The organism is Vibrio sp. 947, from assembly GCF_033339115.1.
Classification (GTDB): Bacteria; Pseudomonadota; Gammaproteobacteria; order Enterobacterales; family Vibrionaceae; genus Vibrio; species Vibrio alginolyticus.
In genome coordinates, this window is sequence record NZ_JAWOTX010000032.1 from 1 (window position 1) to 54,537 (window position 54,537).

Annotated in this window: 73 protein-coding genes (1 of these 73 only partly in view); 51 read left to right on the plus strand and 22 right to left on the minus strand. The window is 42.0% G+C overall.

Annotation, left to right across the window (positions count from 1 at the left end):
• A partial coding sequence (locus tag R7Q39_RS25720; RefSeq protein ID WP_318077057.1) for a hypothetical protein occupies nt 1–205 on the minus strand: 205 nt, incomplete at its 3' end.
• Between the two features lie 293 nt (nt 206–498).
• Here R7Q39_RS25720 and R7Q39_RS25725 point away from each other — a divergent pair.
• The 36 genes from R7Q39_RS25725 to R7Q39_RS25900 all read left to right on the plus strand — a co-directional run bounded on the left by R7Q39_RS25725 (nt 499) and on the right by R7Q39_RS25900 (nt 27,460).
• Nucleotides 499–2,361: an ATP-dependent helicase gene (locus R7Q39_RS25725; protein WP_225478127.1), complete on the plus strand. Its 1,863-nt coding sequence runs from the start codon at nt 499–501 to the stop codon at nt 2,359–2,361.
• A 422-nt stretch (nt 2,362–2,783) separates the two neighbouring features.
• Entirely contained in the window at nt 2,784–3,125 is a 342-nt protein-coding gene (locus R7Q39_RS25730) for a putative quorum-sensing-regulated virulence factor (RefSeq protein WP_053409879.1), read from the plus strand.
• A gap of 354 nt (nt 3,126–3,479) precedes the next feature.
• Nucleotides 3,480–3,689, plus strand: a complete 210-nt coding sequence (locus tag R7Q39_RS25735; protein ID WP_318077058.1) for a hypothetical protein — start codon at nt 3,480–3,482, stop codon at nt 3,687–3,689.
• Nucleotides 3,690–4,248: 559 nt separating this feature from the next.
• The gene (locus R7Q39_RS25740) at nt 4,249–4,863 is read left to right on the plus strand and encodes a hypothetical protein (RefSeq protein ID WP_225478128.1); all 615 of its coding nucleotides are present in this window, start codon (nt 4,249–4,251) and stop codon (nt 4,861–4,863) included.
• A gap of 129 nt (nt 4,864–4,992) precedes the next feature.
• Nucleotides 4,993–5,178 (plus strand): hypothetical protein, encoded by a 186-nt coding sequence (locus tag R7Q39_RS25745; protein ID WP_225478129.1) that lies wholly within the window; start codon nt 4,993–4,995, stop codon nt 5,176–5,178.
• 9 nt (nt 5,179–5,187) lie between these two features.
• Complete coding sequence (locus R7Q39_RS25750; protein WP_053409882.1) at nt 5,188–5,436, plus strand: hypothetical protein; 249 nt, start codon at nt 5,188–5,190, stop codon at nt 5,434–5,436.
• Between the two features lie 118 nt (nt 5,437–5,554).
• The gene (locus R7Q39_RS25755) at nt 5,555–6,322 is read left to right on the plus strand and encodes a hypothetical protein (RefSeq protein WP_053409883.1); all 768 of its coding nucleotides are present in this window, start codon (nt 5,555–5,557) and stop codon (nt 6,320–6,322) included.
• A 113-nt stretch (nt 6,323–6,435) separates the two neighbouring features.
• A complete protein-coding gene (locus R7Q39_RS25760; RefSeq protein WP_079324386.1) occupies nt 6,436–7,611 on the plus strand; it encodes an AAA family ATPase in 1,176 nt (391 codons plus the stop codon).
• Between the two features lie 460 nt (nt 7,612–8,071).
• Nucleotides 8,072–9,523: a DUF3150 domain-containing protein gene (locus tag R7Q39_RS25765; RefSeq protein ID WP_225478130.1), complete on the plus strand. Its 1,452-nt coding sequence runs from the start codon at nt 8,072–8,074 to the stop codon at nt 9,521–9,523.
• Between the two features lie 95 nt (nt 9,524–9,618).
• On the plus strand, nt 9,619–11,796 hold the full coding sequence (locus R7Q39_RS25770) for a VWA domain-containing protein (protein ID WP_225478131.1): 2,178 nt from the start codon (nt 9,619–9,621) through the stop codon (nt 11,794–11,796).
• A gap of 116 nt (nt 11,797–11,912) precedes the next feature.
• Nucleotides 11,913–12,176, plus strand: coding sequence for a hypothetical protein (locus R7Q39_RS25775; protein WP_225478132.1), 264 nt, complete (start codon nt 11,913–11,915; stop codon nt 12,174–12,176).
• A 113-nt stretch (nt 12,177–12,289) separates the two neighbouring features.
• Nucleotides 12,290–13,453, plus strand: coding sequence for a toprim domain-containing protein (locus R7Q39_RS25780; protein ID WP_053409888.1), 1,164 nt, complete (start codon nt 12,290–12,292; stop codon nt 13,451–13,453).
• Between the two features lie 90 nt (nt 13,454–13,543).
• Nucleotides 13,544–13,723 (plus strand): hypothetical protein, encoded by a 180-nt coding sequence (locus R7Q39_RS25785; RefSeq protein ID WP_053409889.1) that lies wholly within the window; start codon nt 13,544–13,546, stop codon nt 13,721–13,723.
• A 69-nt stretch (nt 13,724–13,792) separates the two neighbouring features.
• Nucleotides 13,793–14,134, plus strand: a complete 342-nt coding sequence (locus tag R7Q39_RS25790; RefSeq protein ID WP_169600741.1) for a hypothetical protein — start codon at nt 13,793–13,795, stop codon at nt 14,132–14,134.
• A gap of 693 nt (nt 14,135–14,827) precedes the next feature.
• On the plus strand, nt 14,828–15,637 hold the full coding sequence (gene orn, locus R7Q39_RS25795) for an oligoribonuclease (RefSeq protein ID WP_225478133.1): 810 nt from the start codon (nt 14,828–14,830) through the stop codon (nt 15,635–15,637).
• Nucleotides 15,638–15,647: 10 nt separating this feature from the next.
• Complete coding sequence (locus R7Q39_RS25800) at nt 15,648–15,878, plus strand: hypothetical protein (RefSeq protein WP_225478134.1); 231 nt, start codon at nt 15,648–15,650, stop codon at nt 15,876–15,878.
• Between the two features lie 94 nt (nt 15,879–15,972).
• The gene (locus R7Q39_RS25805) at nt 15,973–16,701 is read left to right on the plus strand and encodes a hypothetical protein (protein ID WP_225478135.1); all 729 of its coding nucleotides are present in this window, start codon (nt 15,973–15,975) and stop codon (nt 16,699–16,701) included.
• Between the two features lie 61 nt (nt 16,702–16,762).
• Complete coding sequence (locus tag R7Q39_RS25810; protein WP_225478136.1) at nt 16,763–17,257, plus strand: hypothetical protein; 495 nt, start codon at nt 16,763–16,765, stop codon at nt 17,255–17,257.
• A gap of 77 nt (nt 17,258–17,334) precedes the next feature.
• Nucleotides 17,335–17,658 (plus strand): hypothetical protein, encoded by a 324-nt coding sequence (locus tag R7Q39_RS25815; RefSeq protein ID WP_225478137.1) that lies wholly within the window; start codon nt 17,335–17,337, stop codon nt 17,656–17,658.
• Between the two features lie 76 nt (nt 17,659–17,734).
• A complete protein-coding gene (locus R7Q39_RS25820) occupies nt 17,735–18,016 on the plus strand; it encodes a hypothetical protein (RefSeq protein WP_053409895.1) in 282 nt (93 codons plus the stop codon).
• Nucleotides 18,009–18,512, plus strand: coding sequence for a hypothetical protein (locus tag R7Q39_RS25825; RefSeq protein WP_225478138.1), 504 nt, complete (start codon nt 18,009–18,011; stop codon nt 18,510–18,512). The genes R7Q39_RS25820 and R7Q39_RS25825 overlap by 8 nt, the downstream gene beginning before the upstream one ends.
• A gap of 521 nt (nt 18,513–19,033) precedes the next feature.
• Complete coding sequence (locus tag R7Q39_RS25830; RefSeq protein WP_053409897.1) at nt 19,034–19,312, plus strand: hypothetical protein; 279 nt, start codon at nt 19,034–19,036, stop codon at nt 19,310–19,312.
• A 90-nt stretch (nt 19,313–19,402) separates the two neighbouring features.
• Entirely contained in the window at nt 19,403–19,711 is a 309-nt protein-coding gene (locus tag R7Q39_RS25835; protein WP_053409898.1) for a hypothetical protein, read from the plus strand.
• Nucleotides 19,712–19,798: 87 nt separating this feature from the next.
• The gene (locus R7Q39_RS25840) at nt 19,799–20,518 is read left to right on the plus strand and encodes a hypothetical protein (RefSeq protein WP_225478139.1); all 720 of its coding nucleotides are present in this window, start codon (nt 19,799–19,801) and stop codon (nt 20,516–20,518) included.
• A gap of 92 nt (nt 20,519–20,610) precedes the next feature.
• A complete protein-coding gene (locus tag R7Q39_RS25845) occupies nt 20,611–21,213 on the plus strand; it encodes a hypothetical protein (protein WP_225478140.1) in 603 nt (200 codons plus the stop codon).
• Nucleotides 21,214–21,301: 88 nt separating this feature from the next.
• Nucleotides 21,302–21,940 (plus strand): hypothetical protein, encoded by a 639-nt coding sequence (locus tag R7Q39_RS25850; protein ID WP_225478141.1) that lies wholly within the window; start codon nt 21,302–21,304, stop codon nt 21,938–21,940.
• A 24-nt stretch (nt 21,941–21,964) separates the two neighbouring features.
• The gene (locus tag R7Q39_RS25855; RefSeq protein WP_225478142.1) at nt 21,965–22,357 is read left to right on the plus strand and encodes a hypothetical protein; all 393 of its coding nucleotides are present in this window, start codon (nt 21,965–21,967) and stop codon (nt 22,355–22,357) included.
• 86 nt (nt 22,358–22,443) lie between these two features.
• Nucleotides 22,444–22,998 carry a hypothetical protein gene (locus tag R7Q39_RS25860; RefSeq protein WP_318077059.1) on the plus strand — a complete coding sequence of 185 codons (555 nt, stop codon included), beginning with the start codon at nt 22,444–22,446 and terminating at the stop codon, nt 22,996–22,998.
• Nucleotides 22,999–23,074: 76 nt separating this feature from the next.
• The gene (locus R7Q39_RS25865) at nt 23,075–23,911 is read left to right on the plus strand and encodes a hypothetical protein (protein ID WP_053409904.1); all 837 of its coding nucleotides are present in this window, start codon (nt 23,075–23,077) and stop codon (nt 23,909–23,911) included.
• A gap of 74 nt (nt 23,912–23,985) precedes the next feature.
• Nucleotides 23,986–24,468, plus strand: coding sequence for a hypothetical protein (locus R7Q39_RS25870; RefSeq protein ID WP_053409905.1), 483 nt, complete (start codon nt 23,986–23,988; stop codon nt 24,466–24,468).
• Nucleotides 24,469–24,577: 109 nt separating this feature from the next.
• The gene (locus tag R7Q39_RS25875) at nt 24,578–25,018 is read left to right on the plus strand and encodes a hypothetical protein (RefSeq protein ID WP_053409906.1); all 441 of its coding nucleotides are present in this window, start codon (nt 24,578–24,580) and stop codon (nt 25,016–25,018) included.
• Between the two features lie 92 nt (nt 25,019–25,110).
• Nucleotides 25,111–26,097: a hypothetical protein gene (locus R7Q39_RS25880; protein WP_053409907.1), complete on the plus strand. Its 987-nt coding sequence runs from the start codon at nt 25,111–25,113 to the stop codon at nt 26,095–26,097.
• Between the two features lie 28 nt (nt 26,098–26,125).
• The gene (locus tag R7Q39_RS25885; protein WP_157052371.1) at nt 26,126–26,290 is read left to right on the plus strand and encodes a hypothetical protein; all 165 of its coding nucleotides are present in this window, start codon (nt 26,126–26,128) and stop codon (nt 26,288–26,290) included.
• Nucleotides 26,291–26,370: 80 nt separating this feature from the next.
• Nucleotides 26,371–26,556 (plus strand): hypothetical protein, encoded by a 186-nt coding sequence (locus R7Q39_RS25890; RefSeq protein WP_053409908.1) that lies wholly within the window; start codon nt 26,371–26,373, stop codon nt 26,554–26,556.
• 138 nt (nt 26,557–26,694) lie between these two features.
• Nucleotides 26,695–27,093 (plus strand): hypothetical protein, encoded by a 399-nt coding sequence (locus R7Q39_RS25895; RefSeq protein ID WP_053409909.1) that lies wholly within the window; start codon nt 26,695–26,697, stop codon nt 27,091–27,093.
• 88 nt (nt 27,094–27,181) lie between these two features.
• Nucleotides 27,182–27,460: a hypothetical protein gene (locus R7Q39_RS25900; protein WP_053409910.1), complete on the plus strand. Its 279-nt coding sequence runs from the start codon at nt 27,182–27,184 to the stop codon at nt 27,458–27,460.
• A gap of 73 nt (nt 27,461–27,533) precedes the next feature.
• On the opposite strand, the gene R7Q39_RS25905 is transcribed toward R7Q39_RS25900, so the two are convergent.
• Nucleotides 27,534–28,208, minus strand: a complete 675-nt coding sequence (locus R7Q39_RS25905) for a DUF2913 family protein (protein WP_079324378.1) — start codon at nt 28,206–28,208, stop codon at nt 27,534–27,536.
• Nucleotides 28,209–28,326: 118 nt separating this feature from the next.
• Between R7Q39_RS25905 and R7Q39_RS25910 the strand changes: the two genes are divergently transcribed.
• The gene (locus tag R7Q39_RS25910; RefSeq protein ID WP_053409912.1) at nt 28,327–28,578 is read left to right on the plus strand and encodes a hypothetical protein; all 252 of its coding nucleotides are present in this window, start codon (nt 28,327–28,329) and stop codon (nt 28,576–28,578) included.
• A 37-nt stretch (nt 28,579–28,615) separates the two neighbouring features.
• Here R7Q39_RS25910 and R7Q39_RS25915 read toward each other — a convergent pair whose 3' ends face one another.
• From R7Q39_RS25915 to R7Q39_RS25940, 6 genes are all read right to left on the minus strand, one after another.
• A complete protein-coding gene (locus tag R7Q39_RS25915) occupies nt 28,616–29,053 on the minus strand; it encodes a hypothetical protein (RefSeq protein ID WP_139374574.1) in 438 nt (145 codons plus the stop codon).
• Between the two features lie 118 nt (nt 29,054–29,171).
• Nucleotides 29,172–30,335: a hypothetical protein gene (locus R7Q39_RS25920; RefSeq protein WP_053409914.1), complete on the minus strand. Its 1,164-nt coding sequence runs from the start codon at nt 30,333–30,335 to the stop codon at nt 29,172–29,174.
• A gap of 12 nt (nt 30,336–30,347) precedes the next feature.
• Entirely contained in the window at nt 30,348–30,626 is a 279-nt protein-coding gene (locus tag R7Q39_RS25925; protein WP_053409915.1) for a hypothetical protein, read from the minus strand.
• A 48-nt stretch (nt 30,627–30,674) separates the two neighbouring features.
• Complete coding sequence (locus R7Q39_RS25930) at nt 30,675–31,754, minus strand: RecT family recombinase (RefSeq protein WP_053409916.1); 1,080 nt, start codon at nt 31,752–31,754, stop codon at nt 30,675–30,677.
• Between the two features lie 66 nt (nt 31,755–31,820).
• A complete protein-coding gene (locus tag R7Q39_RS25935) occupies nt 31,821–32,681 on the minus strand; it encodes a recombinase RecT (protein WP_053409917.1) in 861 nt (286 codons plus the stop codon).
• A gap of 63 nt (nt 32,682–32,744) precedes the next feature.
• On the minus strand, nt 32,745–33,446 hold the full coding sequence (locus R7Q39_RS25940; protein ID WP_053409918.1) for a hypothetical protein: 702 nt from the start codon (nt 33,444–33,446) through the stop codon (nt 32,745–32,747).
• 276 nt (nt 33,447–33,722) lie between these two features.
• Here R7Q39_RS25940 and R7Q39_RS25945 point away from each other — a divergent pair, with 276 nt between their 5' ends.
• From R7Q39_RS25945 to R7Q39_RS25955, 4 genes are all read left to right on the plus strand, one after another.
• Nucleotides 33,723–34,499: a hypothetical protein gene (locus tag R7Q39_RS25945; protein WP_276404782.1), complete on the plus strand. Its 777-nt coding sequence runs from the start codon at nt 33,723–33,725 to the stop codon at nt 34,497–34,499.
• Between the two features lie 20 nt (nt 34,500–34,519).
• A complete protein-coding gene (locus tag R7Q39_RS29330) occupies nt 34,520–35,047 on the plus strand; it encodes a metal-dependent hydrolase (RefSeq protein ID WP_225478145.1) in 528 nt (175 codons plus the stop codon).
• 20 nt (nt 35,048–35,067) lie between these two features.
• Nucleotides 35,068–35,562 (plus strand): hypothetical protein, encoded by a 495-nt coding sequence (locus R7Q39_RS25950; RefSeq protein ID WP_053409921.1) that lies wholly within the window; start codon nt 35,068–35,070, stop codon nt 35,560–35,562.
• A gap of 102 nt (nt 35,563–35,664) precedes the next feature.
• Complete coding sequence (locus tag R7Q39_RS25955; protein WP_053409922.1) at nt 35,665–35,940, plus strand: HU family DNA-binding protein; 276 nt, start codon at nt 35,665–35,667, stop codon at nt 35,938–35,940.
• 63 nt (nt 35,941–36,003) lie between these two features.
• On the opposite strand, the gene R7Q39_RS25960 is transcribed toward R7Q39_RS25955, so the two are convergent.
• Nucleotides 36,004–36,540: an adenylyltransferase/cytidyltransferase family protein gene (locus tag R7Q39_RS25960; protein ID WP_053409923.1), complete on the minus strand. Its 537-nt coding sequence runs from the start codon at nt 36,538–36,540 to the stop codon at nt 36,004–36,006.
• A 270-nt stretch (nt 36,541–36,810) separates the two neighbouring features.
• On the opposite strand from R7Q39_RS25960, the gene R7Q39_RS29335 reads away from it, so the two are divergent.
• Both R7Q39_RS29335 and R7Q39_RS25975 read left to right on the plus strand, forming a co-directional pair.
• The gene (locus R7Q39_RS29335) at nt 36,811–38,196 is read left to right on the plus strand and encodes a DUF4145 domain-containing protein (RefSeq protein WP_053409924.1); all 1,386 of its coding nucleotides are present in this window, start codon (nt 36,811–36,813) and stop codon (nt 38,194–38,196) included.
• Nucleotides 38,197–38,240: 44 nt separating this feature from the next.
• The gene (locus tag R7Q39_RS25975) at nt 38,241–38,858 is read left to right on the plus strand and encodes a hypothetical protein (protein ID WP_225478143.1); all 618 of its coding nucleotides are present in this window, start codon (nt 38,241–38,243) and stop codon (nt 38,856–38,858) included.
• A gap of 50 nt (nt 38,859–38,908) precedes the next feature.
• Here the strand turns inward: R7Q39_RS25975 and R7Q39_RS25980 are convergent, their stop codons facing one another.
• The 5 genes from R7Q39_RS25980 to R7Q39_RS26000 all read right to left on the minus strand — a co-directional run bounded on the left by R7Q39_RS25980 (nt 38,909) and on the right by R7Q39_RS26000 (nt 42,079).
• Nucleotides 38,909–39,985, minus strand: a complete 1,077-nt coding sequence (locus tag R7Q39_RS25980; RefSeq protein ID WP_053409926.1) for a hypothetical protein — start codon at nt 39,983–39,985, stop codon at nt 38,909–38,911.
• A 49-nt stretch (nt 39,986–40,034) separates the two neighbouring features.
• Nucleotides 40,035–40,778: a cysteine rich repeat-containing protein gene (locus R7Q39_RS25985; protein ID WP_157052372.1), complete on the minus strand. Its 744-nt coding sequence runs from the start codon at nt 40,776–40,778 to the stop codon at nt 40,035–40,037.
• 182 nt (nt 40,779–40,960) lie between these two features.
• Nucleotides 40,961–41,428: an H-NS family nucleoid-associated regulatory protein gene (locus tag R7Q39_RS25990; RefSeq protein WP_053409928.1), complete on the minus strand. Its 468-nt coding sequence runs from the start codon at nt 41,426–41,428 to the stop codon at nt 40,961–40,963.
• An 82-nt stretch (nt 41,429–41,510) separates the two neighbouring features.
• Nucleotides 41,511–41,789: a hypothetical protein gene (locus R7Q39_RS25995; RefSeq protein WP_053409929.1), complete on the minus strand. Its 279-nt coding sequence runs from the start codon at nt 41,787–41,789 to the stop codon at nt 41,511–41,513.
• Between the two features lie 2 nt (nt 41,790–41,791).
• A complete protein-coding gene (locus R7Q39_RS26000) occupies nt 41,792–42,079 on the minus strand; it encodes a hypothetical protein (RefSeq protein ID WP_053409930.1) in 288 nt (95 codons plus the stop codon).
• Between the two features lie 285 nt (nt 42,080–42,364).
• Here R7Q39_RS26000 and R7Q39_RS26005 point away from each other — a divergent pair, with 285 nt between their 5' ends.
• On the plus strand, nt 42,365–42,658 hold the full coding sequence (locus tag R7Q39_RS26005; RefSeq protein ID WP_053409931.1) for an HU family DNA-binding protein: 294 nt from the start codon (nt 42,365–42,367) through the stop codon (nt 42,656–42,658).
• Nucleotides 42,659–42,676: 18 nt separating this feature from the next.
• Nucleotides 42,677–43,234: a hypothetical protein gene (locus R7Q39_RS26010; RefSeq protein WP_053409932.1), complete on the plus strand. Its 558-nt coding sequence runs from the start codon at nt 42,677–42,679 to the stop codon at nt 43,232–43,234.
• Between the two features lie 50 nt (nt 43,235–43,284).
• On the opposite strand, the gene R7Q39_RS26015 is transcribed toward R7Q39_RS26010, so the two are convergent.
• From R7Q39_RS26015 to R7Q39_RS26030, 4 genes are read right to left on the minus strand one after another with little or no spacing between them, the layout of a single operon-like run.
• A complete protein-coding gene (locus R7Q39_RS26015; RefSeq protein ID WP_318077060.1) occupies nt 43,285–44,019 on the minus strand; it encodes a hypothetical protein in 735 nt (244 codons plus the stop codon).
• Entirely contained in the window at nt 44,012–44,137 is a 126-nt protein-coding gene (locus tag R7Q39_RS26020; RefSeq protein WP_258520374.1) for a hypothetical protein, read from the minus strand. The genes R7Q39_RS26015 and R7Q39_RS26020 overlap by 8 nt, the downstream gene beginning before the upstream one ends.
• 9 nt (nt 44,138–44,146) lie before the next feature.
• Entirely contained in the window at nt 44,147–44,632 is a 486-nt protein-coding gene (locus R7Q39_RS26025) for a lytic transglycosylase domain-containing protein (RefSeq protein ID WP_053410867.1), read from the minus strand.
• Nucleotides 44,622–45,014, minus strand: a complete 393-nt coding sequence (locus tag R7Q39_RS26030) for a hypothetical protein (RefSeq protein WP_053410868.1) — start codon at nt 45,012–45,014, stop codon at nt 44,622–44,624. Before R7Q39_RS26030 ends, R7Q39_RS26025 begins: the two co-directional genes overlap by 11 nt.
• Before the next feature lie 87 nt (nt 45,015–45,101).
• On the opposite strand from R7Q39_RS26030, the gene R7Q39_RS26035 reads away from it, so the two are divergent.
• From R7Q39_RS26035 to R7Q39_RS26045, 3 genes are read left to right on the plus strand one after another with little or no spacing between them, the layout of a single operon-like run.
• Entirely contained in the window at nt 45,102–45,746 is a 645-nt protein-coding gene (locus R7Q39_RS26035) for a hypothetical protein (protein ID WP_053410869.1), read from the plus strand.
• Nucleotides 45,746–46,237: a hypothetical protein gene (locus R7Q39_RS26040; RefSeq protein ID WP_157052410.1), complete on the plus strand. Its 492-nt coding sequence runs from the start codon at nt 45,746–45,748 to the stop codon at nt 46,235–46,237. The genes R7Q39_RS26035 and R7Q39_RS26040 overlap by 1 nt, the downstream gene beginning before the upstream one ends.
• A gap of 2 nt (nt 46,238–46,239) precedes the next feature.
• The gene (locus R7Q39_RS26045) at nt 46,240–46,665 is read left to right on the plus strand and encodes a hypothetical protein (RefSeq protein ID WP_053410871.1); all 426 of its coding nucleotides are present in this window, start codon (nt 46,240–46,242) and stop codon (nt 46,663–46,665) included.
• Nucleotides 46,666–46,719: 54 nt separating this feature from the next.
• Here the strand turns inward: R7Q39_RS26045 and R7Q39_RS26050 are convergent, their stop codons facing one another.
• The gene (locus R7Q39_RS26050; protein ID WP_276404783.1) at nt 46,720–48,282 is read right to left on the minus strand and encodes a hypothetical protein; all 1,563 of its coding nucleotides are present in this window, start codon (nt 48,280–48,282) and stop codon (nt 46,720–46,722) included.
• A gap of 164 nt (nt 48,283–48,446) precedes the next feature.
• A complete protein-coding gene (locus R7Q39_RS26055) occupies nt 48,447–49,751 on the minus strand; it encodes a DUF945 family protein (RefSeq protein ID WP_053410874.1) in 1,305 nt (434 codons plus the stop codon).
• Between the two features lie 196 nt (nt 49,752–49,947).
• Here R7Q39_RS26055 and R7Q39_RS26060 point away from each other — a divergent pair, with 196 nt between their 5' ends.
• The 3 genes from R7Q39_RS26060 (at nt 49,948) to R7Q39_RS26070 (ending at nt 51,459) form a co-directional block, all read left to right on the plus strand.
• Entirely contained in the window at nt 49,948–50,397 is a 450-nt protein-coding gene (locus tag R7Q39_RS26060) for a hypothetical protein (protein ID WP_053410875.1), read from the plus strand.
• Between the two features lie 215 nt (nt 50,398–50,612).
• Nucleotides 50,613–51,317: a DUF2726 domain-containing protein gene (locus tag R7Q39_RS26065; RefSeq protein WP_053410877.1), complete on the plus strand. Its 705-nt coding sequence runs from the start codon at nt 50,613–50,615 to the stop codon at nt 51,315–51,317.
• The gene (locus R7Q39_RS26070) at nt 51,304–51,459 is read left to right on the plus strand and encodes a hypothetical protein (protein ID WP_318077061.1); all 156 of its coding nucleotides are present in this window, start codon (nt 51,304–51,306) and stop codon (nt 51,457–51,459) included. Before R7Q39_RS26065 ends, R7Q39_RS26070 begins: the two co-directional genes overlap by 14 nt.
• Nucleotides 51,460–51,723: 264 nt before the next feature.
• On the opposite strand, the gene R7Q39_RS26075 is transcribed toward R7Q39_RS26070, so the two are convergent.
• Together R7Q39_RS26075 and R7Q39_RS26080 are read right to left on the minus strand one after the other, a co-directional pair.
• On the minus strand, nt 51,724–53,166 hold the full coding sequence (locus R7Q39_RS26075; RefSeq protein WP_225478257.1) for a hypothetical protein: 1,443 nt from the start codon (nt 53,164–53,166) through the stop codon (nt 51,724–51,726).
• 316 nt (nt 53,167–53,482) lie between these two features.
• On the minus strand, nt 53,483–54,537 hold the 3' end of the coding sequence (locus R7Q39_RS26080) for a type III restriction-modification system endonuclease (protein WP_053410879.1). The gene runs 1,855 nt beyond the window's last position; 1,055 of the gene's 2,910 nt are visible here — the last part of the coding sequence; its start codon lies off the right edge, out of view; it ends in the stop codon at nt 53,483–53,485.

Below are 54,537 nucleotides of genomic sequence, written 5' to 3' on the forward strand. Positions count from 1 at the left end.
CTACTTTGTTATCATAAACATCTTTCGCTACTACTGCGTCCTTAATATCAAACGGAACATAATCGTAACCAGATTTCAGAGTTTGCATTGCTACTGAGTCTGACGTGTTTAATTGCAAAGGTGTTGGGTCGATAGCTTTGTTACTCGCACAACCAGAAAGAGCCAAAGTTAGTGCAGCCATTGCAGGTACAAATAGTTTCTTCATTGGTAAATCCTTTAACGTGTGTTTTATGTCGTTGATATTTAAATGCTATAGCCTATTGCAGATCGTGCAATACTGCTCGGTGAAGAAAATTAAGGGGCACTGGAAATATTCAACCGACGAATGATACGTAACTACGGTTGCACATCAACAAGTAATTTCAGTTTTTGGGGTAAATTTAAATCAATTCTGTACGTTGTTGCCAAGCCAGATGAAAACGCTATTCATTGAACTCGTAAGATAATTCAATCTTGTTTATCATAAGCCAAACATTTAGAAGTACATGTGAGGTAATAGTGTCAGGATTAACAGAAGACCAACAACTGGTGGCTGATAGTGACGGCCATACTATGTGTTGTGCACTGCCTGGTAGTGGTAAAAGCCATACAATGGTGGCCTTAGCGGATAATCTGGTAAATAAAGACCCGTCATACAAATTGCTACTCATTACATTCACCAAAGCTGCTGCAGAGGAACTTAATGAGCGTCTTGCTCAGAAGATTCAAGGTAGTGGTAAATATCGCGCTAAAGCTGCAACGTTTGACTCTGTATTTGGGCAACAGCTAAGAAATGGTGGCCGAAATACTAAGAGAACCTTAGTGGGTGGTGAGCAATATAACTTCCTTGAAAGAGCAATGCGTCACGCTGGCCTGTCAATGGATATTGAAGAAGCAATGAATGCCATTGATACCTATGGACGGATGCTTAAGCCTGAACCAATAGGTGGGAAGGGGAGCAATCCGGGATGGTTAATTTATTTAGCATATTCGGACCTACTTAAGAAAAACAATTGCCAAGACTTTAACCTGATAGCGCGCTCAGCATACCTGGGTGTGCAAAACGGCACGTTGCCGCCGTGGGATGCAACCCATATCCTCGTTGATGAATTTCAGGATACGAGTGACATGCAGTATGCCTGGATCCAGATACATGGAGAAATGGGTGCAAAAATAGTGGTGGTAGGCGATGACGACCAATCTATCTACTCGTGGCGCGGGGCTGCAGGTTACCAGAATATGGTCAACTTTCAGGGTGACTTTAATGCGGTTGGTTACGTTTTGAAAATGTGCTTTCGCTGTCGGCCAGAAATACTCGCAGCCGCGAAAAGAGTTATCGAGTACAACGAGGACCGGGTATACAAAGATATGGTGTCCGGTAGGGAAGAGGGCGGCATAGTTAAACTCAAAGGATACTTAACGGCTGCGGATGAATTTCAGGGCATGGTACAAGCCATTACATCGGACAATCGCCAATGGGCTGTCCTTGGCCGTACCAACCGTATATTGGATGAAGCCGAAGGTTACCTAAAAATGCACGATATTCCATATCGTCGTTTAGGCGGTAAGAAGCTTTGGGATGATAATGTTGCGAATATTGTCCTCAAGTTGCTATGGAGTTTAGTACGTCCGAAAGACACTCGCTTCATTGGTGAGATCCTTGGTTGGTTGGGGGAAGATGAAGAAGCGATTCAAATGGTGACTCAAGCGTTAGCTCAAAAACGTACTTCCTTTGGTGACTTTATGCCACCAGCTTGGTTGGATTGGCGCCAGAGCTCTGAGCAATTACACCTCCATTGGAAAGACTGGGGGAGTGATACAATTACCAAGTCTGATTTGAATGTGCGGGTTAAAGCGATAGTCGATTTTCTTAAGATGCATCGCGGTGGGAAAAGTCGAGAAGCTAGGCTTATTGAACTGGTAGGAGACATCCTAATCAACCTTAAAGTGGAAGGTGGTTTTGTCGACCGGGTTGAATTGCTTTCAAAGAACTTAGCACCAAGCCAAAAGGGTGGGGATGAAGATACAGAACGTGGAGTTGTTACACTGTCCAGCCTTCATTCATCGAAAGGATTGCAGTGGGAGCAGGTTTGGATTTGTGGATCAAATCAAGGTGTATGTCCATCTAACAACTCGCTTGAGGAAGAATCAACGGGCGGTGTCCCGGAAGAGCGTAGGCTGTTCTATGTTGGAATGACTCGAGCAGTTGACGAACTTTATCTATCTTTTAACAGCGATCCTGATTCATCGGGAACGGCGAAGAAGAAAGAGCCATCTCAATTCTTAGCAGAAGGATTCCCCGAAGAATTGGCCTTAGCTGAGGAAAAACTACAGTTATTGGCCAAACAACGAAAAGATGAAGAACAGGAAGAGGCAGCATAAAATCCGTGGCGATTAAGTGGGTCTACAAAGTCGTATTTAATCGCCGCTGGTAAGGGTATTTATAGGTGCTTACGCTTTCAACGTGGGTTACTATTACAAGGTAAATTTCTTCTTTGGCATTAGCCCTTTCCCACAACTTTCCTCTCTTTTGAGAGACTTTGTTGGATTGTTTCAAGAAGAGCTGTGTTTTTTACTCACAACTGAATCCAAAGTAAGCTCGTTTGATAACTTTCAATCGTGATAAATACATAAATCTTATGTTCGCATAAGTAACTAAATATACTGCCGATTAGCTTGCCAGCTTCTCTGTAGTCATTAACAAAATTTGTTCTCATAAGGAGACTATGACTCTCCTTACGGGAAAAACTCATAGTATTCCTTTGTGCAAATTTTATTCATTTAAAATTTTCGGAGGAAATATTATGGCGTTTTTAGGATTGTTCGTTCTTGGTGTTTGTGTAATTGCTTTGCTTTACACCGGTGGTTCTGCTATCGAAAACAAGATTATTGAACACAAAAAGAAACTAGAAGAAGAAGCGATTATTGTACCAGAAATTGGTGGCTTCCTAGTTCATACCCACTCTGATGCTGAACGTGTTCACAACTTAGAAAAACTAACTGTGAGATTTGGTAAGCATGAGGGTAAGACATGGGCACAAGTTCCAACTGAGTATTTAACTTGGATGGTTCATGAAGATCACAAATACGTGCAACTTGCTCGTGTGATTCTTGCCGCTCGTCGTTCTGACTATACGTTCGTCTAACACCTAGTAGGTAACCACATTGCCTTTTAGGTGACGTGGTTTTGTTTTATTCAATTAAAGGAAAATACCATGTTACTTTTAGACATTATCGAAGCTATTACTGACGTCATTCTTTTGTTGTCATAGTAAAGCTCGTACTGTAAGGGTCGTACCTTATAGTGTTATGCACATTTTCACTTAGTGATTTTGTCATAACCGTTATGGAGCATATCTAGCTAGATGTAAGTTGAAGTTAACGCCTTTGGGCATTGGCTTTGGCTTACACTTGCTAGGTTTCTCTTTCAGGTCTACCACCTCAAGCGTTTTTACGCGAGAGCGTTTGAGGGTAGATCTGAATACAAAGAGAGGCATTCCATGACGACTGAAACCACACCTGAAACTCTAAACAGCACACTCGATACTGAATCAAACGTTTCATTGCATTACCGCGATAACGTAGTGAGCTTCCGAAAGAAAAGACCATCAACCACTATAAATTCTATGGCTAGAAAAAGTCATTTGCACCGCTGGGCTCGATACACAGAGCAGCCAGTAAAGTGCGCGGTTGTTGCAATTTCTATATAGGTCGCAGGGTTTCAGTTCGTCCTAGTTCGTTATCTTTATAACAAGCCTGGCAAGCTGCTTGGGGGAGGTTACTCTCCCCAGCAGTTCATTAATAAAACCAATTCAATCAAGCTGTTGGTCACACACCGACAGTTTAGGCGTTAGGCAGCAACTGTAAGACCTGACTAGCCACCGAATTTTTACCTGCACCTTAGTTGATTCATTTGCCTTTTGGCCTTTCCTCCCCATATTTTGGGATCGGGAATGTTGATGATCTAAGTGCTATCGTGACTTGTCTAATTGGATACTTTTCCTAACTGACACTATTACCTGTAATAGCATAAGTCACACCCCAAGTAGCTAATCTCACTACTCTAAAAAGAGATGTTTACTAGTCATTGACCAGCTATATAAATGGTCTTCAACCTGTCTTCAAGCTAACCACTTGTTGATAGATTTTACTTCCCGAACGGGTGGAGCTTTGTCCTTTACCTTTTTGGGTAAGATACTATATGCTCCGCTTACACGTTCAATAGCAAGCGTTTTAGCTTGTTTATAAACAAATCTGTGGAGCAACAAAATGATTAAAACAAACGAAAACACTGTTGGATTTGGTGGTACATGTGGTCGTGACTTGAAGATACTTGGTGGTAATAATGGACCTCGCTTTGGCGTTGTGTCTGTTTGTCAAACTACTTCATGGCGCAAAAAAGATGGACCCGGATTCAATGAGCGTAAAGTTTGGATGAATTTAAAACTTAACGATTATCAAATTCAGAAACTTGAACGCAATGGCGGTCTTTTTTCTGGTGATGAAATCTCTGTAAATGGTTTTCTCGTTCAGCGCAATGTAGGTGAAGAGGGTCATGTGATTACTGAGATTCAAGTTGAATCTATAGTGTCTCATATTCCTAAAGCACTTAGAGAGTTAGCTAAAGAGGCTGGTTTGAATTATTCATCTCAACCTCAACAAGCACCTCAACAAGCTGGTGGCCAAGGTCATTATGATCGTCAACCTCAGCAACATGCACCGCAGCAGCACGCACCTCAACGTGCACCGCAGCAGCAACAGCATTACAGCGCCCCTCAGAGCCCTGCACCGCAACATGCACCGCAGTACACTGATGACCAAATTCCACCACAACAAGGTGGAGATTGGGACGAAGAAGATTTTTATGGTAGCCGCCAACAGTAATAACTGACTGTTTGTCATTGCCATTGAAATTAAAACCTAAACCTAACCAACTTAAAAACCCATTTGGGAGATTTACTACTCCCTAATGGGGCAGTGATCTCCCTTTTTAAACCGACTGTGGAGGTCACCATGTCTACTAACAACTCTTGTAACTCAACCGATCCTAAACAAACAGCAGCTTACCTGAAACGTCGTTCGACGCGTCTACGTAAGAAAGCTCGTTTTGCTCGTGATGCTTCTACATGTGAACGCCTTATACATATGGCCGATCGTGCAGTAACTCGCGCAAACGAAATTTACTTTGCTGCTTGTTAAGGTGATGTCATGGCTAGTTTGATGTTTCAACTTGCGTCGTCCTGCAAAGGTCGAATCGAGCGGCACCGAACGGTAGGGGATAAGAATGCTCCTAAACGGATGCATATCTACTTTTCTCTTGATAGCCGGCAACGGTTTGTCATGACAGAAGAGAAAACAAAACAAGGCCGAGAATTTACAGAACTCAGAGAAGAGCAATTAGGCAAAAGTCTATGCGCTATCGAAGGGGAATGTATGCAAGAACTTGGCCTCGAGTAAATTTAGTAACTAAACCAATCTTTAATTAAACCAATCTGCCTAAGCAGGAATAACTCCTGCCAAAGCAGAAGTGTATTCCTCGTTTAAGCAGAACCAAAATTCTGTGGAGGAATTACACATGCAATACGACATCTTTGGTTCTATCGAAACTGCTTCTCAACCTAAACCACGTCAAGTTAAACCTAAAGCGAAGAAGAGCACCGCGCCTAAGAAACGCGTCACTGCACCTCGAGCTATGGTTGAAGACAAAGACGGTATCACAATGCGCCATGCCAATGCGTCACAGTCTATGCCTGATCACATGCTTTTGCTTTGCCCTGAGTACGATCCTGCAACTGATGAACTGTTACTTGATTGGGATGAAAACACATTGCTTGAACTATGGGATGGGATGTTACACGAACACCTTAAACAGCTACGTCAAACTAAACCTGGCTCAGCGACTCGTGAGGAAATCGTATCGTGGCAAGAAAGCGAATCCTTTAAGGATTTGTGTGCTGCGATTGGTTACCAACCTGACGATATTCGTGATGGTGTTCTTGAAGCGCTTCAAAACTACGACAGTGCCGCCCAGACTCGCAAAGTAATTAACATGCTTGTGAAGCTGGACCACAAAGTTGTAGATGAAGTAAATGAAATTGGCCTTTCACCGCGTGAATGTAATTCGCGTCGTTTTAAAGACCAATTAGCCGACTGGTTCTTGTCTGAGTTTCGCAAATGCAAAACCAGCAAAGCTAAGTGGGCAAAGGTAGCAACATTGATGCACTGTGACGAACTACGTGAACTAACCAGTAAAATCGGTATGGACATGGCAGGCGTTATCAACCGTATCAAACCAAAAATGTACTTTATTCAGAATCCAGAAGATTCTGAGTTCGACGTTTAATTAAACAACCAAAAACCAAACCAACCATGCCCAAAGGGGACGGCATAACTTCCCCTACGGGATAGTTGTGTTTGTCCTCTGCGGGTTTCTAAATCCTGTGGAGGAATTTTAAAATGACTAATACTGCAACTATTACTGCTCAACCAACTCAAGTTATCAACCGTGAAACAGCTAGCCAAATGTCTAATGAGCAATTGGTTAAGTTATTGGAGCTTAAAAACCCAATGATTGAGGACATTGTTTACAGTGACCCTCGCTGGAGCGAATTGGAACTGGTTGATGCCGGCGAAGTATTTGCACCACACATTCCGAAAGGCATGTTCAAGATCCAACGCCCTAAACACCGTCATCCAAAATGCATCGATTCGAATCCGACTTACATCCCTCAACGTGATGTACTTCGAGCAATCCTTGCTTGGTGGTGTGCTCCAACACGTAAGCTATCGCTTTTCATGTTTGGTGAAACAGGTACTGGTAAAACTGAAATGCTTTTATGGTTTGCTGACCGTATGAACTGGCCAGTGTCTTTAACCGCGGTGAATGAGAGTATGCGACCTGAAAAGGCTCAAGGCTCTTACATCTTGTTTAATGGCAAAACACCTTACCGTTACGGTAGTGTGGCAAGCGCTATGAAATATGGTTGGTGTCAGATTATGGATGAATGTGATAAAGGTTCAGGTGATTTCCTGAGTAAGCTTCACACTCCTGCTGAATACAAACCTTGGCAATTAGACGATACAGGCGAAATCATTACCCCACATAAAAACTTCCGTTTTTGCGCAACCGCGAATACGAATGGTGGTGGTGACATGACAGGTAGATACCATACCTCTCAACGTCTTGATGAAGCTTTCCGTCGTCGTTTTGCTTTCGTTGAATGTGATTATCCATCAGCTGCTGTGGAAGATAGTATCTTGTCTGCAAGTTACCCTGACATCAGCAAAGGCACTCGACACAAGATGATTAAGTTGGCTGGCCAAATGAGACTTGCACTTCGTGCACCTCAGCTGGAAGCCAAAGCGACCACACCGGAAGCACTTAAGAAACTGGCTCTGCCAGATGAACGTCTGTCTTGTGCATTCTCTACTCGTGTTCTAGTGGCATGGGCAGATTACATGACAATCTTTGGTGTTAAAAATGTTCCGTTGAGAGAGTCTTTCGACTTTGTATTCGGTAACAGCCTTGATGAAGCGGATGAACCTGCAGTTTATGCAATTGTTCATCGTATCTTCGGAGAGTCTTTCGACCACCCTGATGGTTGGAACGAGGCTAATGCATCGGGAAAGTAAGTAAGGGAACTGATCAGGAGAAGGACTATTGTTCTTCCCCTGAACAGGATGTTTCTAGCGTCAAATTTGAATGCTATGGAGCAATCCGACCGGATGGCAAGCAAAAGACTTGGGCAATTGGCCAAGATCAACGCGGTGTCCATACCTGGTTCACTGAGCCGGGCGGTTCCCAACTTGTTTATTACTTCAAGCCTTTAGTCACTGACTTTAATGGGTCAAACATTGAAGGTGAATTTTATGTTCGCAAGAAGATCACTGAAAAAGAAGGGAAAGGTTATGTCTCAATGGGGCAAAAAACCTTTAACTCTTTGACTCGAGCTTTTGTGTAACAAACCTAAAAATTAATCCTATGGGGATGCTTTTTACAATCTCCCCATAGGGGTTGATCTGTGACTGGTATTCCCTGGGTTGATTTGAATAACCAAACCAAACCAAACCAATATTCTGTGGAGGAATAACCATGTCACTATCAACTACTACTAACTCGTCTGTTATCGATCATGCAACGGCTGCTACTCAAGAGCTGTTGGATAACCACAAACAACTCAAAGAGGGGTGTGTGATTATCGGTTACGAAATGCGTAACTGGAGCGGTAAGAAGACATTTAGTGAAGGTAAAGTAACAGCGCTTGATTCAGGCGGTAAATCTGTTGAACTACCTGACGATCTAGTTTCACCGGGTCGTAAGTCACTTCTGGATACAAGAACACACCTTAGTTTCTGTAATAAGTTCGCTTCTCGATTTGGCCGCTTGTTCAATAAGTTTGGCGTTAGATTTATGGGTAACCATTTACTATCTGACTCTGCTCTTATCGAGCTGCTAAAAGAAGCTGAACCATTGGTTGAAGAGTATGAGCAAGAAGTTGATAACTTCTGTAGCAAGTATGAACAACTGATCACAGATTGGTGTCAGTCACATCCGGGATTGGAATCTGTCATTCGTGATGGGTACATGACTGTTGAGGAAGTTCGCGCTCGTTTCCGTCTGCGCATTTACAAACCTGTTCGTTTCACACCACGCGTTGAAGAAGATCTGGCAGATATTGTCGGTGAAGCTGCAGCACAGTTGTTCGAAGACATCGCTAAGGAAGCGCAAGCACTCCTTAAAGACTCTTTAACAATCAAAGATGGTAAAGCGAAAGGTTCACGTAAAGAAGAATGTACTCAAGATATTAAACGTCCACTGCGTCGCCTACGTGACAAAGTGTTCTCTCTGTACATGCTTGACCCGGTATTTGAAGGCGTTGTCGATATGTTTGACGATTTGCTGGATAAGGCTCTACCGAATACAGGCAAAATCAGAGGATCGCATTTCAGTAATCTTATGGCTCACGTCATGATGATGACTGACTCACACAAGCTTAAGCTACATGCATCGGGTATTAACCAGATTGCAGCTAAGGTAGCCGAAGTTGAAAGTGAGGAAGAGGAAGAAGAGCAATCAACAACGGCTGCAGATAACGCGCCTCAAGTTGATACCGGCATCGATGATGTTGAAGCGGAATTACTGCGTCAGCTAGAAATAGTTCGTCGTAATAAAGCTGCTAAAGCTCAAGCTCCAGTTGTTGAAACACCTGTTGTTGAAAAACCACAGGCAGTTCAATCTCAGCCAGTTGTTGAAAAACAACCAGTTGTAGATACACAACCTGTTGTTGCAGAACAGCCAGTTGTCGAACAGCAACCTACTGTTGACCAAGCACCTGTAGAAATGCCGGCGCCAATGGTTGAAGTACCTGTCGCTATGGAAGAACCGCTTCAAGTAGAACAAGCTGATGCTTCGTTTGACGATGTGGTTGTTGCAGAAGATGGTATTACAGTAGACCTTGATGCACTTGATACATTTGAAACTGTTACACCTGAGATTCCAGTAGCTGAGCCACAAAACGTGACTACATCTGGTTTCTTCTTTTAAAAAAACCTAACCCACGAGGGGAGTTATACTTCCCTTTGGGTTGTATTTCTCCCTGTGGGTTGACCAAAAACCAAACCACAGTGGAGGAATATCCTATGTCAATTAATACTGCAGATACTGCAATCGCTAAACCTGAAAACCCTGCGTTAGTAATGCGTCGTAAACAGGCACTTATACGTAAGTTTACTTTGCTTCAAACGATGAATACTGGCCGCAGCGTTGGTGTAAAAATTCAAGGTACCAAAGCTTGTACTTCGGGAAATACGACCACTTTGCCGCTAGGTAATATGGAAGACCCTGAGTACTTAGACATGCTTGAGGGCATGATTGATCATGAAAATGGTCACTGTAAGCACACTGATTTTTCAGAGTGGTACAGCATCAACAATAAGATGGTCAGACGCCTTACGAATATCTTTGAAGATGTTCGAATCGAGAAACTTGTCGGGCATGAGTACCCTGGCTCTAAAACTAACTTGTTAAAGCTGGTTCAGATTGCGATTAAACGCGGTTTATTTAGTGCACCATCTCATGAGGATGACCTTGTACGATTGGTTCAGAAGTACATCTTGTACACTGGCCGCTACAAGCACCTCGACCAATACCCACTCAAAGACTTCTCTCAAGATGCTGCTTTTTACCTAAGTCGCGCATTACCAAATGCGTTTCCTAAGTTAGAAGCCATTCTTACTGATTCTGCCAATGACCATTCAACTGCTGATGCTCGTCGTCGTGCGGAAGATGTACTAAAGGTTTTGCAGGAAGAGTTTGAAGACCAACAGCAACAGGAAGAAGAACAGGATCAAGATGAAAACCAAGATGATAAATCTGGTGACTCTGGTTCTAACTCTGAAAATGATGAAGAACAGTCCGAGTCTGATGACTCTGATAACTCAGAAAGTTCAGATGATAAGGGTGAAGGTGATCAGTCTGGTGACCAAGATTCTGAATCTGATGATAAAGGTGATGATAACCAATCTGGTAAATCTGAAACTGAATCTGATGATGAAGAAGGTGACGATAACCAATCTGGCGATTCAAAGTCTGACTCTGATGACGAAGGTGATGATGAACAGAATGGTGGTTCTGACGCTGAATCTGACGATGAAGGTGACGATAGCCAATCTGGTGATTCAAAGTCTGATTCTGATGACGAAGGTGATGATGAACAGAAAGGTGGTTCAGATGCAGAGTCTGACGACGAAGGTGATGATAACCAATCTGGTGATTCAAAATCTGACTCTGATGACCAAGGCAATGATGAACAATCTGGTCAATCAAGCACTGATTCAAATGATGATGCAGACGGCGATGATTCTGAAAGTCAGTCAGAAACTGACAGCTTCTCAAATCAGGTAAGCTCTCAAGAAATTGAGAAAGCTATCAATGCCGACGACGACGACCTATTGGAAGACATGCATGATGGTATTCGCCGCATGATGGAAGATAAGGCCGAAGAAAACTTGGAAGAATTCCAAGAGGAATATGGTAACCAGTATTCGGCGCCTACTATGGCCTACCGATGCGATAAGTCACCAGATGCCGCAGGCATTCCATTATGGATGTCACAGGCTAGACAGCAATCACAGCGAGTAAAATTGGTGCTTAACAGCATTCTAAATGATCGCAACCGTGTAAAGCGTAGCTATGAAAACTCAGGTACTGAAATCTGTGCTGGCACTCTTTGGGGTGTTTCTGCAGGTAACAACCGCGTTTTCAAAACAGAAACTATCTCTAAGTCGCCTAATACTGCTTTTTCAATCTTGATTGATAGAAGCGGTTCAATGCAAGGCCCAAACATGGAGATGGCCAATGTAGCAGCTTTCGCAATCGGTCAAGCTATTGAGTTCATCAAAGGCGCTGAGTGTGAAGTGCTTTACTACCCATTTTACGACGCAGTTCGTCAAGATGGATATGTTCACATTGCTAAGTCATTTACTGAGCGAATGAACTCTGTTGCCCAAAGAAGCTTCAACGTCCATGCCGACCACGGCACACCGACTGCCGAAGCGCTTCAAGGTGCAACTGCTCGTTTAGGTTTACGCAAAGAACCTAAAAAGGTGCTTTTCCTAATTACAGACGGACAAACCAGCGGTGCTACGGTACAAGCTGCTTTGCGAGAATGTGATGTTATGGGAATCACCGTTATTGGTATCGGTATCGGAACAGGTCAACTGGCCGGCTTCGAACATCGACCTTACTTTGCGATTAATAGTGCGAATGAATTAGCAAATTCATTATTCGCCTACCTAAGAACATACTACCGCGGATAGACCTCAACCAAGGTCACCGCAAAAACAACCAAACCCAGAGGGGCGACATACCTGACCCCTTTGGGGATCAGTGTGTGTCAATCCTCTACAACCAAAAATTCTGTGGAGGAATTATTATGCAAGTGACTATCATTGAGACATTTAAATACGGCGTGTATATGAAAGCTGCAACTACTGTCATTGACGGTCGTGAACAATTCTTAACTGGAAGAATGATTTCGGGTCCTGGCTTTGCCAAGTTCTTAAGTCAATTCGAAGACGGTATGGATCGTGTAACGATTGTTGAAATGTCTAGTTCGGCATTCAAGATTAAGGGCGTAATGAAGCTTGAGAAATCAGCTGTTGCACCGAGTAATCAACGTGAAGAAGTAGTGGCGTAAGCCACTTACTTTTTTCATATCAACTGTTGCCGTGGGGACTACCAAAACTTCCGGTAACAGGAGTTTTGGAGTCCCTACGGGAATTCAATTGTACGATTATTCGGAGGCAACCAATGTACGCACAACGCCAATCAAAAATAGAAAAAGTTCGCGCAATCGCGGATGGTAAGTGGGACGTAGTATTTGGGGCTTTCCCTCAACTATCCACTGCTATCAAGAAGGCGCCGCAACAAGTTCCATGTCCAGTTTCACCAAATGCTAAAAAATCCTCAACACAGTTCCGATTCTTTAAAGATTGGGTTCAAACTGGGGGCGCATACCACAATAAAGATGGCGCTATGCCTGATGGTATTGAGGTGGTTAGCTGGATTGAAGGATGCAGTAAGTCAGAAGCAATGGATACGATCGTCAGCATTTTAGGTGGCGATATTTCCACTGTGTCTGATGAACAAATCCGATGGAAACAACAACAAATGCAGCAAGCTCGTGAGCAGTACTGTGATGAAGAAGAAAAGCTAAAACGCATGAACAGAGTTCGTGGCGTGGCGCAAACTTCTATTCCCGCAGCACAAGCTCCAGAGCTACATGCATATCTACGTAGCCGTGGTTTAAAAGGTGATTTTTCAAAATTGCCTAACACTATTCGCTATCACAACCGATTACGTTACCCAACTTCGTTCCGCGAAGAAGGTGATAACCGTAATCCTTGGTACTCCGCAATGCTTGGTACATTCAGAGATAAAGATGGAAAGAACTGTTCTTTGCATCGTACTTTTCTTTCGAATGGCAAAAAGGCACCGGAAAAGAAAACCAAGCTTCTTATGTCTCCACCGTGGGATATTCGAGGTGGTTACATTGCTATGGATGATCCAATCGTTTACGAAGCAGAAGACGGCCTTGATTTGGCTATCATCGGCTACTGTGAAGGGATGGAAACTGCTTTGGCAATTCGTGAAGCAACCGGCATTCCAATGCGTCCTCACTACTCGAGCTCATTACTGAAACTTGCCAGTGGCGTAGTTGTTCAGGGAGTTCCCAAGCACCGTACTCTTATTACTCTTTGGGGTGATAACGATCGTTCTGGTGATGGTCAAACGACAGTTCAAGAATTGGCTGAAAGATTGAGAGAAGAGGGCTATTTGGTTGAAGTATTCGTACCTGACTATGAAATCCCAGAAGGTAAAACTTCTGTGGACTGGCTGGACGTATACGTAGAAGAAGGTGCGGTAGGTTTTCCTATCGAACTGAGTCAAAGCGTAGGTATCAACGCGTTTTAAATTAACTGCGATGCTCTGTCATCGCCTTTACCCACAGGGGAACACTTTCCCCTGCGGGATAAGTGTTTCCTTGTTATGAGGAAATACACAATGCAAGCTTCAAAACATGTTTCAGATTACTACTTCAATATCTACTCTGCTGGCCAACAGGCTCATGCAGATAAGAAAGGACGTAATGCTAATCCATACCCGGTTTTAAGTAACCAAAGAGCAGTATGGGAAAGCGGTTATGCAGATTCAATGGCACTGGCTCGGGAGGCTGTTATTTAACAACAAATAACACTCACTGTTGTTCATCAACATAGAAAACCAACTAAAGCAAAGACAAGGAATCAAGATATGACTGTACAACGCGCTCCAATTGAAATGACATTTGAAGAATGGTTCGAAAAATTCAAACCAGTAGCAAACCCAACCGGTGACGGCTTCGTGCAAGTTGACGATGTTTGTTATGTGTTTGGTCTACATGGCTCGGATTTATCGAAAGTTCAGGCAGCTGACCCTAACTGTGTTTGGACCCTTATAGAAAGCGATGATGTTGACTGCGATGAAGATGATGAAGAAGACTACGATACAGTTCTTCTCATCTCTGACGGTTACCACAGAGTGAATCGAATGGGGCATTTCATCACTGAGGTTCCTGCAGACCCTGAGAGCTTCTATGAAATTAGCTACGACTAACCGTGGCTTCGTCCTGACCCTTTTTCCTTATTGGATTAAGGGTTTGGCACCACCATTTATGTAGGACGCAGTAGCGTCCTGCTGGTGGCTTATTCGAGAGTATTGAATTCAGTACTGCCGAATGTGTCATCATATGACTCCACCGCGTGTCATGCGCGCTGAAAGAAAAACCATACCCTATAAACTTTTTCATATCGTAGCTTTGCTGCCTTCCACTTCCTTCTTGGATGCCTGGATGATGATTAGTTCTTAGGTTCGCTAGCCAGTAAGATTCAAAAACTCTTTGAAACTGACCGGGCAGCATCAAGTAGAAGATAAGCACTACTCTAAAATCGCTTTCAAATAGGTCACAACGTAACGTTATGACACCCTCAAACTGTCTGTTTGCCAACCACACTCAGATAGAAACCTAGTAATAAAGCCAACTGGCCACAAACGCCATTGGCGCATGTGGTCTATCCCTTATGTTCTCGGAGGAACACATGTATAAATTAATACGAAAACAACCAATCATTGCATTAGTTCTACTGATCGCCCTTATCTGGTTTTGCTGGTCGAAAATCTTTGACGTCTACTCGGACAACGGCTTTTTACCCGCTTTTGGTCTTTTTATCTGTTTCGTGTGCTTTTTTAGAGCATTGACAGAAATGGTTAAACGTTCAAAAGCAAAAGTAGAATCAGAAGGAGTCGAACATGAATAATGCACAAATTATCCGTTCAATTATTTTTGCTTGGGCAGATATAGAAACAGGTGGTCTGGATGGTAAGTTAAAGAATGGCGAACTCGGTATGCAGGTTTATCCAATACTCGAAATTGCAATTCACCTAACGGATGCTGATCTGAATATCATCGATGGCGATGGTTTCAGAGTTGTTATCCACCACCCAGAAGAAGTTCTACAGTCAATGGATCAGTGGAGCATCGACCAACATACTAAAACCGGTTTGTTGGATGAAGTTCGTCAATCGACAATAACACTGGCCGAAGCGGAACAGATGGCACTTGATCATCTTAAGAAGCATAACGCTGAACCTTATAACAGGAAGGAAAAGCGCGGGACAGTCATGGCAGGCAATTCAATTAAATTGGATCGCAATTACCTGTGCTGTCAAATGCCGGCTCTTCACGAGTACTTTCACTATCGACAAGCTGATGTATCTGCCATCGCACTCTTCGTTAGAGAGTGGCGCCCAGATATTGAAGCATCCGTTCAGAAGAAATATCAACACCTGGCTATGGAAGACCTACGAGAGTCCATCATGGAAGCGAAAGTCTATAAAGACCGACTCTTCAATAAGGACGCTGTAGTTTCTAAGTCAGGTAGCACTGATGTTTTAGGTTCCATTTTGTTTTTGGCCGAGGATATGACTCGCGCATTGCAGCGATTTGATTTTGATGCTCCTGAGTATCTGAATGATCCTGCTATCCAAAACTTAAAAAGGGACTTATTGAATTTGCACGATAGACAAGTTGGCCTTGCCAATGATGTTACTCAAGGTTAAGGAAAGCTTTATGTTCAAGATCGCTGACTATGGAAATGACACTGAATGTGCCAATGGCCAAGAGCTAATGGCTTCACTCAGAGGAAAATACGCTGGTAAATCTGTCAGTATCCATTATCGCCGCAAATCCGGGATTACCTGGACTGAGTTTGTTGACGTAAGTACGGAAGGTCATGTGACTGATTCATACAACGGCAACGACTTTAACTTGGCTGATGTACTGGAAAAAGCCGCCGGCTAACAAAACCACCATTAATAAACCACCCATAAGGGACACAACATTCCCTTACTGGGGAAGTTGTGTCACTTCAACCATTCTGTGGAGGAATGACACAATGAAAACACTACCATCAAAACTGTTTAACTTAGTCAAACGTATTACGACTTACCTATACCTAGCGGTTACCTTTTATGTGAAGACCCGCGACGTAAACCTTGCCTTGGAGTTAGTCGGTATTAACCGAGCAATTGCTGGGGTAAAGGTTGTTAGATTGATTCGTGATTATCGGGTAGCTGGAGTATTTATGGATTTCATCAATACGAGCTCCGAACGTGACAGAAAGTTAAAACGTAGATACTTGCTTTCTCTTTTACCAAAAGACGAAAGTGTATTGGATAGTTATGATCTGCATGCTCGTTATAGAAAGGAATACGATCGGCTAACAGTTCGACCGCTAAAAAAAGCTTCAACCTTTCTTAAACGTCTAATCCGTGATCTGCCTACTTTGCCATTTGCTGTCCTACTAATTGTCCTTGCTGTTCCTGCAAACAAAGCCATACAACGCCACCTTGGTTTGACCAAGAATGAGGGGTATGAGCTTATAGGGACAGTTTTTGACATGTTGCATGGATACCTTACGCAAGGTCACTCATTTGAGTATATTTGGCCGTTCTATTTCGGAGATTCAACGAAACTAAGTAGTTGGACCAAGTTAGTGCGTTACTCGATGGTTGCTGTGCCATTTGCGTGCCGCCAAAAAGTGATCTCTGACTTTCGCAATCAGCGCAACGCATACCGCGTAAAGTCAAAAGAGTACACATTGGCACGTAAGGCATTAGCGTAATCCATCCTACCCATTGAGGGCGACCTCATTGGGGGAGCTCTCGCTACTTAAAGGCATCAACATGAAGTTCTATTACTACCCAACCATTAACTCCGATAAAAACAGCCTAGAGCTAGCGGAAACCCCTGAAATTCTCACTTATGACCAACATGCAAAATCTTGGAAACAAGAGGATGGCACCTGTTATCAAACAGCAGGTTCTACATTGGTACCGATCAGCAATGACGAAGAGAAATTCGAATGCCTAACAGGTCACTTCCTTATTGAAGTAACAGACCCTTATGGCAAAAAAGGACGTTTCAAATTGCAAGCTGCTAATGACATCGTTGATTACTGCAGCGCTCCTGGCGTTGTATGCGACGATGAAGTAGAAGGGCAGGCACTCGCTGACTGTGGAATTGCTAAACCAGAAATGGAACATAGCTTCATTCCCCATATCGTTTCTTATGGCTTTAATGAAGTGTCTGAAACCAAAGGCACTATGGAATTAGAGTTATATGTAAGTGAAGGCGAGCCAACCGGTGAAGAGGAAATATTTCACTGGGAAGTTCTCTGAGTTAATAAACCAATAAACCAACCCATGCGGGACACACCGCTGGGTGTTGTTCCGCTTTTTTCTGTGGAGGAACAACGATGGACATTGAAACACAAGTTTTAGTCGAACTGATAAAAGCTGGTGGTCATATCCTAACGGCAACGATCCCAAGCCTGACTACATTTGTCGTAGGCAAAAAGATCATCAAAAATGCCAATCTAAAGGAAAATTATCTTATCGCTCTAAATGACATTCGGTATTTGCTGGGTGTTGAAGCTCTCCATTGTAGAGAACACAAAGAGCGCGACGGTAAACCATTAAAGCAAACCATTCGTAACGCTGTCACCGCTGAGCGAAACTTAGAGTGGAGTGGTAAAAACACTCAATCTCAAGTCATTCGACGTATTGAAAAACTTAAATAAACCAACTAACCCAGAGGGTAACTAATGCCCTCTGGGTAATTAGTCCCTCTGAAATTTATGTTCGGAGGAACAACAGATGAAATATCAACTTAAATCAGGCCTATCAATCTTTCTAGTCACTGTAATTTTCGAAGACACTGTTCACGTAAATTGCGGTCAAGGTTTTACTGACACAGTGCATCGTTATGCGATCGCTGATTCAAAATCTGTGGCTGAAAAACTTGCTACTGAGCATTTTGAGCGTCAGGGACTAGCTGTGAGAATAAGTGATGGCTTTGAATCAACGCGAACCACAGTAAACAGTCTTATACGCAAAGACGTTCTTGGTTTTGATGCGGGAGTAACTGAAAGTGCTTAATTTAGTTCCGATCGCCAAATCAAGTCTTGTCACTACCAAAAGTCGCGTTTGCCGTGGAGGTTGGCTTAAGCCAACGTTCATTGCTGCACTCAAATGGCAGTGGGCATCAAGTACCTGTAAAACACATAGTGAGCAATTAAACAAGCAGCTGGATGACTTCAATTGGAGTATCCACTGTGACCTTTACAGCTTATCTAGCATGCTTAAACAGCATGTTGGATTAGAGGGTAGGGATTTCTATTCTCGTGTTGTGTTTACTGAAAAGCCGCATGATGGCCATTATAAATACTGGAAGTTAATTGGTTCGAGCTGTGCAACCGGGGAAGATAAACTCCTTTCGTTTCGCCTCTACGAGTCACCGACAAATCCAGACAAAATGGCAATTGTATTTGAAACCGTAAGTGGGTTATTTGGGAAAGCTGCTTGGGACTTCGATAAGCTGGAAATCTTCTCGGAAGAGATGTTTTCAGAATTGACCTGGGCGCCTGACTTTTGACCTGACTTCGTGTTCAAAAACAAGCGTTAATTTATGATCGACCTCGACCAGTTATCGTAGTAAGATACTTTTACTGGCAACACAAACTATGAGTGCATTAGCACTCATGGCTTGTGTCTAACCGGTAAAGCCATTCTAAAGTGAATAGGGTACTGTTCGTTTTACAATTGCTTTATTTAAGAATTACCAAACCCCTAAACTCTTTACATATCGAAGCTTTTGCTTCCTCTCACATCCTGTCTTGGATTGCTGAGTGATGTACTGAATTTTGGGTCAACAACCGACGTTTTGACAGATACTTTTCTGCTTTAACTTAGGTTGTTCATAGTAGCCCAGAACACTACTCAAAAAAGTTCTGTATTACGTTCGATCTCGTATTGAACAACTAAACTGTTTGCTCGTTAACCACGACCAGATAGGCTATAAACCAAAAACCATTACCATTAGGGAATGCATTATTTCATTCCTTGATGGACTGAATAATTGTCTTTCCTTCTCGGTGATTCTGTGGAGGAAACACTATGACTATCAATACTCAACCTAACACCCCGGTTGCCTTTTTCTATTATGGAAATCGTTTTCTGGGAGCTGCTAAGGTCGAAACTTCAATCAAAGCTGCATTTGACGTTAATCGTGAATATTGTATTTCTCTCGATCGTGAAAGCTTGCCTTACCTTCCTTACTGTACTCATGCTGAAATAGTGTGTGTCGAACTGGATAAAGAATTGAAGATTGAACCCAGTAATCCAATTTGGAATGCTGAGAACGGTCATAAGGCGTGTCTTAATGCTTCGGCTTAAGATTCGATTATTCATTAAACCAAACCAACTAAACCATAGGGTTGCATCAACCTTATGGGGTTGTGCTCCCTGTCTTCGGAGGACACAACCATGCAACTATCATCTATCTTACCTAAATTCTTTTCTCCAAAAGCTCAACAACCTGTTAAGCCACAGAGAACCGTTTCTAAAAACGCACCTCAATGGAAAGAACTAGGAAAGTTATCTCGTAGCGGTGTACGCGGTATTTTCTACTCAGTGGACTGTACTGTTTATCTGGATACCGGTGATGTGATTATTCTTGATACCAAGATTCATTCACGCACAAACAACAATCGCCAAAAAATCTCAGCAGAAGTTCACAAATGGGCTTCATACCGTGGTTTTATCAAAGCAGGCGAATGTATCGCTATCCGTTAATTTCATCGCAACAATCCCAATCCGGGCATACTTCCCGGTAGGGAAGCTATGTCCACCAACTCAATAAAGTCTGTGGAGGACATACACATGATCGTAAATAAAACTATTGGTAAATTTGAGACTAACCACTTCTCACTGAATACTCTTGATGATTCTCTTTTTGAGGTTTTCGAGACAGCTGAGCATGAAGATTCTAGCTACACACTGACTAAATCAGTGGCGGTTAAAATCACGGAAGATCAATTACCAAAAAACTTCTTTACCACTCACCGTTATTCTCACAACAAAGTCGAAGGGACTGAGGTGTCTTATGGCGTCAACATCGATTCTCGACGTGGCCTAAGCATCGATATTAACTTCGCGTATTCGCTTCATATAAGCCGCCGTCGAAATGAAAAAGGACAGCAACTTATACGTGATACTGTTACTACTGAGTTTAACAAAGTGAATTTTCTTCAAGCTGCCAAGGACGCTCTTACCGGAATAATGGAAAGAAACATCCAAGAGCTGAACCGTGAAGAAGAACAGCAAGTACATCGATCTTTTGAGAATAATGCGGCTAAATCTGCAGAAAATCTTCTCATTGAGTCTGATTGTCAAGAGTGGAAGTTTCTTAAAGAGCAAGAAGAGCAGTTAACTGCAACTCTCGCTAAGTTAAAAGACCGCCAAGCCGTTCTGCGTAAAGAAGCCTTAAAGAAAAGTTTGAAAGAAGATGAACGCGAGTTTCCAGAAAATATTCAGAAGTTATTCGATGACTATCTGATGAATGTCCCTGGTATCAAACAGCGTAGAATGTTCTCATACTAATCTTTTTAAATATTTGACCACCCGAGGGTAAACATCACCTTTGGGTGTGGTGTTTTCTCTCATAACCAACCAAACCTGTGGAGAACACACCAATGTCTATTGAATTAATCGTTTTAAATGCTGATAAGTTTGTAAAAGAAATCCATGATTACATTGATGGATCTGGCGTAAAGCTTATATTTCATTCGGATTATACGTTTGAGTTTAAGCACCGAACATGCCTGTTTACAAACGACGCTATGATTCCGTCGAAGATGTTACAGAAGAAAGTGAGAGAGTTGTTCAAGCAATATTTCACTGGTTACTTACCTCATTTCAATAATGTAGGTAACACATTCTGGCCTGAGCTAGAAAGCCGCTTCATAGTAAATGTCTACGACAATAAACGTCACGTACATCGTTATAAAGTTCTATCAACCACTAGCTCATTGGACGCGCCGCTGAGTAAGGAAGTACTTGCCTTATTTGGTTATAAGCATAGTTCAGAGTGTAAGGTCATCCAATTTGAGCGCTGCACTGGTGGTAATGCCACTATGCTCAAGACCATCGAACCATCTATGTTTAATGCTCTTATGGAAGACAGCGAGAATTTCACTGTGGAATATAATCCTCAGATTGATAAATCATTCAAGCTGGTTTCCGAGCGCGACTTAGATGCCGAACTGGATGAAGAACTAAACGCAGCGATCAGCTAATTTAAACTACAAACCAACCTAGAGGGTTACACAATACCCTCATGGGTCAGTGTTTCCCTCTTACTTAATTCCTGTGGAGGAAACACTCATGTCAACAACACGTATTTTTCTAGACCGTAAATCAAAAACTATTGTTCATGCCATTGAAGAAGAACGCCAAAGCTTCCGCGATATGCGAGCTGGCCTTGAACCTGAAAAGCAATTTACTTCCATTAGCCGAGTATTACTCAAGCAAGGAAGTCGCCAACAGGGAAGGGGAAACGACGTTTTTAACGAGCTAATGAATGAGGGCCAGTTTGAAGAGGTAACCGCGGATTCACTCATTGTTAAGAAGCAACTTTCTGACACTGACCTGGATTTCGTTACCGGTAAACTTCTGGCAAAACTTGGTATGACGGGTGCTAAGAAATTTGAAGATGCCAGAGCGATTATCGCTGCCTTGGATGTCGGAGAATCACTTATAGAAAATACACAATCATGTACGGCACAGCCACAAAGTGAAGACGAAATGAGCTCAACTATTCGTGAGTTGATTCTTGTTGAAGCCAAAGTGGTAGCAGATGAATTTGATAAAGAAGGGTTAGTCGACTGGCGAGTTCGTGACTCACTTATTGCGAGATTTCGCTTAAGTGTACGCCGCCGCCTTAGAAATGTTGAAGGGCATAACTTTGTTACCTCTTCGGTCAACAGATGCCTGGACCAATTCTTAACGTCACAACCTGCCTAACCAATCTCTCTGTGGAGCAATAACATGAAAAAATTTAACCATGCATTAAGTACTCACCGCACCGTTCAACTGATGCGCGAGGCTATTGATATAACCAAAGAAGAAAAGAGGTTTTATCGTAAGCTATTTGTAATTTCTGGCTTTAATCAAGGGACAATGTTGATGTTGTTCGTTGTTGCCTACTTTGCGATTAATTTCACAATGATGATCACAGAGAAGCTTATATGGGGAGATTCGTTTTTAAATCCGGTCGACCCTATTATGAACATGATATTTATCGGTACTTACGTTAGGGCAACCAAGCGACTTAGTAACCTGATGATTGAATGTGCTTTACAAGGTAAAGACCCTGAGCCAGAACCAAGCCAGCCAAAATCGGCCGGATTGGTTTTAGTGCCTTCCGCGAAAATCAAATAATGTAAAACCAACCAACTCCCAAAGGGTAACGCTTCCTTTGGGAAAGTATTCCCTTTGGTAACAACCAACTACTGTGGGGAATCACTATGTCTATTAAAACTGTTATTGAAAAGATGAAAGAACACGCTGAATCAGTCAACCTTCCTAAGTTTTACAAGGAAGACTTGGATATTGATTTCAGTAATTTGAAGAAGTATGGCAACCGTGAGTACGTATGGATGCTTCGAGAGTGTGGTTCGTTGCTACTTCCATTACGGATTGGCGCGTCACCGTTCTTACTCGAGTACTACATGCGTCAAGATTCGACTGCACGCTTCTTTCATGTCAAAGGGTATGATGAAGTCACCTTTAAGGAGTTAAAGCACAAAGATGTTGAGTCTTTGATATGTAAGCCACCAATTGAATTTGGCTTGATACTTAACTCTGATGACTTGATCGCTAAGGTGAGGAAAGTACTTAATGATCGCAATGTTGCCTCTAGTGGTCTTGTGACAAAGGAAATCCCTACAACACCCACTCATTGGAGTGAATGGCTGTCATTCTTCAACGGTAATAACGACGTCATGACGCAAGTTATGACTCGCGCTATCAAAATGTTGAATGAATTTTACAGTCGCCCACGACTTTCACGAGTCGCTTAATCAATAACAACCAATAACCCAGAGGGGCTACCCTCTGTGGGTTAGCTCCCTCGCAATTCTGTGGAGGAATTAACCCATGTCAGATAAGTGCGTATCTATCGCTCGTTTTATCGAAGATCGATTCAAAACCAACTATGCAAATCTTTCAGAACTCGCGTCATTTGTGAAGTTTGAAGCTGATGATATAGGACAAGTCTTTGCTTTTGATTTTGTTCCTAAAAACAAAGTGAAACTTAGCTCTCAAGGTAAGTATTCTTTGATCAGTGAGTTGTTCACCGGTGTAAACCTTTGGACGTTGCTCGATAACATTGATGATTTTGATTTAATCGTTGGTAAGAACTCTGTTGTACCAACAGACGATGAAATTTACTGTCGTCCTGTCGTTACTAACACTCCGATTTCATACTTGATCCCGGAAGTGTCGAGAGTATTGAAAGCGAAAATTGCTAAAGTTCGTAATGAGTTGGAAGCTGCAGCAAAACAGCTGGCCAACAATCTGTATATCCATAATTCAAGACACGGTGAGACACACATGTTACGTACCATCAAGCATGGTCGATGTGAGTTAGAGATCCGTAAAGTTCATTTGGATTATGAGATTGAGGACTACGCGAACTTTGACCGCGAGCTTTTATCACTTCAAAAAATATATCAACGTGATGGTGAGTTATTCACTATGTGCTTTGAGTTGAAGTGGGATGGCGAAACGGTGCAGCACACAGCTCTTGAAGGTTTCATTATGGATTTGGGCAAAAACCCATTAGCTCTCTACAAAAGAGCAGTTCGTATGCAAATCGATAATGTGATGCTTTGTGCCCGCAGCAAACTTATAAGCAGTGGAAAAATTCTAAGCCGAGATGTTAAGCAAGATCGCGCATTCTTTGGCTCTTTGAATATTGGCACCAACGCTTAGTACTTACATTTTAACTACCCCGAAGGGATAACCCCTTTGGGCTATTCCTTCATAAATTCTGTGGAGGAATAACCATGTCTTTATCTACTTTTGTGAAATTGTCTTATGGCCTTAACCCGGCTGAATTAGTACCTGTATCAGTGCAACCAATGAATGAACAACAACGTGAGATTGCTCAGGAAGTTGTTTTACCAAAGCGATGCTTTGATAACAGCATTCAATTGGCCATGCATCTCGATGCGACTTATGTCTTAGGGGTGTATCAAAGCATCATTCCTATTGAACATGCCTGGCTTAAAGTTGGTGACACGTACATTGACCCAACCCTTGAAACGGTAATCGGTGATGTCAGTGGAGAGTATTTGTCTCTTATGGAAGTGAAAGCTTCTGAACTGATGGATCTTGTAGAAGCCATTCAACGGTATTCCGGTGATGATGCCGCGTACCCGCCGATGTTCCATACGATTAGAACTTTCCCGGAGTTTTCTCATTTGTTTATTTCAAACAAAGACAGGCTTCGTTTCTTATCGTGTGAATCGCTCCAAACAGCGTCATAACGACGTTTCTATCTAGTAATTAACCAAACCCATGAGGGATGAATACAACTCCCTCACGGGCTAGTTGTGTTCGCTTTCCCCTCACAAACAATTCTGTGGAGGAATTAAAATGCAAGCAACAAACAACAACACTACTTTTTCAGATACACCTGCATGCGTACTAAACGATGTTTATGACGTACCAATGCCTGGTGATTTTGTTGAAGTAATTGATTCTTTTGATAGCCAAGCTCCTGCCGGTTGCTTTGGTGTCATCTTAGGTTTCAAAAACAATTCTAAAGATGAATACGACATTTGCTTTAACCCGACTCGCGCCCCTTGGGGTGGTAAGTTTACTGATGCTCAGATTACTGCAGCTGGTGGCTCAACTTACCCAATGGTACCGACTGAGTTGCTTAAAGCTACGTCTACGGTAATGGTGAAGGAGTTTCTAACCAAAACACCTTACATTCACCCAGTGAAGAACGTTGTTAAGGTATGGACTATCAACCTGTGCGATTACGATCGTGCCGGCATCCGTAGTTCATACATTCAGCGTTACGCTCACTAAACCGATTCAACTTTAAACCATCAACCTAAAAGGGAGTGTGATTATCCCTTTTGGGGATAGTCCCTCCTGAATAACAATTCTGTGGAGGAATTATGACTACAAAAACACTAACTGCTTATTTCAACTCTCAACTCAAAAGCTTAGGTTACGACGATATTGCTCGAGAAAATAACACCACTTGGTCACTTAATTATTGCCAAGGCGATGGTGTGTTTTTCCCGGAAGCAAAACTTCACTCTGATGATGCGAAAACATTATGTGATCGCCTTATGACGGGTAAACATCGCGCAGCCGTGAAACGAGCTATTGATAAAGACATCGAATTTTCCGCTGGTGGTAAATACGATGCCGAGTATGAAGATTGGAGAATGTCATCAGATCCTACGCCACTCGAAAGAGAGGCATGTGATTTGTTTGTCAAAGCTATTAAGCAAGACCTTACAGATTTGGCCGCTAGGTTCGAGTCTGAGGGTTATGCGTTTCTTGAAGCTACACCAACCGAAGATGAACCTGAAATCGTGTCTACACGTCACCTGGGGCGCCTTCGTGTGGTTGTTAGCAAGTGCAATGAAGATTGGTTTGACCTTTTTGGCTGTGATGCCGAAGAGGACATCCAAAACGATACCGAAGTAATGCAATCCATCATTAAAGGTGAACTCAAGTTTTTCAGTTTGAAGGTAGAAGTTTTTGACCTGACAACTTTAGATGAATTTGAGGACTACGATGCTCTGGATAGCTTAGCTACAAATTACTTAGGCGGTTGCGTATTGGGAATAAATGAAGATTTTAACGCTTCTTTTCGCTGCGAAGTACGTGGGCAAATTCATGAATTGGTAAGTGAATGTCGAGTTTTACTCGATATGGAACGACCAGAGCGTGAGGCCTTCTTTGCAGCAGTTCGTGAGCAAAAGCGATTAGCACTTTTAGCTGAACGAGATCGCCAAGAAAGCGAACGTCGTGCAGCTGAGTTAAAAGCAATTGCAGAAGCCGAAGAAGCTAAAGAGCAACTTGAGATGGCTAAATGGAGCGGAATGGTCTTAGACAATTCAGTATCTGTTCACTCAAGTGCAAGTATCTAAATTTTCAATTAATAGCAGGAAAACAATTATGAAATTCTCTACATACAACGAGTTTAAAAAAGAAGTAGTAAACCTATTGAAATCACGCCTTGGCGTGAACGATGGTGACATCGATGAAGTCTCTTTGCGAGATTCCTTCGAGTCAGGTTGGTTGCCCTCTGATCATGTTGATTTAGTAGCGGCGAATATCTAACACCACATTTCAATCACACTAATGCCCGTTCGGGGAGTTTCCCGGATGGGATACTCCTTTGTTCAGGCTGGGGAGAAAATATGACTATAGCGAACAAGCCTCAAAGTGATTTTTTTCACAAGGTTGAGGAACTGTTACAGCAACAATTTGGGATAGGTATCGATGATGTTGGACCTGAAATGGTTGAGTCGTGCTTCGCGGGGAATGAAACACCTGCAGAGTGCGTTGGCCAACTGGCATCAAAGTACGAGTTAGACGAAATCTAATTCAACTTAACTATCTATTTCAATAACTAGTCAGTTTCAGTTCTACGGACCTGAAATAAAACACACAACCTCTTTCAAAATGGAGCAGTAACTTAAAGAAGTGCGAAGTTTAGGGCAGGGGAAAAGGACAATAAAAATATGAAAAGCAATAACAATACTAATTCAGCTAAAAAACTAATTTTGGTTTCTGCAGTGGCATGTGTCATTTCAGCAGCTGACGGTTCTGAATTTACGAATGTCTTTGAGGCAAACGTAAAAACTCTATCGTTTTTGGTCATTGTAATGGGGTTAAGTGCTCTGGCACTTATTAAACCTCAGTTTGTTAAGGAGTGGTGTTCTAAGGCATCAGTTACGCTTGCTGTGCCACTAGTGGTACTAAGTGTTCTGAAGGTATTTATTGCCTACGCAGTAGAGCCTATGTGGTCTGTTATAGCAGTGTCTATCTTCATTAGTCTGAGTGTTCAGATCATTGCTGATATACGCATCGTAACACCACAGCTTCGAGAAGTATTTGTTGTAAAAAAGAAAGTAAATTAAATCAAAATATCCCCATTTGGGAGCATAGCCTCCCATATGGGTTCGCTGTGTCTCTCACCTGGGTTTCAATAACGTATAGGTGAATATTATGGCGAAACATAAAAACAGAAAAAACAGAAATACACGTCGCCAAAACGCTCTTCAAAAGAACGATAAACGACGTCAACAGAAAAACAAACAGCTGAGAAAGTCGCAGCAAGCAGATTTGGGTAATTTCCTATCTGCTACTGCAGCTAACGCAGCGGCAGCTGGACTTATAGGTATAGCGGTTACGAGTGGAGACAATATCGGCTTAACTGTCGGATTGATTCTTATCGCAATCAGCCTTGGTCTATTTTGGCTATCTCTGATAGTTAAAAGGCTGTAGTAAATAAAAAACCCGTAGGTTGTCCTCTAATGAGGCGCCTACGGGTTTTTTTTTGGTTCAAATATATGGGGAGTTACACGTTTGTTTGCGGCATATGCTTGTCCGGGCTTCCATTATTATCTGGCCATATCTCGATAGCATACTGTGTTCGACCCTTATGACGATTTTTCTGATGCAGGAATAAAACGATGCCTGAGTCATAGAATGCGTCAACGAGCTCTTGAACGTTGTTGCTAACGACTAAAAGCGTGATTGGAGCTGTCAAACGGCCAAGGTTATCAAAGGATTCAAAATGCTCGCGCATAATGAAAGCAGTATTCTCGGCTGTAGCTTCGTATGTGCCTTCTGTTTCCCAATCTCGGTCCAAACCCCATGTAATTTCCCAACCAGCTTCTTTTAGCTTATCGCCGGCATTATTGATACGGCGTTTGTAGCTGCCTGGGAATCGTTTTGCGTGCTCAACTTTCTTCTGATAAGCCTCAATAACTGACTCAAGACTTTTCTCCATGTTACTCAGCATTCCGTTCTTTATGCCGTTTGAAGCCCAGATGTCCAGTTCGTCTTTGAAGGCGTTTCCAAATCGACCAGATTTAGCCGCTTGAATCGCCCATTGGCCAATGAATTTATTCGCTGCTACACGGTTTTTAGGTGGGTTAGGGTACTTACGCGCAATTCCAAGAGCGACAAGGGCGCACCACGCGACGTGCGCAAGCTTTGCTGGATTATCGTGTCTTAAACTTAAACTCATAATACTGTCTTTCTGGTTAGGTTTTTATCCATTATACAACGAATATTGAACATGCAAGACCTTGGTTGTTTAAAAATCTAGTGTTATAGTGAAAGGCAGGTATTGGTAGGAGAGCAGAATGATTGTCATCCTAAGTGTTGTAGTAGTAACCTTGATTATCATTACCCTTTGTATTCGTTATAGAAATATCCGTTTCCTTTCTAACTTTGGTAACGGTTGCTTTATCGGTTCGATAGCAGCATTTTTTTTCGAATGGACAAACAATAATAATCAAGAGGTTCTGGTATACCTCGCCCTTATCTTTGTGGCAGGGATTATATCAAAATTGGTCGCTTTATACCTTGGGCGACGCGAAATGAAAAAAGGCTAGAGAGCAAATGCAATCTAGCCTTTTTCTGATCAGTAACTTAGTAAAATTCTTTCGTCTCACCATCAGTGTCATTAAGCATATCTAGCATTTGTTTAACGACTATATCCGCCTTATAGTAGTCTTGCTTCGGCATCGATAAAGTATGGATGTTGAGACTACTAAGCAAATCGAGCGCTTCAAGCGTCTTTGATTCAGACTCGTTATACCAGTCTCGGCCACCAGCAGTCACAAAGAATGCCAATTGTGGTTTCAATGTTCTTGGGTCCAGAAGCAGTATATCAATTGCCACATCAGGCACATCTTGCTCAATCTTGCTAACTATTGTCTTTAAGCTCGTACCGAACTGGACTAGGTAACAATCACCAAGTTGCTCATTCACATCCAAGTACAGCCGCATTTCGGACTCTGTTTCACCGATCGTTCTAGTGAGATACTTTGCATCCGATTTAGATTTTTTTGGCTTATTCTTTCCCATACTTCTTTTTACTATGTGGTATATCGATATTAAAGCGACCGCCACGAGAAGTAGGACAGCTGGGTAGTTTGATACTATATTCATATTTAAACGCTCAATTTAGAACGTGTAGTTTATATCAGTCTTTACATTGTTCCAATTTATCTAAGAACCCAATCTCTTCGCTTGAATACAATTCACGCACAGTAATGCTTTTTGGGTGAAGATTGAATCCAAGTTTTCGAGCTAAGACTGGATCTAATAACGCGGGTTCATCACCTTCAAGTTTTGAGATAATCTCAATGTTTTTGATTTCTCCTGTCGCCGCAGAACTAAATTTTACCCTTACATTATCTAGTTCTTCGACGTCGAGCTCTAGCGAGTTGTTCGCTTTACCCAACTCAATAGGAATACCATCGACATAAGCGCAGAGTGTTACTGTGTTCGTGACCTTGCAAACTGTCATGACCTGGAGCGTAGTTTCGTTTTTCAAATCCATCTTGTGCTTCACTCTTGTTATCTGATTAGAATCTCGTACATGGCCTTTATGTACTAAGACAATTTCATTTCCAGTCACTTCACATGACTTAAATGCGAAGTGCTTTTCCTCTTCGGTTACAAGAGGGTTTACAACATAGGTGTAGGGGATTTCTCGGTCAAAAATCTTGTTTAAGTATCCGATTCGATCCGTAAGATTATCTTTGGTTCTGTCGCAACCGTCATAGTAAATGTCTTTGATATACACTGAGCCATCAACTGCCAGTTCAACATCTACAACAAGTTTACGCCCCTCTAAATACTGATTGATTTTGCACAGGACAGCCATGTTTCGCTGATTCACACAGATAGGAATACCTGCAGGGCTCATTACCGAAATTGCATACTGAGCGTCAGCGTCAAAACTGACCAGTGCTTCGACACCATACGCAGGAACCACTTGGATCGCGTAGTCAGCGTTATTAAAGCGTTCTTTTAACTCAACTTCATTACATGCATCTATATCAGTTGTCAGTGGGAAGTTTGATTCATCCACGTTGTTTTCAAATTTGAATGGCATGGTTGAATCAATAACGATTGAGCCTTCCTTGATATAGGCATTCACAACAGTCTTAAACACCTCAAAGATGATGTCTGATGGAATTGGCTTTGGAGTCGCTGGGTGAAAACTCTTCTTAAGCTGTCCACCGGCAATCACTTCCGTCAATTCAATAATGTGACCTTGGCTTCCTCGCTTAGTCTCAAGTTCTAATGTTTGGCCATCTTTAGTAATCAGTGCAACAGTTAATGCTTTGTTGACTCCCATTCTTACCTCAGCTTATTGAATGCCTGGCGCGCAGGCCATGATGTTCAAATGCCGTGGTGCACTAACAGCTAGGGCATTACTGGTGTGTTTGAATGAACAGTTAATCTTAACGCCATCGAGCATGTCGATAGCAGCATCATGTCCTACTACTGTCTCAACTGCTTGTGAAGCTACTGCAACCAGTTTGTTTAACGCTTTTTGAGCGTCGGCAGCTGTCGTGGCACCTGATGTTTTCAAAAATAGGGCGATAGCTTTTTCAGCAAGAATTTCTGTTTGAGAGTTTGAATGCATAGTTGATATATCTCATTTTGTTTGCCCCGGCGAACCGGGGCTGGTTAATTAGTATTGTGGTTGGTAGTAAGGCATCTCTTCGTGATAAGGCAAGTGTTCATCGTGCCCATTTACTACCGGTTGCGTGTCATATTCAGGAACGGTATCTGTATTGGCATCGACACCTTTCAAGTAATCCTGCATTGCACTTAAACGCATTGCGATTGGACCTGTGCTATTGATTGGCCAATCTTTAAAGCCTTGGCGAATGATGCTTTTTGAAACCATCTGCTCGAACCAATCGTTCCATATTGCACCAAATGACAAATTGCGCACTTTATTGATTAGATCCATGCTGACTGGTGTACAGATAAAACTTCCGTCCGGGCGTCGAGCTAGACAATAGCCACCAACTAATTCACCACGAGCTTTACTATCAAAAGGGTTGTACTCGTGAATAGGCTTTGTGAATCGGTCTACCCATTTAAAGTCATCATTTTTATAAACCAGTTCGGCAACAGCACTATCAATCGCGCCGCTGTCTATACCAAGACGGCGAAGACCTTTGTATGAAGGCTCTAAGTGGCACTCAACGCGCTTAAGGTTCTTATTCCAACGTGGGACCAAGTAAGCAAGACCAAGCTGCGGGTTGAGCGTCAGGCCACTATTGGCAACCAGAACAAGGGATTTCTTAATTGACTCGTGAGTAGCATACGCAAGGCTAAAATCTTTATTATTTGAATTATTGAAGTTAGCTTCGATCAGTTGCTTCGCATAAATCGCTTCTTCATAAAACCGGATGTCTAGTCCCGAGCTTTTTGCAATTTTCTCAAACGAATCCTTAGCGCCATCTAATACCGAGCCAATTTCATTGAAGTTTGCTGCAGGCAATGTATTTCTCGACTGTTGCTTGCGTTGATTATTCTGTGCTTGCCATTGAGCTGGTGGCTGATTCGGATGTTGTTCTTGTGGGTGACTTTGAGCACGTTGCGCCGGCTGCTGTGGTCGTGTTTGAACAGAACGTGATTGGCCACTTCTTTGGGGTGCACGTTGCTGCTCCATCGGTGGGCGCATGTCATTATTGCGACCGTGGTGTTGACCCTGATCCATTGCAGTGTAGCCAGAATGCTGTTGAGCTGTTCGTTGCATTATTAAGTCCTCAATTTATCGCTTTAATACATAATCGTTTAAAGTACTAATCCCGCAACTAGGCAATTACGTAAAATACAGTCCTTGTGTAGTTGCTGTTTCTTCTGGCTCAATAGATGGTGTGGCCACGGTTTCAGTTTGTGGAGTACGTTTGAAATATGCTTCTGCTCGAGTGCGGTGGTTTGCTTTAGCTTCCACTTGGCGTGACGAATTGACGATTGCGCGTCGCTCGGTTCGTTCATAAAGATCTAAATCATCTTCTGATAAGTACTTCGCAGCCTTTGATAGACGACCGTGCTGGGCGCTTGCCAATGAATGTAGCGCTCGTTTTAATGTCTGTTTTTTGCGAAATTCATCTGCAAACACTCCGAACCACGCTTCATTGCCACTAAGCAAAGCAACTTGGTTAAGCTCGTCAGCTTTCATGAGTGTCGTGAGATAATCACCACTTGGGGTACATACACAGCAAAGGGCGCCAACAACTGGGCCGCGGTCACCAAATAAATTTGGAATATCAACTTGAGGTTTACTTGTTAAGTCGTTACTCAGTCTCACAGTGTCTTTTTCATGGATAACCCATGTCGTTACGTGAGTTAGAGCTTTAGCTTCCGCGCATAGATGAAGTAGGCCTTTGTAGGTGACATGCAATTTTGCAATTGCTTGCCCGGATGCACTCATTTCACCTACAACCATCGCATGGTCAAGTGATGGGGATAAAGACAACCCTAGAGCACCCGCGTTAAATAAAGCGTGCGCTACACTTTCAGGGCTTGTTTTAGACAAAGGAACTCGACTGTGGGAGTTTGCAATCAATCGTAAAGCTATACGGGATTCAACACCGAAGTCTAAATGATCGTAACCATTTTCTTGCACGATATTGCTGTAGTCATGTTTTATTTGATTAATGGCGAACTGGTATTTTTTCATGCTGGATTCCTCTCTTTCCCCAAATTAAACCCTATGTTTTAGATCGCGCTAGTCTGCAGAGCCTTATGCTTGAGTGGAAAACTCTCTGTTATGGTTAAACAAGGCTATGTCTATATCTTTTGTTGCTTGCTGCAACTCTGACATGAGAGAGTGGGGAGGGGCGATTAGGTTCTTTAATGCCCGTTTAAACACATGACGTTTTGCAAATTCAGGGGATAGAGATTTGAGATCGCCAGAACTTAAACGAGAAAGCTCTTTAAGTTCTCTAATAGTAATGGTGGTAACCAGACTATCTCCGTTAGGTACTTCAATAATGCAGATAGCACCTTTTATCATCTCATTCTTTACGGGTGCTTTTACCGGACAGTTGGTACCGAAAACATCACCACTCCAGCCAATACCATCATCACCTGTTACAACATCAAGATACGCCAATTTGTACTCAGTTATACGTGACATCGTAACTTCAATGCCAGCCAATGGCACATCAAGGTAATATTCGAGTGAATTGTTAGATGTAGTTATTGCTGACAATGTTGCTAAGCCTTTATCTGGGGATAACGTAAGTCCTAATTTGGCTGCGTGACTTATTGCCTGGATTAGACTTTCCAATGTACCGCCTGTCATCGCATGGCTACGTTCGAGATCAGGGATTAAATTGTGTAAATATTTGATCTCAAGGTCAGTGTTTAAAGTAGCGTTGTTTAAAAATAGCTCGTACACACCACGTATATCACTCATTAAGTTTTGGTAATGACTTTTCATATCTCAATCCAGTTTTAAAATATACCTATTTAAAATATTTATAAGTTCAAAACGCGCAACAATGAAAGCGTGATATTTACGCTATATTAGCTTATTCAAGATTGTTACAATGCTTACATTCCGTTGAGCATATACACCCGATTTAGGCTACTAAATTGGAAGGATTGATGGTCTTTCAAGCTATTAGAAAAAATTAAAAAAAGTTGGTTTTTGGGGACTTGCGGGATCTGTGACCTGCGCGATGATAGTCGAGTAAACCAACTGAAAGGAAAAATTATGCAATTAGTAAAATCTAACGTTATGGCATTTTCTCTACTCGCTACACTTGTTATGGCTGGCTGTTCAACTACGCCTGCCGAACAGTATCAGGAAAAGCTTCAACAAGAGAAAGAAGTGAAGTACAGCAAAGAAGAGCAGAAATTTAACTCTGTCCCTAGCTGGTTCCTAAATGCACCGCAGAACGATGATCAAGGCATTTATGCTGTAGGTACAGCCACCAGCAATAATCTCCAGTTCACAATGAATCACGCTAAGCTCAATGCAGAATTCACGCTCGCAAAAACTTTGAGTCAGGAAGTGTCAGGCCGTGAACGTGCCTTTATGCGTGCAGGTTCTAACGGTAACGTGGAGTCAGATGCAGAATCAGTAGTGACGAAGTTTGTGGACTCTGCAGACATTGTTGGTGTCACAACGGTAAAAAACGAGGTAGTGCTTATCGATGGTAAGTACACCGTCTACACACTCTTGCATTTGTCATACGAGAACCAAGCAAAGATCCTTTCTCGTAAAGCAGGTGACACTACACAGGCAACCGCAGCAAAAGCATATGAAGAAGTTGAAGCCGAGGTTCGCCGCCGCACAGAAGAGCGTCGACAGTTAGAGATTGATAAAGCTGCCGCCGCTGCAAAAGCTAAGGCCGAAGTTGAAGCCGAAGTACAAGCTAAAGCCGATGCAGCTGCAGCTAAGCAGGCATCTGCAGAAAAAGAATCTCGTGCTAATGAATTGACGTCATCAGCTTCTTCTTTAATTCAAACCGTTGAAAGCAAGATTTAACCGTGCTTGGCAGAAATCATGTGATCAGTGCTGGTGCGGCTTGGCTGTTAGCTGAACCGTACCTTTTGAATTACCAACCGCAACCGCTTGAATCAGCAGCTATGTTCTTGGCGGTATTGTTCGGCTCGCTGATTCCAGACATCGATCATCCTGAGAGTTTGCTAGGCCGGCGAGTGAAATTTATATCAGTACCATTAAGTTGGCTACAAGGGGACCGGGCTTTGCTTCCTTGGAATGAGGATTCGCATAGTCGGGGTATCACACATTCAATTTGGGCACTTGCCGCTTGCTTTTACTTTCTAAATGGCCACATAGGTATAGCAGCTGCAGTATGCTTTGGATTCGTCGCACACTTAATAGGAGATGCATTAACACCAGCAGGAGTTCGTCTATTCTGGCCATTAACTATAAAAATTAGAAGCCCCATATGTTTTAGGACAGGAGGGTTCATTGAGTACTTATTTACGACAGCTTTAGCTACGGCTGCAATTGCCGTTTGGCTTGGTTATGACGTTTTGAACATATTACAAGGTTTAATAACAACCTGATTTTGAGAAGGTGATAATGCATGATTAATGAAAGCATTACGGGGGTTATCAGCATTAAGGGGATCATTCCTCAATTTGCCCTTAAGGAATTTGATGCTGATAGTGTTTTAGAAGAAGCTTCACCCGAGGACATGATTAGCCTGATTTCAAGCGTAGCATCTGAATTTGGCGAAAGTGGCCTACATTATTCTTTTATGCCAGAATGTCGAGACTTGCATATAAGAGTCATTGATCTTGGTGTAGAGATTCAAGTGTCTAATTTGAGTCAGCATATTGAATGGGACTTAGAGTGTAAGTCTGATTTTATTCTTCTCCGTTCAGTGATGCCTAGTACTGTCTCATTTGATAGTGACACTGTTATGGCCATGAATGAAGCTCACCCAAACATTAAGCTGTATTTAAAGAATGAAAGGCTGGTAATTGAAGAAGCATATTATCTTTCATATGGTGTTAACGTGCTTAACTTAATGGACCGATTAAGTGCACTATTGAACACATTAAGTACGATTGAATAATTGATAAACGCTAGATTTATTGTATTCGTTGACATGATTCAAAATTTAGCGTTTAAATAGGCTCCACTGATTTATATGATTTCATAACAAGGAACTAAAACAATGAACAAGACGCAACTAGTAGAAGCTATCTCAGAAAAAGCTGACATCTCTAAAGCAGCAGCAACCCGCGCACTTGACGCAATGCTAGAAGGTATTACGGAGTCTTTAGCAGCTAAAGAGCCAGTGCAGTTTGTCGGTTTTGGTACATTCAAAGTAAATGAGCGTGCCGCTCGTACAGGTCGTAATCCAAAAACTGGTGAGGCTATTGAGATCAAAGCCGCCACTATTCCAGCATTTACCGCTGGGAAAGCATTGAAAGATGCAGTAAACAAATAAGCGTTCCGCAAATAAAAAAAGCTCGGTATTCCGAGCTTTTTTTATGTCTAAAATTCTGTATTTCTATAAGGTGTCGGCCAAATCTTCATAGAGATTTTTTGCGTGAATAAGCTGGTGGACAGAAGGGGTAATATCATCGCTTATGTCGATGTCGCGGAATTTTTTCTCCCGGACGATTGAGCTACTGATGTTTGTCAGTTCGGGGTTCACCAACAAAGATATTCGACCCACTAGGTGTGATGTATCACTCGATGTTGAAAACTTAGCAATGTGTTCTGGCTTTACGACTAGAGTCACATCTGCAGATGGGTTCTCAGACTCTATGTATTCAATTAACTGGCTAGTTTTGACGTAAGTGCCATCAGGGTGAATAAAATGCTCTACAGCGTACACAGAGGCGTTTTGAGTAGGAACGTCCTTAAGGAAGGCTTGAAGCATATCAATGCGTGTTTCGTATGGAGTTAAGTGCTCCCCTCGGGCATAGGACTGAATAGGTACTAGAAAAACACGGTCATATAGATTCAAACTCTCAATCAACTTTAAATGGCCGACAGTAGGGGGGTTAAATGCACCTGGTACAACGGCGATTTTCTCTTTCATAGCTTTCTCTTACGGCTGCATTACTTAAACGTTGGAAACGCTCAATATTGAATGTGAAGTATTATAATATTTTTTCAGCGTAAGTCATGTGCGATGTAAGCATTCTTTATCTTTTGGTTAGTTGAAAGCAATGATGACTAATCATAAACCAAGTCATTACTAATGAACGTTCATACCTACTAACTTCATAAACTGGCTCTTAAGATCTTGTGTGATTTGGAGTTGAGATTAAAGTAATAAAATAATGCTTTAGTAAGGAATCGAACATCAATGAACAATAAGACTGTCATAACCGATTTGGAGTTGAGTTATCTAGTATCATCAGAAGTCGGTGAACTTTATGGCAAGGCGATTGAGTTTGCTAAAAATATGCCTGACTACTCGTTGATTCAGTATCGCCACATCGTAGATTCTACGCTTACTCAATTGGCCGACAAACATGATGTTTTGTTCGACCGAACTGACTTGATTACGCGAATTGAGACACTATTTGAATCACAAATCATCAGTAAGACAACCAAAGATAGTTTTCACAAGGTAAGGATTCTGGGAAACAAAGGGGCACATATCGAGCGTGATCTACCAAATGACGGAAATGCTGTTCGTGATTCCTCTGAACAGAAAGAAAAAATGGTTCAGTTGGTTGAGCAAGGCCGTAAGCAGCTAATTTCTCTTTTTGAAGATTTGGTCATCTTAGAAGATAGCAGCATCCGTATAGGTGATGTTGAAATGATAGAGCTCTCTATCCAAGAATTTCAACAGGTCGTTGCCCAAGGAATCCTGTCTTCTGATTTTGAAGCAAAGATGAAAGCAGCTCTATTGGTCGATAACGCGGCCAATGAGCAAAGTTTACGTGGCAGCTTAGTAGTTTCAGCAAATGATAAAGCCCACTCAGAGTCAATGAGATCGGTCGCTATGAGTCTTTATGATGCCTGCTGCACTTTAAGCGCTGACATTTCGATGGAAAAAGAACTCTTAGGTCAATTCGATGACAACTCACAAGAATTGTATATTCAAAGGCATGCCGACCTAGAGGCGCTGTTTAACTATGCACTGACTGCTGAATTGGTTACTGATGCGAATATCGAAAAGAAAGTAGGAAGGCTAAAAGCTGCAGCTGAACGCGGGTTTGAACCAGCACAGCTCTTTTACGCAGAAGAACTATATTTCAACCAGCACAAGTATGATGAAGCTTTAAAGTACTTTGAAATGAGCATCGATGGTGTAGAGCCTGGCGTATATCTTTCCCTTTTCCAATTCTATAACGATAAAGCAAATCCGTATTTCGATCAGAAAGTTGCATACGACTATTTAAATAGGGCTGTTGATGAAGGAGCCCAAAGTGCTAAATCTACGTTGGCAATGGAATATATAAGCGGAGAATATTTACCTAAAAATGAAAAACTGGCGCATGAACTGATTGAGGAAGCAGCTCAAGAGGGGTGCCGAAGGGGCATGATGATGCATGGAATGTTTGAGCTTCATAAGTTTGCGAAACAATACATCGATCTCGAACCTGAAAAAAAACTCAACCCACATGTTAAACAAGAAAAGCTCGGGCCAAATGAACCTTGTCATTGTGGGTCTGGTAAAAAATACAAGAAGTGTTGCAAGGGCAAGCCACCTCAATTGCTACCGCATGATTTATTCTATTAAGAGTGAATGCCGGTTTAATAATTAATGATGATTACTGACAGAAAATGAAAAACAAACCCACTAAAATAACAATTACCTTAGTTCTAACTGTTTTACTTTCAGCTTATGGTTTCTTGGGAGATACAGCCTCGATTGCTGGCTTTTCTTCAAGTGACGAACCAATTGTTGTAAATAATACGCATATAACCCAGCAACAGTTGCCAGATGTAGAGTTGAGGAGTACAAGTTTTCATAGTACAACAATGGAAGTTAGAAAGTTAGTCATATTTGACACTATGGCTGCACATTCGGAGTTTAAAGCGGTTATTTCAAATAACAGTAACATAGAGTTGACAAATTGCGCCCTTAACTATGAATACACCTTAGAGGGGGCTCCAGAGGGACAATTTTTCTATGCTACCAAAGCTATCCTTTCATCCGCTTATTATAAATTGAGTGATGACGATCGCTACAATTTCAAAATTGGCCACGTAAGGCCTCTTAGCTTGCCTGTAGAAGCTCATAGGTTTAGCTTAGAAAGCAACACCGATAAAGAGATGTCGTTTACCACAGAGCCCTTCATGAGCCTTCCAGAAGCAATCCGGTTCTATGTCTCTTGTGACCAAAAAATATCTGAGAATGTTGTAATCAATAAAAAGAACATGATTTACAGGCAAGGTTAATTTTAATCCCCTTAATGAAACAGCCTCCCGCGTGGGAGGCTGTTTTGTTATTAGCTCAAATTGACTCTTGGCATCCAATCCGGGATAACTGATTTTTCAAAGAATGGTAGTAAATCTTCGATTTGTAGCATTTCTTTATCTTTGAGTACTTCTGATAACTCAACCAATAGCAGCTTGTTGGCTTCCATAAATGCTACCAGCTTAGTTAAGTATTCTTCTTTTAAGACATTTATTGACTGGCAATTCACATCAACTTCAAGCTGTGATTCTGGCTCATTGTAGTAGGGTAGTTCAGAGTAACCCGCTTTAAGGTAATGTCGTGCTAGATTCTGATAACTGTCTATGTCACTACGACCGCCATCTGCGTGTTCGCCAAATACTGCCAGTTCTGCTGCTAGTCCACCAAGCTTAAGTAGCATTTCAAAATCCAATTCAGTACCAGTATTTAGAAAGTGGCCAGAGCGAGGGCATGTTACTTGGCCAAGAGTAGCGTCTGATCGATTTTTATCGTTGAGTACGACCTTGAAAGAATCAGGGATACCTTCTGCTGCAGAGTAAATTAATGCGTGGCCAGCCTCATGAATTGCTGCCGTGTTAATGTCCCGTTCGGTTGGCGAGATTGAAGGTTGAGCTTTCATTAACCGAGCTTCACCCATGCGACTTTCACGGAACTCAGTATGGATTAGGCGAATAGGCATCACATAGTTTATTGCAAATGCGATCACAACACCTGCGAGAACCATCAACGACAGTCCCTGGTTAGCCAGTATTTTATCGATGATTGTAGTCGCATCATTCTCTATGACATTAACTAACAAGAACGTCGCAAAGAACTGGATAATCAAGCTGTGCTTTGAAAGTTTGGCGCCCAAAAGCATAGATATGATTGGGCGCATAATAAAGTTGAAACTCATTAAGCACACTACCGTAAGGTAAAGTGGTGCAGTTAACTCAGTAAGATCTTTGGCATCAAACCAGCAGTTAAATAGGTATGTAGAGAAAGCAATCCCCATACAGAGCGTAAGAAAAGCGTTTGCAACTTCACTAATGCTTTCAGTTGGAGCTGGTATCGATTTTAATAATTTGGACAATTTGCCAAGTAACTCATGATGACGCTTTTGTTTCATTGGTACTCCGGGTTCTATTCACAGGTATTTGCACAGAAAAAGTGGATAACTATTTGAGTGATTGAAATGGTTGTTTATCACTATCGCGGGTAATGATTTGTCCAGCGTTAAAGCTCAGGTTGCCGATGGTAACTGGTTGGTGAAGGACGCCTCTTTTAATCTGGCCGTTAGGAAATAATGTAATTTCCTGGTTAGGTGCGAAAACTAGTTGACCGTACTGCACTGGGGTTTTGCTTGGTACATAGGAGCGAATAGATCCACCTTCGTACCAACTAAGCTGACCAACAATAGGGATGTTCATGTACCGAGTAGGGCGCGATAGGTTTACTCCTAAGCTTTTGTCTACCGGGTCAACGTAATAGGTGCTGCCGGCAGGTATGAGGATGTCATGTCGCCATTCATCAGCTAAGGAAGGCTGGGCTCTGTTGTTATCAGATAGGACTTTAGAGCATTGCTTTGATGCCCGGTCTTTATGCTTGATCAAGCATTTCAGTAAGTGCTGTGTATCTCCACTACTTGAAGTACAGAAACTACTGATCTCATTTTGGCAGTACCTCTGAACCTGATGTAATTGGAACTCACCTTTAACGGATGCGATGTCCCTTACTTGGCCAAGTATCTGGTTCATCCGTTCTTGACTCATTGTGCTTTTAGATTGCTGAGGTTGAGCATCTTGTGCAGCTTTAGTTTGACGTTGAACTTGAGCAAGAATTTCCTGTTGCCAATCTTCCGTTTGTTCAGATGAAAAACCAAAACTGTTTGTAGATAGCAAACTAAGAGAAGTACCAAGCAATAGAAATGAGTACCGAATAGGTCTTCGATTTACAGAATTGTTGAATATCAAATTTACACCATACTACGCATTCAAAAAGTGTAGTTATTATTGCATGCTTGATACTTAATCAAAAAGAATTGTAGTGTAAATATTATCGGGTAGGGATGTAAAAAGCCTCCCGAGTGGGAGGCATTTAGGAATTATTCTTCGTCTTCTGGTTCTAAGTTACGAGCTAGACAATCTTTATCGATGTTGACCCCTTTCTCTATGAGGTCAGCAAAATACTTTGGTGTTCTACCTTTGCCGTTCCAGCGATGTTCTTCGCCTTCATCATCAATATGTAAGTACTTTGGTTTGCGCGGTTTCTTGCCTTCTTTTTTTACCACTTGATCTTGTGACCCAGTGCCAGTCAGGTCGGATTCTGATAACCCTTTGGCTTTCATCATCTCTTTGACTTCTTCAATACTACGTTGTTTTTCTTCCTGGGCTTTGCGTTCTTCTTCTTCTTCAATTTCGCGCTCAAGAATAAGCTCTTCTAAGCGATCTTTCATCGCAATCATCGAAGTTGAATCAGAGCCCTTAAGATACTTACGCATACGTCTGATTCTGCTCATGACACTCAAGAATTCAGCTTGAAAGTCTTCTACCGCTTCTTTTGGATTAGCCACCTTGCTCACCTCTATAGAAAATAATTACTTATGTCCGATAGCGAGTATATAGCAGTAGTAGAAATAATGAAAAGGAAGAGGCTTACTTAAGCCTAGCTTTTGCGTAATCATTAAAAGTTTTGTTACTAAAACTTTTAATGTTTGAAGGTTCAGGTGATGGTTCTTGAGTAGGTTGGTATCCATTGATTGGTGCTATACGCACATTTCTTGGAATTTCATAACTGGCAGTGCGACCGTCTGCCAGTTCGATTGAGGCGCCTTGAAATCGACCAAAGTACTTAGCAAATAGGGACAAGTCATCTGTCATTCCCGCCTCTGTAGCAAGTTGAAAGAACTGCTTTCTTTCGTCAGCAAGTGACATCTTTATGCATTAACTTGCTGCGATGCAATGATACTTTGCAGTACATCTGATGGAAGTTTACTTAACTCTGAAATTTGACTCGCTCGGATCTTTGATTCTTCTTTTCTTGCTTCGTTTTCTTCGATCAAGTCTGCACACCAAGTCTTTACATCATCAGCCGACACCTTTTCCAAAATTCTATTGATGATAGAAGGCTGAGTTAAACCAGTCGCTTGACGGAACTGGTCAACGTTTGACTTAGCTTCTTTAGTAAATTGAAAACTTGTTGAGGTTGAGGACTCTGTACTCATATTAAAAACGCTTTTTATTGAATGTGTGGTTAAGGATACATTTGAAACATAGGTAATTTCAAGATGTAGATGACATACAGAGAGATTTTACCATGTTAGTGAATGACAAGGAGTACAACAGCATCTCAATGAGTTATGTGTGATCTATCGCTTGTTCAGTAATGTCCGATGTAATTGCCAACTATGGCTTGACCAGAAGTTATTGAATTTCATATTACATAGTCGTTGATTTATTTAAAACGCAAGGTGTAGAATTCGAAAGACATGCTTGGTGTAGGAAGTGTTATGTATCAAATTGGAAAAGTATCAACGAAAGAATTAGCTCTCAAATTGGCAGAGAAAAATAATCAACTTACCGTCGAAGAGTTCGAGAAGGCGATCAAGGTTGTCATGAATGATATTGCTGGTGGTATTGAACGTGGTGAAAGAACCGAGATTAGAGGGTTTGGAACATTTTCACCCGTAATATATAAACCTGGTACAAAACGAAATCCACGAACTGGGGATACGCTTTCTACTGGTTACCGCGGCAGAGTGCACTTCAAGCCGGGGAAGGCTCTTAAAGAATCAATCATGTAGTTTACTGGAGATTTAACGTTGAAAATTAATCGTACATTTCTTGATGCAATGTCTATCCTAATTGTACTGACATATATCGAATTAAAGTACACTCACTTCTTTATCGAACAAACACAGCTAACGGATAGCATGGGTTCACTGTGTATCATTGCTCTAATCGTGCCAATTTTGTCGATCTTGTTTCGTATTACAGACCGTTTGAACAAGATTGTTAGAAATGATCCTTTTATTATGTACATCTACGAATCTAAGATTTTAATGAAATGGAAAGGGCAAGAGAATGGTATTGCGCTAGATGATACTGTTCTCGATCTCTTGCATAACGATAGACACGCGTTAGAGAAGCTGATTCAGAAAGGTATCGCTGAAACTGCTAAGGAACTACCTAAATTTCTACCTAGCCCACTTGTAGTGGTTATTACTGAGCTTAAGTTTAGCAACCTTGAACGGGAGGCTTTAGGTGGTGCGATTTGCAACGCTGGTGCTATCGAGATGACTTTTAGTGAAAGTAACGATAGTCGTGACATCGAACTGGCCGCGAAGAATGCAAAAATTAATGATTTGCTCGATAGATAATTGAAACAGCTGGAACTAGAAAGGGTGGCTCAGGCCACCCTTTTTTATATTTAAAACCGACAAAGCTCTCTCATTATATCTACCTCAAAGCTATAGGGTGATCTTCCAGTTCTGGCTATTGCCTCGTAAAGCTTGATGGCCCTTTCAGATCCTTTTAATTTATCAGAGTCAAGAGTGACTTCTTTAAGTGACTCTTTCACATCAGTCAATATTGTGTTGTGTACTTTAAAGGTTAGGGGGTAGCGACGTTCAGCAAACTTATCGATTACCATAATCCCTGACAAAAAAACAAAAAATGCGAAAATTACACCAAGAATGAATTTTCCAATTATTACAGTTGGACTGAGGTATATAACCCACAAATACGCAGCTATACCAATAATCGTACTGATAATTCCCCATACCTTCCAAATTTTTGACATTCTTTTGTGCATGGTATCGTATTCATACCTGAATTGAGACACCTCTAATTGGGTAATAGGAGAGGCAATGTATTCATCAAGAGTTCTTTTAAATATCAATTTTTCTCCTAGAGAACATTTAACCAGCAATGCTGGTGGTTGAGTAAACATATGCTTTCTACCAAGTTGAAAAGTACCTTGTATATTTTCATTCGTCATATTCGCTCGTTGAATGGACTGGGACATTATCTGATCCCATTCACCAAGAATATCCTCAGTTCCATCGGTTTCGTAGGTTATCCCACACCCATTGCAGATAAGCCGTTCACGACCGCATGAATCATTTTCGTACTTAGCTGTTGAACCACAAATGCAATTAGTCATTTTTATTTTTATACGCAGAAATAGCGATAAGAAACACGATAGCTAAAGCACCAACTGGAACAATCCATTGGTATAGCGGAGAGCCTAGCAGAGTTGAATCTAACCAAGGGTTGAGCATAGTGACCTCTCATTGTCGTACAATATTAAAACCAGTACCTTCCTTCTCGGCACGGATGCGGTACGCTTTCATGACTTTCTGCAGGTAAATTAGTTTGTATTTCTTAGTCTTTGAATGGTAATGGCCAACAGCATTCCAAACACTTTGACCGTCTTTCAGCTCATTCAACCTTTGCTTTAGAACGCGGCCAGCAACCTCAAGGTTGAGGCAAACATCATCTTTGAGCTTCTGCCAAGTTACGGCAGGATACTCATGTTTGAACCAATACTCTTCAAACTGAATTGTGTTCACCTGCCCGGGACCGAGATCAAACGAACCATTGGACTCGTTATAAGAAACTGTTCCTTTCTTTCCCCGTTCGACATCAAGAATGGCCATCATCAATGTAGAGTCGAAATCGAGTTTATCAGCTGCTTTCTCTACACACTGCTCAATAACCATTGGTGCAACCGGAGTACCGCGTGCAACGTCATCGAGGGATATATCAATGACCATTCTTGGTTAATCCTAAGTAATGGTTAAAGCCACGGTGTATGAATGCAGGGCCGAGGCCGCACGCAAACCAAATTGTCAAATCAATTTCCTTCATCAATTCAAAGGCGTTACCTGTTACGTTGGAGTTCAATAGGAAGAACGCTACAAATCCACTAGCTAATTGAGGAAGTAGTAGGTACATGATGTCTATGCCGAATAACTTTTTTCGGTCCATCATCATGTAGAGAGCCGCGAAGTGGAACAGGAAAAGGCTTGAGAACAGCAAGCCGTATATCGACTGTGAAAAAATACATAGACAATACAAACCGATAACTGATCCAGTAGCTAGTCGGTCGCGTTTAATTTTTAGGTTTCTGATTTCTTCGTCATTTAAATCTGTCATTTTATTAATACGCTGCGCTTTGAAGTTGCAAGAAGTTTACCAACAACTTAGTATCTACACAAATAAACAGCAGTTGGAGCGTATAAGATGGCTTCTGAATTAAATGCAGGTGAGCGCTTGCAAAATCAGACTAAAAGCGTTGAGGAAACTGACCACTTACTAAGGCAAATTGAAAGTGCAGTATCTGAAACTAAGCGTGAGCAAGCAATACAGTTTTTAAAGGAGCACAAGGTCGCTCTTAGTGCTGCATTGATCATCACTGCCGGTGTTGCTTTGAATACGTCCTCAGTAAAAGACGTTTGGAAATGGATAAAGTTACAGGCTCAGGAAGCAATGGCGACTGGGCAGTTGCTGTCTGAAAACCCGATAGGCGTATTTAGGTCCACTTTCATCGGTTATTCCGGTGACATTGCAGACTATGACCAAAGCAAGTTGATCCCTCTAAAGTTTGATTCCATCACGCTTTATAAGAATGACGCGGTGCGGTTCAAATCTGAATTCATTGTTGAACCAAACGAGCTTCGATTCAGTGATTGTCCATTGATTATCGAGGGCATGCTAGATGGAGCTGATGGCGGTATCTCCGATGGAAACTACCTGACGGTGCTTGCATGTAGCGGCCAGCAATCACGTTTGCTTGAAAATTATCAACTACTCGCTTTCCCTCCCGAAAAGAACCAAATGCTTGCCCCGGCAAGTTACTACCTATACGAAAATACTAAGGCTGAATAATGCAGGATACATTTGACAGTGTGACGGTAATACCTACGAGTGAAGTATCTCTACCATGTCGAGAGTGTGGTGGACATGTTCAGGGTGTGGATGGCGATTGGCTTAACCTCGATGTCGGTAAACCTGAAAAGGGGATAGGTTGGTCATATTCAGTAATGGAATGCCCAAGTTGTGGAACAACATTCATGTTCAATCTCGCGGTAGTAGAGCAACCGTTAGATGATGAAATTGCCATTGATAACTGCCACACGTTTGAATCAGAGCGATTCGTACAGCTCCAGAAAGGTGACATTACGATTCTTGGCCATGAATGGTTCGGGGTAAATTTTCGAAACCCTCTTGGCAACTTTGAATCTCAATCTCAACCCGTTATGGCTGAATATTCTTTTGGCCCACTGAAATCACGTGCTCAGTTAAAAGACTTAGCGCAACAATTTACTGACGCGCTTATTTACCGAGTTCAAGTCGATAAGCTTACCTCTAAGGATTAAACATGAAATTTAAGTCATTATTCGTCGCCTTACTTGCCACCAGTACAATTTTGGGTTGCTCAAGCAAAGTAGATAGCACTGCAGAGGAAAAGCCAGCAGCAACGGTTTCGCCTGCGGTAGAGGCTAAGCTTGAAGAAGTCGCTAAGATTAGCCCAACGATTTCCCGAACTATCAGAATGGTTGGTCTTAAACGTGAAAATGAATGTGGTGTTGCATTCACAGAATCAGAAATCATGAATATTGGTCAAACCAACGCTTACTTTGGTTTCTTCCTTGCTTTAACTCACGTTGTTCCAGATAAAGACTTAGATGCGTTATTCACTACTGCCGAAAAATCGTTTAGCTGTGATAATGCTGAATGGATTAAGAACACGAAAGCGAGCATGGAAAGCTTTTTCTTAGACCGTCAAAAAGAAGAGCAAAGCTGAACGAAGAATAAAAAAGGCACCGAAAGGTGCCTTTTTCGTAAGTTGTTAAATTAGTTACTTACATCCTAAAAATGTTATCCCGCAGAACTGTCCTTGCATTGTTTGGTCCATTGTTATGTAAACCTTGCCCGGTTGGTTACATGCAGCACCTTCTGCTACAGGGAAGCTGTTCACGATAGTTCCACGTGCAGCTGCCCAGTTTCTCATGTAATCACAACTTTGAGGTACTTGTTGGCGCTCTTTAACCCATTTGGTTACTACTTTTGTCCCTGTAGCCCCTCTACTCTGAGTTGTATTAATGACGCGATTTTCAGGTCTAGTTGTGATCAGGGTTGAGCCTGCTTTGTATGACCACGTTCTCACTTGAGTTTGTCTACAGCTTCTAGTTTGTGTGAAGCGAGAACCACTGTTAACTGAACCGGTGCCCGGTGACCAGCCGCTACAGCTGTAAACGCCGGCTGAGTTTGAATATCCAGATACAGAAACTGTGATAGTCCGAGTTTCGTTTATTGTCAGTATTTTGGTGTTGTTCTGCAGAGCACCAACGCTACGGATTTCTCCAGTTACAGCATTCTTCTGCTGCTTCTGCTCAGTTCGTGTTTGATTCTGCTTGTAGCTGCGTGACTGGGTGAAATTGGACGTTTGGTTAACAATTGCTGGATCCCATGACGTATAGGAATGGGCAGCATCAACATTTGTCCACGTACCAAATGCAGAAGCAGTGCTTAACCAAGGGTTTTTAGTGCCTGGAACCGTCCGGTATTTAATGTCATCGATACTTTGTAGTTGAGGGTGAGTTCCAATAACCTCACTACCGACCTTATAAGTCCAAGTACGTGTTTGATCTTGCTGGCAGGTAAATGTTTGGTCAACGGTTAAACCTTCATAAGTTTCAGAGGCTGGTGGTACCCATTCGCCACAGTCATGCAGTTCGCCAGTGTTCACATACGCGTCCACCGATGCTTTCACATCCCTTGATACAGAAGCAGCGCGGTAATCGTATTCAGTAACAGGGTCACCGTGATTGCGGATCTCCCCGACGTTTGTGTCTTTGTCACGGTCTTGTCGTACTCTCGTATACACGTCTTTGTATTTACGAGTTTGCGTAAAGTCGGTCATCTGCTGAGCTAGGGGAGGAAGCCAGTTCTCATAATCCACATTCTGGCCAGAGTCGACCCACGGAGTGTAAGTCGGGTCAAAGACTTCCCAAAAGCGATCATCGATTGAATAGAGGCTAGGGATGTAGACTTCGTATTCTACCTTGCCGATGTCTTGTTTTCTCAATGGCGCCACTTCAAATTGGAGTACACCCATATTGAGTTCTTTTGACATTGGTAAGGTGCCACCTGGTTTAATCACCTTGTTATCTGCCCGAATAGAAAATGCGGCATCGTCAGGTAATCTGATCTCGAAATCATGAACACCGGTTGCGATATTTTCTTGCGCGGTGCGTAATACGTCGGATTTGAAGTAACCAACAGGGCCACCCTTACTGTCTTTTAGCATCCTATCAGATGGCAAAGTAATCGTGCCGTGACTTGCCGCGTTGGATACAAGAGGCAATGAAGCTAGGGTGAGTTGAAGTAATATTGATAAGTTGTTTAGAGAAGCGTTCATAATTGTGGCCAGTTGAAAACCGTCCATCAAATATATCTAATTTGTATGAATGCTATATCGTATAAGTGCCACGATTTATAGGGGGTTATTTAACGCTCGATACTTTCTATACACAAAAAAGGCACGATTAACGTGCCATAAATATGTTATCAATTTACAAGCTTCTAAAGTGGAATTGAACGTCCATTAACAGTAGCTTCGCCGTCAGAAACCTGGATATTAGTTTTGAAGACTCCATCGTTCCCTAACAAAGCAAACCCAGTTCGGCTTGCAGACTGAGCCGCACCTATACCAAACACCTTGTCAATTTCGGCTGCAGGTATCTGAACGTCTAAGTCACCTTTAATCACTGTGATTAGCCCTAGTGGGTTCAGCATTAGGTTAGGCATTTTTCCCTCTGGCAATTCAACATGCAGTTGAGTCGCAATGTTGCCGTTGTCAGTATATGCGACCATTTTATCAATGTTGAATTTCAGACCTGTTTCAAGCAGTCGTGCATACATCTTTTCCATTTTACTTGAAGCGAGGAAGTTTGGTGTGTCCGCTTGCATGACAACCTTCAATTCGTCGCTAAACTCTTCTACTGCACTTGTTTTAACATCATTCACGCTTGTAGTAAGTCCAACATCCTTCCACTGGATCACGCTGTTCTCCAGCTCTTTTGCAATGGCATTGAATGAGAAATGGTACTTTTCATCTTGTATGTAGGTACTTGATGAAAAACCAAGGTTAGTTGCCAACAAATTAATAGCATCGTTGTAATCAAGTTGCTTAAAGCTCGCCAAACTAATCTCTTGGCTACCTTCACAGATAGTCTTGCAATCGGTAAGTGAACCACGCCATTGATAGTTGATGCCCTCTAATTCCATCTTATTGCCAGTATTGCCACTGCTAGTCATTTTAATTGTGTCAGTACTGGTCTTTAGGATAGCGTCGCTACCATCGCTAGTAGATGTGAAATAGACGCGGGTAGGGCTGATCGTCAGTAGTTCACCGTAATTGATGTGATCAGTCATCGCTATGACATCAAAGTCACCATTAAAGCTATGCCTTGTCATAATTTGCCCCGGAATTGGCATGTGCTCCCCTTTAGGGATTTCTAGGTTCAAATTGTCGGCTACCAGCTGAGAAGTATGTTCATCGAACTGTAGATCATGCTTAATTTCGAAAGGGTATGAAAAATATCCAAGTTTATGTATTGCTTCCAGAACAATAGGCTCACCAGATGTTAATTGCTCTCCTAAAACACCTGACGCATTTGGCAAAATCTTTATGACGGTTTTTGCACTACTGTCAGTTAAACCAATAGAGAGCTGGTGGCTTTCTACTGAAATACCATCGATAGATTCCAACTTCGCTATTGTAGATTCGTAACTACTGTTTATAGCCATGTAACCATATGTGCCGGCGCCAAGAATGGCCAAGGCAGTACCTGTTCCTACAAGTAGGATAGTAGTGGATTTTTTCACAATCGTACCTTTTCAAAATTAAGTGCTGCTAGATATTACTACAATTTCAATGTTCAGCGTTATAGAATGAGGTAAATTTAATCAGACTTCTATATCTGTAAAAACTCCGTGATGAAACTTTAGCGTTATGAATTGCATATAGGTTTTATCTAACTAGACAATTTTGTCTATACACGTATGAAAAGAGGGCTCTACCTTGGAAAACGTTCAAGAAAATTCACTCGCAATGTCACAAGAGGACAACGACAAAAAGTGGTATTCATTTAGTAAGCGCAAAGGGGTATTCCTACTTGGTACTCTTGTTGCCGTTTCAGCATTCGGGTTATCGATGCAGCAACCGGGTCCAATCCTAGAAATGGATACGAAAGGTGTTGCTAGTTATGTCCGTTGCTCTGGCAGCTTGATTGCTAATACCGTAGACGAAAATGCTTGCCGCGAATACTTTGAAGGCTACCTTTCTGAGCGTATTAGCAAAACAGACAACTTACCTCGTATTGTTCCACTAGACATTATCGGTGCTACATATCAATCGGCACAGAATGCATTTAAAGAGCAAGGTTTCACGCCACTTAAGGATCTTGAAACTATCACGCAGCATAAAGTGCAGTTGCTGAAATCAGGTAAAGCGATCAGCGCGTCGTCTTAATATGGAATTTGATGTAGTTGGTTTTTTGGCGGGACAGTCATTAATTGTTATAGCTGGCCTTGGGATCGCCTTCCTACTCTTGGTTTTCAATAAGGCAAGGTTAAAGTCGAAAGCTCCCAAATGTCCAAAATGTGGATTGACTATGGTCACCCGTATTGCTTCGAAGGGGAAACACGAAGGCAAACCATTTTGGGGATGTCCTAACCATTTGAAGAATGGATGCACTGGCTTCCGTAAAAAATAACAAGTACCGTCCTCATGAGGGCGGTATTTTTATGGAGAAAATATTGAATATATCGAATTTACAAGTGGGGCTTGGGATCATTGCCCTCGCAACGATGGGATTAATGTTCATGAATCCTATCCTATGTCTAATACTGGCCCTGATAGGCATGGCTGTTATGTTTGCCTGGGAGCAAATAAAAAAATTGCTGAAACTTTCGGTATCACGCGATGACAGACTTAAAGATGCTGATGGGAACCTTGTTGATTACTCATTGAAAAGCGGATTGCTTACGAAAGCTGAAAGAAGCTTTTATGGTGTACTGCAAACTGTGGTACCTGACGAACTGGTAGTAATGAGCAAAGTTCGAATTGCAGATGTGCTTTACGCTACAAAAGGGCTCGATCGTAAAGATTCTGCCCGTCTATTTGCCAAAATTTCCAGTAAGCATTTCGATTTTGTTCTGTGCTTACGTACTGACTTGTCTTATGTAGCTGCAATCGAGCTTGATGACAGTTCACACCAGAAGAAGTCACGAAAGGATAGGGATGAATTTGTTGAACTTGCTTGTAAAAGTGCGGGGTTGCCGCTTTACAGATGTCGCGCACAATATGCTTACCAACCGGATGAATTGAGAAATTATTTGTTCGAGACTTCAACACAACAAAATTGGGATGAATCTAGTGCGAAAGCTTAAGCAATTGTTTTACGTCGCGGTGGCGATAATCACGCTCTATGTAGGATACAAGCTGACACAATACCTGTTTGCTTTGCTGGTGGTAGCTGCCATCGGACTATTCTTATACCTTAAGTTCAAGCCTAAGAAGCAACCTGTATAAGAGTCGTTGTAAATCAACCAAATAAAGAAGTGGCGCAATATTTAGCGCCACTTTCCAATTAAAGTACTCTGATGTATGCTATTCGCATACTGCTTTCAAAATCTTACATCCACCTCCAAACCACGCACACAACATCTTTTGCGGGGGTGTTCTTCTCTGAAAAACTGACATAGCGTTGGGGAAATAAACTCTATTCGTGAAGAGTTAAGCTGAACGTTACAAAAAAATAGGGCCGAAGCCCCATTTTATCGATTGTTTGTATAATTATCGTTGGCACTTATACAGTGCAAAATATGCATTAGGGTCTTTTATCGTGTAGTAGGTGTAACCATGTCCTTCTGGTGAGCATGCTTTGCCAGCTTGAGAGTCGTAAGCACTAGAGTTTACGATGGTATCGCCGTCTTCTCTGGCAAACGATAATTCATAACTCAATTCACCTCTATAAGTGTGATAGCTACCTGTCTTCACGAGTCTTAGTGTTGATTTTGTACCAACTGCAGAACGGTTAGGTGATAGGCTAACTGTTCTGTTTTCTGGTCGTGTAGTAATGACTGTAGAACCATCTTTATATGACCATGTTCTCACTTGCATTTGTGTACAGCCTTGAGTTTGTGTAAAACGAGTACCACTGCTTACAGTGTTTGCTGCAGGTGTCCAAGCACCACAGTTGTAGGCGCTTCCTGAGTTACTCCATCCGCTAACTGAGACAGCAATTGTCCGTTGTTGGTTGACCGTAACCGCTTTAATTGGATATTTGAGTTCACCAACGCTTCTGATTTCTCCAGTAACTGCATTTTTCTGCTGCTTTTGTTCCGTCCGGGTCTGATTCTGTTTGTAACTGCGTGACTGCGTAAAATTGGCCGTCTGAGCGACGATAGGAGGTTCCCAAGAAGATATTTGGTATGGTTCTCCAGTATTTGACCATTCACCGAACGCGGATGCAGTACTTAACCAAGGGTTTTTAGTGCCTGGCACAGTCCGGTATTTGATGTCATCGATACTTTGTAGTTGAGGGTGAGTGCCAATCACATAGCTACCTACCTTATAAGTCCAAGTACGTGTTTGATCTTGCTGGCAGGTAAATGTCTGGTCGACACTCAATCCCTCATAAGTTTCAGAGGCTGGTGGTACCCAATCGCCACAGTCATGCAGTTCACCAGTATTTACATATGCGTCCACCGATGCTTTTACATCTCTTGATTCGGTATTTGGGCGGTAATCGTATTCAGTAACCGGGTCACCATGATTGCGGATCTCCCCGACGTTTGTGTCTTTGTCGCGGTCTTGTCTTTCTCTCGTATAAACATCTTTGTATTTACGAGTTTGAGTAAAGTCTGTCATCTGCTGGGCTAGGGGAGGAAGCCAACTTTCATGCTCAACATTCTGGCCAGAGTCGAGCCACTTTGTGTAAGTCGGATCAAACACCTCCCAAAAGCGGTCATCGATCGAATATAGACTAGGGATATAAACCTCATACTCAACCTTTCCAATGTCCTTTTTCCTTAGTGGAGCTATATCAAGAGACAAAATTCCATTATTTAGGGTTTTCGATGAATTAAAAGTTTCTCCTGGTTTGACTTCTTGACCATCCACTTTAATGGCAAAAAGGGCATTAGCAGGTAGTCGAATTTCGTAATCATGTTCGCCAGTAGCAACGTTATTCTGATCAGTACGTAGAACTTCGGACCTAAAATAACCAATAGACATACCTTTCGAGTTCTGTAGATAGGTATCAGAAGGTAATGTGGTAGAACCTTGATTAGCAGCAAAGCTAGATTGCACGGTGAACAGTGAATAACACAGAATAAAAACGCTTTTGGACCTACTAACTGTAGGAGAGGAATAAAGTTTCATACTGGTTGTCTTGGGCATCCACAGATTGATCGGTCCCATTCAAACACGTTTCTGGACAAAAACAATTTAGAACAATAACTCTAATATTGAAGAGGGTGAGTGATAAATTTGAATATAAATTTAACCATTATGAATAGGGAGGCTTCACCTCCCCTTTAAACAGCAAACTCTAAGCACTAACAGATTGCTTGATTAGATCATAAATTACATCGTCAGCAAACTGAGTTTTAAACTCAACCTTCACTTCTTTACTGATCTGGTTGAACAGTTCTTTAGCGTGCTTGATTTTACGCTTTTCCTCTTTTCTAAGTGTATCTTTTCCTTCAACATTTTTAGTTTCAATGATGAAGTTCAGGTAATCCCCTTCACTGGTCTTAACTACATAAGCAAAGTCAGGAGAGTAGGTATAACCACCTGCTACAGGGATTTTTATTGAGTTTTTAGGGATCTTAGTAAAGACCGATACAGATTCAATTTCACCATCGGTAATATTGAGCTTTTCCAGTTCAGAATCATAAAACACATCTTCAAAGAGGTAGCTGTCCAGTGGTGGTAAAGAATGATCCGAATGTAAACCGAGATCACTTGCTGTAACATCCTTCAGAGCTTGACCTGCTTCATCTGTAAATTTAGTTGGATGTAGGCTGTTGGAAATTATGTTATATCCTAGCCCAAACTTGTTAAATGAGTTATGCAACAAGAATTTACTAAAGCCTGATTTTATCTTTCTGATGGTTTGAATGTTCAAATAATCAGTAATATTAATCGTGCCTTGCACGGCTACAAATGCTTTATGCAGCGTTGATGGTTTGATAAATGCCGTTTGCGATAGGCGATTAACAAACTCTTTGTAGGTCATAGTACAGAACTTGGTGAAGTCATCATCATCACCAAATACTGTTTTTGACATTGCCGTATCATTGCTCACATACACTTTTTCAATACGTGTTTGAACGCCAGTCTTTTTGAACTTCTCAGACTCTTCAAGCAAATAGGTAGTGAAGAGTTTTAGGAAATCATTCTCGCTAGCGATCTTATACTCTAATACTGCCTTTTGATTGATCATTTCCCACAGTTGCTTTAGCTCATCAAACTTACCAACTCGCATTTTGGAACGAGTTTTCCCCTCTGTGGCAACTTTGATTTTTCCGCTCTTAACACCTCTAGGGAAAGCGTTAGGATACGCCTCTTTTAACTGCGTATAAGCCGTTGCGCCGAGTAAGT

Coding starts and splice junctions, on each gene's coding strand:
- R7Q39_RS25730 (WP_053409879.1), top strand. CDS start 2,784: ATGGCGTTTTTAGGATTGTTCGTTCTTGGTGTTTGTGTAATTGCTTTG.
- R7Q39_RS25735 (WP_318077058.1), top strand. CDS start 3,480: ATGACGACTGAAACCACACCTGAAACTCTAAACAGCACACTCGATACT.
- R7Q39_RS25740 (WP_225478128.1), top strand. CDS start 4,249: ATGATTAAAACAAACGAAAACACTGTTGGATTTGGTGGTACATGTGGT.
- R7Q39_RS25745 (WP_225478129.1), top strand. CDS start 4,993: ATGTCTACTAACAACTCTTGTAACTCAACCGATCCTAAACAAACAGCA.
- R7Q39_RS25750 (WP_053409882.1), top strand. CDS start 5,188: ATGGCTAGTTTGATGTTTCAACTTGCGTCGTCCTGCAAAGGTCGAATC.
- R7Q39_RS25755 (WP_053409883.1), top strand. CDS start 5,555: ATGCAATACGACATCTTTGGTTCTATCGAAACTGCTTCTCAACCTAAA.
- R7Q39_RS25760 (WP_079324386.1), top strand. CDS start 6,436: ATGACTAATACTGCAACTATTACTGCTCAACCAACTCAAGTTATCAAC.
- R7Q39_RS25765 (WP_225478130.1), top strand. CDS start 8,072: ATGTCACTATCAACTACTACTAACTCGTCTGTTATCGATCATGCAACG.
- R7Q39_RS25770 (WP_225478131.1), top strand. CDS start 9,619: ATGTCAATTAATACTGCAGATACTGCAATCGCTAAACCTGAAAACCCT.
- R7Q39_RS25775 (WP_225478132.1), top strand. CDS start 11,913: ATGCAAGTGACTATCATTGAGACATTTAAATACGGCGTGTATATGAAA.
- R7Q39_RS25780 (WP_053409888.1), top strand. CDS start 12,290: ATGTACGCACAACGCCAATCAAAAATAGAAAAAGTTCGCGCAATCGCG.
- R7Q39_RS25785 (WP_053409889.1), top strand. CDS start 13,544: ATGCAAGCTTCAAAACATGTTTCAGATTACTACTTCAATATCTACTCT.
- R7Q39_RS25790 (WP_169600741.1), top strand. CDS start 13,793: ATGACTGTACAACGCGCTCCAATTGAAATGACATTTGAAGAATGGTTC.
- orn (WP_225478133.1), top strand. CDS start 14,828: ATGAATAATGCACAAATTATCCGTTCAATTATTTTTGCTTGGGCAGAT.
- R7Q39_RS25800 (WP_225478134.1), top strand. CDS start 15,648: ATGTTCAAGATCGCTGACTATGGAAATGACACTGAATGTGCCAATGGC.
- R7Q39_RS25805 (WP_225478135.1), top strand. CDS start 15,973: ATGAAAACACTACCATCAAAACTGTTTAACTTAGTCAAACGTATTACG.
- R7Q39_RS25810 (WP_225478136.1), top strand. CDS start 16,763: ATGAAGTTCTATTACTACCCAACCATTAACTCCGATAAAAACAGCCTA.
- R7Q39_RS25815 (WP_225478137.1), top strand. CDS start 17,335: ATGGACATTGAAACACAAGTTTTAGTCGAACTGATAAAAGCTGGTGGT.
- R7Q39_RS25820 (WP_053409895.1), top strand. CDS start 17,735: ATGAAATATCAACTTAAATCAGGCCTATCAATCTTTCTAGTCACTGTA.
- R7Q39_RS25830 (WP_053409897.1), top strand. CDS start 19,034: ATGACTATCAATACTCAACCTAACACCCCGGTTGCCTTTTTCTATTAT.
- R7Q39_RS25835 (WP_053409898.1), top strand. CDS start 19,403: ATGCAACTATCATCTATCTTACCTAAATTCTTTTCTCCAAAAGCTCAA.
- R7Q39_RS25840 (WP_225478139.1), top strand. CDS start 19,799: ATGATCGTAAATAAAACTATTGGTAAATTTGAGACTAACCACTTCTCA.
- R7Q39_RS25845 (WP_225478140.1), top strand. CDS start 20,611: ATGTCTATTGAATTAATCGTTTTAAATGCTGATAAGTTTGTAAAAGAA.
- R7Q39_RS25850 (WP_225478141.1), top strand. CDS start 21,302: ATGTCAACAACACGTATTTTTCTAGACCGTAAATCAAAAACTATTGTT.
- R7Q39_RS25855 (WP_225478142.1), top strand. CDS start 21,965: ATGAAAAAATTTAACCATGCATTAAGTACTCACCGCACCGTTCAACTG.
- R7Q39_RS25860 (WP_318077059.1), top strand. CDS start 22,444: ATGTCTATTAAAACTGTTATTGAAAAGATGAAAGAACACGCTGAATCA.
- R7Q39_RS25865 (WP_053409904.1), top strand. CDS start 23,075: ATGTCAGATAAGTGCGTATCTATCGCTCGTTTTATCGAAGATCGATTC.
- R7Q39_RS25870 (WP_053409905.1), top strand. CDS start 23,986: ATGTCTTTATCTACTTTTGTGAAATTGTCTTATGGCCTTAACCCGGCT.
- R7Q39_RS25875 (WP_053409906.1), top strand. CDS start 24,578: ATGCAAGCAACAAACAACAACACTACTTTTTCAGATACACCTGCATGC.
- R7Q39_RS25880 (WP_053409907.1), top strand. CDS start 25,111: ATGACTACAAAAACACTAACTGCTTATTTCAACTCTCAACTCAAAAGC.
- R7Q39_RS25885 (WP_157052371.1), top strand. CDS start 26,126: ATGAAATTCTCTACATACAACGAGTTTAAAAAAGAAGTAGTAAACCTA.
- R7Q39_RS25890 (WP_053409908.1), top strand. CDS start 26,371: ATGACTATAGCGAACAAGCCTCAAAGTGATTTTTTTCACAAGGTTGAG.
- R7Q39_RS25895 (WP_053409909.1), top strand. CDS start 26,695: ATGAAAAGCAATAACAATACTAATTCAGCTAAAAAACTAATTTTGGTT.
- R7Q39_RS25900 (WP_053409910.1), top strand. CDS start 27,182: ATGGCGAAACATAAAAACAGAAAAAACAGAAATACACGTCGCCAAAAC.
- R7Q39_RS25905 (WP_079324378.1), bottom strand. CDS start 28,208: ATGAGTTTAAGTTTAAGACACGATAATCCAGCAAAGCTTGCGCACGTC.
- R7Q39_RS25910 (WP_053409912.1), top strand. CDS start 28,327: ATGATTGTCATCCTAAGTGTTGTAGTAGTAACCTTGATTATCATTACC.
- R7Q39_RS25915 (WP_139374574.1), bottom strand. CDS start 29,053: ATGGGAAAGAATAAGCCAAAAAAATCTAAATCGGATGCAAAGTATCTC.
- R7Q39_RS25920 (WP_053409914.1), bottom strand. CDS start 30,335: ATGGGAGTCAACAAAGCATTAACTGTTGCACTGATTACTAAAGATGGC.
- R7Q39_RS25925 (WP_053409915.1), bottom strand. CDS start 30,626: ATGCATTCAAACTCTCAAACAGAAATTCTTGCTGAAAAAGCTATCGCC.
- R7Q39_RS25930 (WP_053409916.1), bottom strand. CDS start 31,754: ATGCAACGAACAGCTCAACAGCATTCTGGCTACACTGCAATGGATCAG.
- R7Q39_RS25935 (WP_053409917.1), bottom strand. CDS start 32,681: ATGAAAAAATACCAGTTCGCCATTAATCAAATAAAACATGACTACAGC.
- R7Q39_RS25940 (WP_053409918.1), bottom strand. CDS start 33,446: ATGAAAAGTCATTACCAAAACTTAATGAGTGATATACGTGGTGTGTAC.
- R7Q39_RS25945 (WP_276404782.1), top strand. CDS start 33,723: ATGCAATTAGTAAAATCTAACGTTATGGCATTTTCTCTACTCGCTACA.
- R7Q39_RS25950 (WP_053409921.1), top strand. CDS start 35,068: ATGATTAATGAAAGCATTACGGGGGTTATCAGCATTAAGGGGATCATT.
- R7Q39_RS25955 (WP_053409922.1), top strand. CDS start 35,665: ATGAACAAGACGCAACTAGTAGAAGCTATCTCAGAAAAAGCTGACATC.
- R7Q39_RS25960 (WP_053409923.1), bottom strand. CDS start 36,540: ATGAAAGAGAAAATCGCCGTTGTACCAGGTGCATTTAACCCCCCTACT.
- R7Q39_RS29335 (WP_053409924.1), top strand. CDS start 36,811: ATGAACAATAAGACTGTCATAACCGATTTGGAGTTGAGTTATCTAGTA.
- R7Q39_RS25975 (WP_225478143.1), top strand. CDS start 38,241: ATGAAAAACAAACCCACTAAAATAACAATTACCTTAGTTCTAACTGTT.
- R7Q39_RS25980 (WP_053409926.1), bottom strand. CDS start 39,985: ATGAAACAAAAGCGTCATCATGAGTTACTTGGCAAATTGTCCAAATTA.
- R7Q39_RS25995 (WP_053409929.1), bottom strand. CDS start 41,789: ATGTCACTTGCTGACGAAAGAAAGCAGTTCTTTCAACTTGCTACAGAG.
- R7Q39_RS26000 (WP_053409930.1), bottom strand. CDS start 42,079: ATGAGTACAGAGTCCTCAACCTCAACAAGTTTTCAATTTACTAAAGAA.
- R7Q39_RS26005 (WP_053409931.1), top strand. CDS start 42,365: ATGTATCAAATTGGAAAAGTATCAACGAAAGAATTAGCTCTCAAATTG.
- R7Q39_RS26015 (WP_318077060.1), bottom strand. CDS start 44,019: ATGACTAATTGCATTTGTGGTTCAACAGCTAAGTACGAAAATGATTCA.
- R7Q39_RS26020 (WP_258520374.1), bottom strand. CDS start 44,137: ATGCTCAACCCTTGGTTAGATTCAACTCTGCTAGGCTCTCCGCTATAC.
- R7Q39_RS26025 (WP_053410867.1), bottom strand. CDS start 44,632: ATGGTCATTGATATATCCCTCGATGACGTTGCACGCGGTACTCCGGTT.
- R7Q39_RS26030 (WP_053410868.1), bottom strand. CDS start 45,014: ATGACAGATTTAAATGACGAAGAAATCAGAAACCTAAAAATTAAACGC.
- R7Q39_RS26035 (WP_053410869.1), top strand. CDS start 45,102: ATGGCTTCTGAATTAAATGCAGGTGAGCGCTTGCAAAATCAGACTAAA.
- R7Q39_RS26040 (WP_157052410.1), top strand. CDS start 45,746: ATGCAGGATACATTTGACAGTGTGACGGTAATACCTACGAGTGAAGTA.
- R7Q39_RS26045 (WP_053410871.1), top strand. CDS start 46,240: ATGAAATTTAAGTCATTATTCGTCGCCTTACTTGCCACCAGTACAATT.
- R7Q39_RS26050 (WP_276404783.1), bottom strand. CDS start 48,282: ATGAACGCTTCTCTAAACAACTTATCAATATTACTTCAACTCACCCTA.
- R7Q39_RS26065 (WP_053410877.1), top strand. CDS start 50,613: ATGGATGCACTGGCTTCCGTAAAAAATAACAAGTACCGTCCTCATGAG.
- R7Q39_RS26075 (WP_225478257.1), bottom strand. CDS start 53,166: ATGTCTATTGGTTATTTTAGGTCCGAAGTTCTACGTACTGATCAGAAT.